The sequence below is a fragment of the Pantoea sp. BL1 genome (assembly GCF_000963985.1).
GTDB classification, from domain to species: Bacteria; Pseudomonadota; Gammaproteobacteria; order Enterobacterales; family Enterobacteriaceae; genus Pantoea; species Pantoea rwandensis_B.
The window spans coordinates 1-43,006 of record NZ_JZRH01000024.1; the positions used below are offsets into that span (position 1 = coordinate 1).

Sequence of the window (43,006 nt, forward strand, 5' to 3'; positions counted from 1 at the left end):
AACATAAAGCAAAATATCGTGAGTACAGTGCTGATGCCCCAATCCCTGAATATGAAGGGGCATGTGGTTTAACCGTACATCTTTTAACTTGCCATCAGGTGAAAGTTACCACATCTTGCCTTGCTCCTGAGCTTCCTAATTATCCGATTAAAGAGCCTACTGATATGCAGGAGCCAGCGACATGCGAAAAATAAATATCAAGCTTGGCGTGCACTGTGTATTCCTAAAATTTATCCAATTAGCTGCATTTAGCAGCCTGATGATTTTAGTGGGCTGCGATCAGTCAAATACAGGTGAATCAAGTGCCGGAAATATAAGAGGATATAACCATGTCGCCAACCAACATGTTAATTGGTTCACCGTCAATGGCTATCGCGCAACGTTAGCAGGCAATACCTGTTGCGTGATGATTCCAAATAAGTGGCGTCTTGGGTTGATGGCTCATATTGAATGGGAAGTCGATCCTAATCCTCATGAAAAAATTCCACGATTGACAAAAGGGGTAGGTTTTGAGCCCAAAGCCCTGGCAGAGCATGAGGCCAAATATCGTCGGTACAGTGCTGATGTCCCAATTCCAGAATACGATGAAAGTGGAGGAATGAACGTACATTTCCTGCCCTGCCATCAGGTCAAGGTCAATGCTGGCATTGCCAGCTATGGTGCGGATACATACCCGATTAAAGAGCCCACTGATATGCAGGAGCCAGCGACATGCGAAAAATAAATATCAAGGTTGGCGCGCCCTATGTATTCCTAAAATTTATCCGATTAGCTGCATTTAGCAGCCTGATGATTTTAGTGGGCTGTGACCAATCTAACGCTGGAGAATCGAGCACCGGGAATATAAGAGGATATAACCATGTCGCCAACCAGAATGTTAATTGGTTCGCCGTCAATGGTTATCGCGCAACGTTAACAGGCAATACCTGCTGCGTGATGATTCCTAATAAGTGGCGTCCAGGACTAATGGCTCATATTGAGTGGGAAGTTGATCCTAATCCGCATGAAAAAATTCCCATGAGAAAAGAAGGGTTCGGATACGACCAAGAAGCTTATGCGCAACATAAAGCTAAATACCGCCATTACAGTACTGATGTTCTCATCCCTGAGTATGATAAAAGCGGCGGAATGAACGTACATTTTCTGCCCTGCCGTCAGGTCAAAGTTTATGCCGGGATAACCAGCTATGGTGCGGATACATACCCGATCAAAGAACCCACTGATATGCAGGAGCCAGCGACATGCGAAAAATAAATATCAAGGTTGGCGCGCCCTATGTATTCCTAAAATTTATCCGATTAGCTGCATTTAGCAGCCTGATGATTTTAGTGGGCTGTGACCAATCTAACGCTGGAGAATCGAGTGCCGGGAATATAAGAGGATATAACCATGTCGCCAACCAGAATGTTAATTGGTTCACCGTCAATGGTTATCGCGCAACGTTAACAGGCAATACCTGCTGCGTAATGATTCCGGATAAGTGGCGTCCCGGACTGATGGCTCATATTGAGTGGGAAATCGATCCTAATCCTGATGCTCGTTTGCCCCCTCTAGGAACAACGGCCTACAACAAGGCTTATGCTGAACATAAAGAAAAATATCGTCAGTACAGTGCTGATGTACCAATTCCAGAATACGATGAAAGTGGAGGAATTAACGTACATTTCCTGCCCTGCCGTCAGGTCAAAGTTTATGCAGGCATAGCCAGCTATGGTGCGGATACATACCCGATTAAAGAGCCCACTGATATGCCGGAGCCAGCGACATGCTAAAAATAAATATCAATGTTGGCGTGCCCTGTGCATTCCTAAAATTTATCCGATTAGCTGTATTTAGCAGCCTGATGATTTTAGTGGGCTGCGATCAGTCAAATGCAGGTGAATCAAGTGCCGGGAATCTGGGTGCAATAAACCATGTTGCTGGGCAAGATATTAATTGGTTCTCTGTGAATGGTTATCACGTACCCGGTACAGGTGGCGGCTATTGTTGCATTATGCTGCCAAATAAATGGCGTTCGGGATTGATGACTCATATTGAATGGGAAGTCGATCCTAATCCTCATGAAAAAATTCCACGATTGACAAAAGGGGTGGGTTTTGAGCCCAAAGCTTTGGCAGAGCATGAGGCCAAATATCGTCGGTACAGTGCTGATGTACCAATCCCTGAATATGAAGGAGCATGTGGTTTAACCGTACATCTTTTAACTTGCCATCAGGTGAAAGTTACCACATCTTGTCTTGCGCCTGAGCTTCCTAATTATCCGATTAAAGATCCCAGTGATATGCAGGAGCCAGCGACATGCGAAAAATAAACATCAAGGTTGACGTGCCCTGTGCGTTACTAAAGTTTATCCGATTAGCTGTAATTTGCAGCCTGGTGATTTTAGTGGGCTGCGATCAGTCAAATGCGGGTGAATCAAGTGCCGGGAATCTGGGTGCGATAAACCATGTTACTGGGCAAGATATTAATTGGATCTCTGTGAATGGTTATCGCGTACCCGGTACAGGTGGCGGCTATTGTTGCATTATGCTGCCAAATAAATGGCGTCCGGGACTGATGGCTCATATTGAATGGGAAGTCGATCCTAATCCTCATGAAAAAATCCCCATGAGAAAAGAAGGGTTCGGATACGACCAAGAAGCTTATGCTGAACATAAAGCAAAATATCGTCAGTACAGTGCTGATGTCACAATCCCTGAATATGAAGGAGCATGTGGTTTAACCGTACATCTTTTAACTTGTCATCAGGTGAAAGTTACCACATCTTGCCTTGCGCCTGAGCTTCCTAATTATCCGATTAAAGAGCCCATTGATATGCAGGAGCCAGCGACATGTCCCAAGTAAAAATCAGAGCAGCGGTATGGGCTCCTCCTCTTTTTCCTGACAATGGCCGTTTACCGACTTCTCAACAAGCGGTAATTGACAATTACCTTCTGCAGAAACAGGAAGAAGAACAATATTTAAATCAGTTTAATGTGCAGACTGAGCGACGCAATGGAGCCGGTTTCACCTGTTCGCAAAGTCTTCACATCAGTTTCTTTTTCGACGGCACAGGTAATAACGAAGATAATGATACCCATCATGCCAGCCCAACGCACCCGACCAATATCGCTAAGTTGTTTCATGCAACATATCCAGTCACTGCTGAAGATGATGGCTATTTCGCCTATTACATGCCTGGTGTTGGTACTGCGTTTCCAGAAATCGGGGAAATGAATTACAGCGGTGCTGGCCTGGCCTATGCGACCGGTGGTGAAGCCAGAATTAACTGGGCGCTACTGATGCTAGCTGATGCCGTTATGTATGCCTCAACTAAAGGCCAGAAACGTCTTTCTCCTGCTAAAGCTAAGAGCAAAATTTCACGGATGGCAGCTGACTGGCCTTTTGATAATCCCGAAAGCCGTAAAGCTGCTTTCTATTCATTTCTGAATAGTGAAATCCGCTCGAAGGTTGCGACGGGCAAACCGAAGTTACTTAAGATTAAACTCTTTATATATGGCTTCTCCCGAGGTGCAGCAGAAGCACGCACCTTTGTTAACTGGCTTACCGGACTGCTTGAAACGCCAAAAGGAGCTGATAAGCCAGAACAAGCCATACTTGGCATCCCGTTAAGCATTGAGTTTTTGGGCCTGCTGGATACCGTGCCTTCCGTGGGTATTGCCCACGTTGCACCATTAGTTGATGGGCATATGGGATGGGCGAATAACACCCAGTTGCTGCCTAGTGAAACACGTTTCCCCAATCTGATCAAATGCTGCCGCCATTTTGTTGCAGCGCATGAGCAGCGACTTTGCTTCCCTCTTGATTCCGTGTGCCGTCCGGGCGGTGGATACCCGCCAGCAACGCAGGAGGTTATCTATCCAGGCATGCATTCCGATATTGGCGGCGGTTATCCGCAAGGCGATCAAGGTAAAGGCCTTGCGGGCAAAGAAAGTGCTGATCCCAACTATCCAGGGAATCTGTTATCACAGATTATTTTGCACGATCTTTATGCTGCTGCTTTTTCTGCCGGAGCACCTTTGACCGTTCCTGAAGAATCAATTTCTGACGATTTACTTCAAAAAAAACCATCACGCGTAATGTCTTCAGATACTAATAAAGAATTTGCAGTCAGCATCTCATTGATACAGCGCTTCAATGCCTGGCGACAAACCATCCTGTCCGAAAAAGATTTAAATGATGAAACTGATATCGGCCAGCAATGCCTTGTGTCAGACGGATATACACCACATCTTCTGTCCCAATCACTCGATCACGCCGTTGCCGATCAGATTGGCCTGATCACCGCATGGCGTATTGGTCGTTATGCGAATAGCAGCTATGCCAGCCAGCCCTTTTATCTGGAAGCCAAGCAGCATTCGAAAGAAATGCTGACTCAGATTAAGAAAGCACATGATGAAAAGATTGAAAAAATTGAGTATTTACGCCGAGCGGCCAAACTGAATCCTGCTTTGAAAGGGGCTGATGGCATGTTGAATCAACCAGGTCCGCCCGACTTCGAACCGTTGATTGATAAACAGCAGTTGCAGGAAGCCGCTGACGAATTCAAAAGCGACTATCTGGGTAAAAGGCGGCCACAGAGCTGGAGCGAATTTACTCTCAATGAAATCCCGAAAGGCATTGTCTGGATGCTGAATACCGATGATGAAGCGCTCGCATACCGCGAGATTAAGCAGGATGGCGACGCGCTCTATCACCGCTTGTTCTCATCCAAACAGGGCACGGTGACAACGGATGCTAATATGGCGCTGGTGGTCGCGCTGTTCGATGACCAGATCCATGATTCTCGAGCCTGGTTTATGCATTATGCGCTTGGCACGCGTGAGCCATGGGGCAGCTATTTCTTCTACCGTTCCATTTATTACGGTAGCGAGAGCAATAAAGATCAGTATCTGTTCTCAATTAATCAACAACTCATTGGCGTCCCCGTAACGCAGGTTCGAGCGCCCTATCGCGTTAAAAACAATGCGCTGTATGCTCCCGGCACATCGAAGACAGACATACAGAATCTTCTCCCTGATAACCGGGTGGAAAAACCACTTCCATTCTGGACGATTATTGACAATGCAACTGGCAAGGCTGTTCCCCCTCAGGATGGTACTGCTGCACTGTTGCAACCCACTCGTGAACCAGGCGCATTAGTCACTCAGGCGAGTCAACAGATGGTGGCTGCGCAGCACCAGTCCATGATGACCTCTGCCCTCGACATCCTGAAATCATCAAGGGCGAAGGTGGTATGACGCTCAAGGCGGTGTGGAAAACCGGAAGCTGGACACCGGATCGACAACTTGCTGATGCCCCGGAGATGAGTCGCATCAGTGATGCACAGGTTGAGCTGATGGGATGTATCAGTGATGCCGAGATATTGATGAAGGAACAGGCAACTTTGGTTCCCTCACGTGAGGAATACTTTGCACAATGCTTGGTAATAGCTATCAGAGCAAGCCGGGCGGGATATATAGGCAATCTTCTGGACTATAAGGAATAAAGTAAATGAAAAAATGGACATTTAGCACGTTGAGCAAGCAGTTAATCTGCGCAATTTTGTTTGTGCAGCTAGTTGGATGCGGGACATTGTTGCGCGGCAAAAGTAATGAGAAGATCTATCGCGGAGTTGATACCGATATAAACAATACCACCAATGCATTCATGTGGTTATTTAGTGCCGGAGTTTTACCAGTTTTCTCAGTTATTTCGATGCCCTTTGATGCAGTAATCGATACACTTTTGTTACCTGTCGATCTAGCCATCAGCAATTCGCCTAAAGTTTATAAACAACCCTCGACAAATTATGTCCCAGTTTTTGCCGTCAATATGACGGGTCAACCAGACGTTGATTATGCTATTCGAAAAAAAAGCACTGGAGAAATACTTATTCAATCCCGAAGTAGTATTATTCCTCAGGCTGGTAGCGTATCGGGAAAACTTGATAAAGCATCTCTGATGACAAAGGATAATCCATCTATTCCCCCAGAACCTGTGACGATTAGCTGGGATGTTGGAACAAGGCTTCTACAAACAGAGTCGACGGATAGCAGTAACATCACTGAATCATATACTCCCGATGACTCTCTACTTAAAGCCGCAAGTGTCATCGCAATATTTTTTCCTTGTAATCGAGTCATGCTGGTTAATTATGATTCTGATTTTTATAACTACGATTTTATTCATAAAAAAGCCATACAGAATGTTTTCCAGCAATTACAGTCATTATCCGAACGTTCTCAGTGTTCTGCTTCTGGACAGATAACGCTAATGATGGAAGGAGCTTGGAAATGAAAAAGAAAACATCCAATTGCTTGAATAAAGGATTGTTTTTTATAGTTACTTCAATACTTTCAGGTTGCTCGCAGGCAAGCGGTGATGACGGCTATACAGCCGGAAACTTGAGCGGTATTAACCATATGGCTGACAGTGGTGTTAATGCCTTTTCAGTTAATGGTTATGGAGGGACGCTGACTGGTAATTCTTGCTGCATCATGCTTCCTGAAAAATGGACGCCAGAATTGAAAGCTCGGATTAAGTGGGAAGTTGATCCCAATCCAAATGAAACTATACCCATGAAGAAAAAGGGTTTTGGATATGAAGAAGAGGCTTATGCCCGCCATGCAGCCAAATACCAGCAACATAGTGCCATCGTTGATATTCCGCAGTATGGCAAGGAGCGCTGCGGCCTAACGGTGCATTTTCTGCCTTGTAATCAGGTGAAGGTAACAACAGCATGCTCTGGATACGGTACATCGGGCAACCCGATTAAAGAGCCTCTTAATATGAAGGAGCCTGCGACATGTCCCGTGAAATGAATTTAGCGCTGCCTTGTTTTGCACCACCACTGTTCCCTGACAGTGGTCGCTTGCCGATAAGCGAAGCGCAAGTTAATGCCAATTATAAAAAGCAGATTCGCGAAGAAATTGATTACCGGGCCAGTCTGGCTGAAGAAACCGGGAAGAAAGGCATCATCCCTTGCTGTAGAAGTCTACATATCAGCTTATTTTTCGATGGTACGGGAAATAATGAAGAGAACGATACGCGTGTTGCAAAGCCGCCTCATCCAACCAATATTGCTAAATTATTTCATGCTACATATGCCAAAACAGCAGAACCCGAAGGGTATTTCGCGTATTACATTCCGGGTGTTGGAACCCCCTTCCCTAAAATTGGTGAAATGGATTACAGCAATGATGGTCTGGCCTTCGCAGCGGGCGGAGAAGATCGGATTAACTGGGCTCTGCTGATGCTGGTGGATGCGCTTACTTACGCAACGACTAAAGGGGCTAAACGGCTTGACGATAGTGTGTCGAAAGGAATGCTGCCCAGTATGCAGGTTCGCGGAGCTTTTTCTGGGGAGGTGAATCGACGTAATGCGATTACCCCCTTGTTAAATGCCCTGGAAAGCCAGGCAGCGCAAACCCAACAGCCCCATCTTCTGGGTATTAAGTTGTTTATCTACGGATTTTCCCGTGGGGCTGCCGAGGCGAGAACTTTTGTTAACTGGTTAACCCAGATACCCGATCCCAAATTAAAAAACGAACATCTTAAACTTGCTGGTTTACCGATCAGCATTGAGTTTCTGGGGTTACTGGATACGGTGGCATCTGTTGGTGCTGCTCACATTTTGCCGGGGGCCGCAGGTCATATGGGCTGGGCGGATAATAGCCAACAATTACCTGATGAACGTAAATTCCCAGGATTGGTTAAGTGTTGTCGGCATTTTGTTGCTGCGCACGAACAGCGCTTATGTTTCCCTCTTGACTCCGTTCGTCGCCCTGATGGCAGTTACCCAGCGAACACTCAGGAGGTCATCTATCCTGGGATGCACTCCGACGTTGGTGGCGGTTATCCTCCTGGAGACCAGGGGAAATCATGTAACGGCACGGGTGAAATTTTATCGCAAATCGTTCTTCACGATTTGTATGCAACGGCTTTTGATGCAGGTGCCCCTTTAGCTATACCTTCCGAATTCATCACACCATTAATCAAAGATATTTCGCCTTCCAGAGTAATGCTACTTTCAAGTGTTCAAGAATTTACTGTAGATGAGCGATTGATTAAACGCTTTAACATCTGGCGTCAAACCCTGCTCAACACCACTCTGCAAGGCAGCGAGGAGACGGGAGATAATTCAGAAGGCTATCGCGCCTTTCAACTTTCCCAGACACTTGAAAGCGCACTGATCGATCAGATTGGCTGGATCACCGCATGGCGCATCGGCCGCTACGCTCACGGCAGTATGCTTCCTCAGGGCGCACAATTCGCCAACAGTTTCTTTAACCAGGCACCCCAGCTAACTCCTGAAGGACTAAAAAAAGAAGCGGAAGACCACAAAGCGGCAGTAGAAAAGCTTAAGTCACGGCGAGCAGAGGCTAAAAAGAGTCGCTTGCCGCTGGACGAAAGTTTGCAGGGTAAACCCGATCTTGATCCTACTAACGCACAATATCAGCTCCGCGAAGCTGCTCGTGAATTCCAGCACGATTATAAACTGTGGCGGCGAGACATCAATGGTGGCTGGATAGATAAGACCGCGCAGATCGTTCTGGATGTGATCCCCAAGCACGCCATCTTCCTGATCAACGGTGACGATGAAGACGCGGAATACGCGCAAATGAAAGCCGATGGCGATCGCCGTTATCCGCAATTGTTTATCGATAAGCTGGGCACCGGCATTCGTACTCAACCACGCGCTGACTTATTAGCCCTGTATGATGAACAAATTCACGATTCCCGCGCCTGGTTTATGCAAAGTGCGCTGGGGGGACGTGAACCCTGGGGCGGTTATTTCCGCTATCGCATGATTTATTGTGGCAACCAGACCAATAAAAACCTTCGCCTGATATCCGTCGAAGGCAAAGTCATCAATGCCGCGCCAACCTCGAATAACGTCATCTATTTTATCGAGCCGAAAACCGCTTATAACAACGTGACTTATAAAGTCAAAGATATGGCGAACGGTGTCGTTCAGACACTTACTCCACCAGAGGTAACGACCCAACCAGGTACCGCCGTTGCTCTGGCACGCACCAATGTGGTTAGCGAGCAGCATCAGGCCATGATGGCCTCTGCCGTCGATATGCTGAAATCATCGGGAGCGCGAGTGGTATGACGCTTAAAAAACTGGTGCGCGTTGGCGATACCCTGAAACCGCACGGCGGCGAAGTGCTTACCGGCAGTTATGATGCTTTTGGTAAACCAGTCGCTTGTGTGGACGACAAAGCGAAGTGTAACCAGCATGGCATGACCAGCATCATTCAGGGAGCATCCGGCAGCACGGTAAACGGTAAACCGGTAGCGCTGGATGGTCACAAATGCGCCTGCGGTTGCACGCTGGTTAGCTCGCTGCCGGATATGGATGTATGCGGATGAATCACCCTCCCGTCTGGCCTGACTATGCTGCAATTCCTGCTGTGCGCTGGCGACGCTGGTGGATCGCGTTACCTGTACTGCTATTTTTCTCGGCGATAGTAACGATTATGCTGTGGCCGGAAGGCAAGCCAACCCGTGTGCCGCTCTTCTGGTTTGGCGCATTAGTTCTGCCGCTTCTCTGCTGGTCGCTTGTCGTAGCACTGCGCTGGCTGGTGTGGCTGCAGGGTATGGATAACAGCGCAACGCATTATGCGGAAACCTCGCAGGCGACGGAGACGTGGTGGCGTAAGCGCAGTCAGGCGCTACAGGTTGAAGCCGTGCTGCTGGTGACGCCGGCCGGAGAGGATGTTGCCGAACATCTGGCGCTGCTATCCCGGCCTTCAGATGCACCGAAACCTGTGATGGACGCCAGTGGAAACGCGGCGCTTCGTTGCCCGCTGGTGCTGAATGGCATCGGCAATCGCCCGGCAATGCTCGCGGCGTATCTGGCTCACCGCCTGGTGGCGCATCTGCGTCAGACCAGCGAAACGCGTCTTTTCACGCACTTCTGCTGGCTGGGCGATGATGCTGGCCTGTCTCCCTTTCGTGAAACGTTGCGGCGTGAAGGCGTTGTTCTGCCTGACGAAACCCTCAGCTTCGAAGCACGTACTGGTACAGACAGCCTGATAAATCTTATCGCTGAATCACCTTCATCATTGTTGCTGTGTGCCGGAAGCGGTGAAGGTCAGCAGGCTGACATCAATATTACTGGCGAAGCCGCCTTTGCCTGGATCTGCTCTGCGCAGGGAACCGCCTTGCTGCACCGGTCAGAAAGCTGGCAACAGACTCAGGCTGGAATAGCCGCACAAGCAGTAATGCAACTCACCCTCTATGCCGGGCTGGCTGATGTGCCGGATCGGGTGATTGCTGCAGACACACCGGCTATGACAGCACTGATAGATGGCGGCTGGTCGGCGCTGGAGCATGTGCTTGCCGCATGGCTCGGCAATGCCGGAGAAGTCACGCCTTACACATTACGATCGCTGGCGCTGCTTTCAGCGCTAAACGGTCAATCCTGCGGCTGGATCGCCTCAGATATGGAATCTCAATACATTACAGGAGTTTGCGTTCCCCATGGAAACCTCCCTCACTAATCCCCGGCACTCGCTGTTCTGGCTGGTTTGTGGCTATCTCATTGCCATCACCTTGCTGGTGTTGATCGGCGCCGGGCTTTATTACTTTATTGGTCGCAGCCTTGATTTACCTGAAGCGCTGCCGAGCCAGATTGCCTTTTGGTCACTCATTGTCTGGCTGGCGATGGTGTGGTTCTGTCCGTTGTTTATTCTCGCCTGGCGGGGATTGGTGCGCCTCAACGCCCGCGAAGTGACTGGCGCAACGAGTTCCCGGAAACAGCGCCCAACTGATAATCAGCGGGTGCAGGACATCATCACGCAGATGCGTTACCAGTATCGATGGCGCTGGCGCAGCCGGGTGCGCATCCTGCTGGTGGTTGGCGATGAGCATCTGGTTGAGCAAAGCATTCCCGGCCTGACAACTCAGTACTGGCTGGAAGGACACAATACGTTGCTTATCTGGCACGGTAATCCACAGGATGAGCCCGTTCCCTCTGAGCTTAAAGCGCTGCGTAAAACTCGCCGACAACTGGCGGATGCCGTCATCTGGGTCGTGAGCGCAGAAGCGGAAATAGAGCAGGATTTGCTGGATACCACGGCGCGGCAGATGCAGAAACGCTATCGCTTGCTGGGCCAGGATATCCCGCTGTGGCTGTGGGAGGTTCATACCCCCTCGCAACCGGGTTCGCCCGAACAGGGTGTGGGCTTTATAATTGCGCCTGGTGAGTCGACAGAAGATTATCGCCACTCGCTAAACGCGCTGGAACATCAGTTGGTTGAGCGCGGTATGCAGCAAATCGATCATCAGCGTCAGCACAGTTTTCTGCTGGAACTGGCGCAGATGCTACGCAGTGGCGGCATCAATCGACTGACAAAAACATTGTCACAACTTGGCGAAGGCGCACGGGCGCTGCCGCTGGCAGGCGTCGTGCTCAGCCAGCCGCTGACTGCCGGAAGCGCTTCCCTGCGCCACGCCTGGCAACCCGGAAAAGCCTGGCGCGATCTACTGGCACAGCGCTGGCGCAAACCTGTCACCAATGGGGCGTCATGGCGAAAAACGGGACTGATGGTTTTCTCCTGCCTGCTGACAGCGTGGATGGCTTGCTTAGTTGTTGCCTGGATTGCCAATTATCGCCTGATTCAGACCGACCAGAAGCTCGCAGCCGCTGCCACGGATACCCGCCAGCCTCTGCGAGAGCAGCTTTTCGCGCTGCGGGAATTGCAGAAAGAGATCGAGCGGCTGCAATACCGGCAACGATATGGTGCGCCCTGGTATATGCGCTTTGGCCTCAGCCAGAACGATACATTACTCAACGCGCTATGGCCGCAGTGGCAAAAAGCAGCCATGCCGCTGTTGCGTGATGCCTCTGTGCAGCGCCTGACCACCCTGATGACCGGCTGGCGTAACCTGCCACCGGATAGCCCGCTGCGATCGGATGATGCTAAAAGCATGTATGACCTGCTGAAGGCGTATCTGATGCTGGCCCATCCTGACAAATCGGATCCGGCATTTTTCAGCAGCACGCTGATGAAGATCTGGCAGCTGCGCAGCGGCATTAATGATGCCAGCTGGCGCAATCAGGGCGGCGATATGCTGGCCTTTATGATGAGCAATCTGCCAGCGCATCCAGCGTCGCGAATCGAACCGGATATGCGGTTGGTCAGCAGCATGCGCTCGGCGCTGTTGCGCCAGATTGGGGCCAGCAATGCCGAATCCACCCGCTACCAGAAGCTGATTGAGCAGGTATCGCGCGACTATGCCGATATGACGCTCAGTGAGATGGTCAGTGGCACCGACAGCAGCATGCTGTTCACCACGGATGAAACCGTGCCCGGTGTATTCACGCGCAAGGCATGGGAAGAAGATGTTCAACCCGCCATTGAGCAAGCGGCTAAGATTCGGCGTGACGAAATTGATTGGGTACTGAGCGACAGCAAACCCACCCGCAACGATGATGTTTCCCCCGAAATGTTGCAGGCACGCCTGACAGAGCGCTATTTCTCTGATTACGCCGCAGCCTGGCTGAAGTTTCTCAACAGCCTGCAATGGCAGCGTGCTGAAAGCCTGTCGGAATCTATCGAACAGTTGTCGCTGCTGGCCGATGCACGCCAGTCGCCGCTGATCGCGCTAATCAATACCCTTAACGTTCAGGGCCGAACCGGGCAAACAGGCGGCAATCTGACCGATTCATTGGTAAGTTCGGCGAAGAATTTGCTCAGTAGCGATAAAACCAGTGCCATTAATCCATCGCAGATTGCCAAAGGGCCGATGGATGCCACCTTTGGCCCGCTGCTGTCACTAACCGATACGAATGCGGCAGCGAAAGAGAGCCTCAGCCTGCAAACCTTTCTGACCCGCATCACCCGCGTTCGCCTGCGCCTGCAGCAGGTGACTAACGCACCGGATCCCCAGGCCATGATGCAGTCGCTGGCGCTGACGGTGTTTCAGGGTAAAGCCGTCGATCTCACCGATACCCGCGATTATGGCAGCCTGATTGCCGCCAGCCTCGGCCAGGAATGGAGTGGCTTTGGTCAGGCGGTATTTGTAGAACCGATGGTGCAGGCCTGGGAACAGGTGTTAAGTCCAACGGCAGAAAGCATTAACAACCAGTGGCAGAACGATATTGTTACGCCCTGGAACAAAGCCTTTGCCGATCGCTATCCGTTCACCAACCGGCAGAGCGATGTCTCCTTGCCGCATCTGGCGCAGTTTATGCGCACCGACACCGGACGCGTTGCGCAGTTCGTCAATGGCCGTTTAGGCGGCCTGATACGTCTGGAAGGGGATCGTTGGATACCGGATGCGATGAACAGCCAGGGACTGACTTTTGATCCAGCCTTTCTGGCGGCACTTAACAAGCTGAGCCGCATCGCAAACGCGGTATTTGTCAGGGGCGATGTGGAGCTACATTTCCAGATGATGGCAAAACCTTCGCGTGGCGTAGTGGAATCTGAACTGACGATAGACAGGCAGAAGCTGCAATATTTCAATCAGGAAGAGAGCTGGCAGATGCTGAACTGGCCGGATAACCGCTGGCAGCCACAAACCATACTGACCTGGCGCAGCGCCAGTGCCGGAACCCGTATTTACGCCGATCATCCCGGAAGCTGGGGGCTGATCCGCCTGTTAGGTAAAGCTCGGATCACTGAGCTGGGTAGCAACATGTATCGCGTAGTCTGGCCGACGCCGGATGGCCTGTCGCTTAACTATCAGATACGCACGGAACTGGGTAACGGCCCGCTGGCGTTGCTCGATCTGCGCGGTTTCAGCCTGCCCGCAAGAATATTCGTTTCTGGTCCGACTAATGATGCTGCTTTGTCGGGAGGTGCAGAATGATCTCACGCCTCACCTATATCTTATTAATTTGCTTCACAGCCCTGCTGCTGAGCAGTTGCGGTGCGTGGCAAAAAACCAAACAGGGCACGGCAAGTGTGGCCAAAGCGATATTTTTTCGTCATGTGGAAACGTTACATCTGACCTTCACTGCTCGTGCCGCCATCAATCAGGATGATGCTCAACAATCGATGCCGCTGCGTCTGGTTGTGCTGCAGCTCTCAGACCGCCAAATCATCGATAACGCCGAATACAACAGCCTGCTGACGCAGCCAGACCTGGTGTTGAAAGAAACATTGGTCGCACAGCGACAGCTCAGCATTACGCCGGGGCAGAGCGTTAGCCTGGATATGCCAATGGAAAAGCAGGCGCAGTTCGTCGCGGTTCTGGGCCTGTTCCGCCAGCCTGACAGGGAGCGCGGCACATGGAAACGAGTACTGAGCCGCGAGGAGCTTGATCCGGACTCCCCGCGCACGATTGAAGTGAGGGATAACACCCTGAGCCTGTTACCGGAGCAGAAATGAAAGATCATGATTTTCTGAAGTATTTCGACAGCGAAATGCGTTATCTGAAGGAAGCGTCGCAGGAGTTTGCCGGACAATATCCGGAAGCGGGACGGCGATTGGGGTTGGACGGAATGTCTCTGAAGATGGATGAGTCGGTGGAACAGTTGTTCCAGGGCTTTTCACTGATGATGGCGCAGATGCGCCGCAAAATTGATGACGATATTCCGGAACTGACAGAGCCACTGCTCGGGCATCTGCTGCCGGTGGTGAATCGCACGCTGCCATCTATGTCAGTGGTAGAACTGACACCCGATGTGGTCGCTCAGGTACGTGATGAGGTGGTGCCGGAAGGCACTGCACTGCTGACACGCCCGATGGATATCTCTGGCCTGCGCTGCCCTTATCGCACCACTGATGTATTGAAATTACATCCATTGATGTTAGGCCATGTCGCCACATCGTTTCATCCTGACGGGCACCAGATGATCTCCCTGCGGTTTACACTCAGCCCTCAGGCCGATCCGAGCCAGATCGATCTCAGCGATATTCCGCTTTATATTCACGGGGATCGCCCTGTTCAGTCGCTGCTATACCATGTGCTCACCCGCCATCTGCGCAACATCACTGTTCGTCTGCCGCAGAGTGATAACCACGATCCGCAGCCATTTCATGGTGGCATTAGCGCCCGCTGGCAGCTGCACTGGCGGTCAGTCTGGCCTGAAAGCGATAGCCCGGCACTCTGCGGCGAAGTTCGTCCACTGCTGGAATACTTCAGTTTCCCGGCTCGCTACGCCTTCTTTACTCTTACTGGACTCGAAACGCTTCCTTTCAGTGAAAGCTGTCGGCAAGCAATTCTCGATATTCATCTCAGCCAGCCGCTTCCACGCGATATTTCGTTACCGGAAGACGCGCTGCGTATTCACTGCGTTCCGGTGATTAACCTGTTTACGTTGAACGCAGAACCGCTGAAGGTGAAACCTGCTGTGCTCGACTACCGTCTGCGCCCTCACCGACTGCGCGATCAGCATACTGAGATCTACAGCGTGGATGAGGTTGCCGCCAGCGAAACGCTGGATAAGCGGCGCTATGTGCCGTACCGACACTTCAGGCAAAAAGGCGGTATGTTGCAGCGCAAAGCGTCGTGGCCGGAGCGTTATTTTCATACGCGCATCTGGCGTGGCGTCAGTGGTCTCTATGAAACCCTGCTGATGCTAGGCGGGGATGCGAGTGAGGCGGATCGGGGAGAAGATGATGCTACGCTGTTTATGAACATTACCTGCACCAACGGTAACTATCCGCGCATGGCGCTGGAGAAATCGGTATTTGATGGAAGCGCGGTCACCGGCAATCTGGCGCTGCAGTGCAAAACCCGTCAGCCACCTTCCATGCCCTATTACCCGCCAACCAAACAGCTGTATCAGTGGCACCTGATGTCGCTACTGCACCCACGTGCTCTGAGCCAGATGATAAATGATGCTGCAAACCTCAGGGCCGTGCTGGCGTTATTCAACTGGAGCGATGACGAAAATAACCGCCGCCGCATCAGCGGTATCCGCCACGTTAGCTGGTGTCAGGACTATAACTCGTCGTATCACTGGCACGGCGTGCGCATCCGTGTGGCGCTTGATGAAACGCAGTTCAGCGGAATCGGTGATGCCCGCATGTTCTGCGAACTGCTGGAGCAGTTCCTGACGCAGTACGCCAGCGTGTTGCGCTTTACCCAGCTTACGGTATTACTGACCGCTTCGGGCACCGAATGGGCCTGGCCGGAGCGACGTATTGACAGGGTGCTGATGTGAGCATGGAAAACAAAAAAAACAGCCAGCCGCTGCCACCGTTCTGGCTTGACGATAAAGGCCGTGACCAGACGGCGCGGTTTAACTTTTATCGATTCTGCCAGTTGCTGGAGCAGACGACCGACAGCCGCCTCGGCACGGGCCGCACGCCGGAGGGTGATCCAGTGCGCTTTCGCCCCAACCCGCATCTGGGCTTTCCCGCCGGGGAGTTGAAACGCACGGAAACTTGTGCTGACAATCCGGATGCCGCGCCGACGGTCAGAACCAACTTCTTCGGCTTATACGGCGTAGATTCGCCACTGCCGACGAGCATCATTGACGATATCAATCAGGGCCGCGAAGGTGCAGATGCGATGGCAGCGTTTCTGGATATTTTTAATCATCGATTGATGACGCAGTTTTACCGCATCTGGCGCAAATATAGCTATCCGGCCACCTTTGAGCCGGGCGGAACCGATACGGTGTCGCAAAGTTTGATGGCCCTGACCGGCATCACCCATAGTGGCGATCAACCTTCATCACGCCTATTGGCAATACTGAAACCTCTGCTGCATACCACGCACACCGCTGAAGGTCTCGCTGCGGTGATCAACAGCCAGGCACCGCACACAAAAGTTGAAGTTTTCGCCCACCATCCAGTGACGATGCCGGTGGCAAAACGCGCCAGGCTCTCACTGCGTGGCGGCCTAACGCTCGATCAAAATCCAATACTGGGCGATGAAACTCGCGTGGCTGATTATTGTTCGCGGATCGAGCTTTCCACCGATGACCCCGAAGAAGCGAAAGGCTGGATGCCTGACGGGAAACTTCGCGAAGACGTGATGGCGCTGCTGCGCACCTATCTGGGCTGTGATTATGATTTGCGGTTCTGGCTGACTCTGCCTACCCGATTACTGCCAGTGCCCAGATTGGGTGATATGGGGCTTTATTGCGGGTACAACATAATGCTGGGGCTGCGTGAAGATAATCCGGATGAGATGCCTCAAAGGACCCGCATCAAAGTGGGGAGAATCAGGTCTTAGCACTTGCTTGATTGGGGTCTGAAGCGAGTAATAGGTGATATCTCATAAATTGATGATTTGTGAGTGCGGGTTCTGACTAACAATATATTTCGCATTAAGCAGTTTTCCGGGCTCATCTCGTTATCATTCTCGCGCAGGGCGCCGCTAAAGTGCTTGCGATGAGCTTGCTATTCGGCAAGTGATTGTTACACCTGCAAAGGAACGTGATAGACCGCTTCTATATTCTGCCGAGCCTACCCGCACCGCTAGCACAATATCCTGTGCTAAATGTTGTAAATCCCGTCTCCAGGCGGCATGTAGATTTGATCGAAATGAATCTTGATGTCGCCATCCACCACAGCGCACTGCAGGATTCTTCGCTGACACAACGCAAACTTGCCGACAGCCCGCTGATCACTGTGGCGAGCCCGGATTATCTGGCGAAGTATGGTGTGACCGTCTCCTCTGCTGAACTGAACGAGCATCAGTGCATTGCATTTAATGCCGGGCGCGGCATGCATCCGTAGCGGTTTTTAGATGAGCACGGTAAGTGTATTAAGCTGACGCCTCAAGGCCGGTTTCAGAGCAATGATGGTGAGCAGCAACGCGCCGCTGCACTGGCGGGATTGGGCATTACGCAATTTCCGGCCTGGCTGGCGGGACCGGATTTGGCTTCAGGGGCATTGGTGCCGGTGTTAAGGGAGTTTGCCGTGGGATCGATGCCGGTGAGCGCGGTGTTCGCAACGAAGCAGAAGGCGAACAGTAAGGTAAGGGTTTTTGTTGAGTATTTGCTGGGGACGTTGGGGGAGGATTTGCCGTAGACTTGATCTAAAAACCAGGCTCAAAAGTGATGCTGAATTAATATATTGTGGAAAAAATCGTGGCGTTTTAGTTTCACTTTAAACCATATTAATCATCAACCAACACTAAATAAAAAACACTCTCAAAAAAAACAACATACAAAGGATTAAATTAACCCCGCAACCAGAAAATTCAGCCAACATAATAAAACATATCAATTAAAAATCATAATACGCTAGTGATTGACACCTTATCCTTTGAAAAAAGGAGGCTTACGCCTCCAAACTGATGATGAGAAAATTAGCTTTCCTCATTCTTATCTAAATTAGCCCTAATCTTTTCCTCTAAAGCAAGATCTGAAGTATCTTTATATCTAGAGTATTTGAAGTCAGGATAGTTGAGAATTTCCATACCCTTATCAAACTTCAAAATATGTTTCCCCACTGCATACCCTAAGCCTACAGGAACAGCATTCCCTAATTGTTTATATTTATCTAGCAACTTACCTTCAATCAACCACTCTTCAGGAAATTGTTGCACTTTCATATACTCTTCAACAGAAAGAGGTCTTAATTCTTCCGGATGAGCTAAATCCGTTGCAGGCATAGCTGGGTGAGTAACTAGAGTAGGGGAGGGTTTATCCCATGCTAAACGCCTTAAGAAACCCGTTTTCCCTCCTCCAGAAAAGAAAGATTTACCCAGAGCTTCCATCTGCATTTCTAATGGTAAATGTTTCCAATATTCACCAGGAGCCAATAATTTATAATACTTCTTCCTCTTTTCCGGAAATTCCAAATGTGTATGATGAGTATTGGTAAGTCCACTCACTGCTTCTTTGAATGAAATCCAGGCGGGAAGACCATGTGAAGTAACATTTGAATGTGTAGGCTCAAGATAAGGGATTCGCACCCCATTTCGAGCACACAAAATAATAACTCTCTCCCTAGTTTGAGGGACACCAAAATTGGCAGAGTTATATAACTCAAAGGAACAACTATAACCTGACTCTTTAATTAACCTATAGATATAACTTAACACGCCCCCTGATTTTTCTTCACTTTTTAATGGGGGGAAATCATCCCCACGTTGAATATGGGGTCGATGCTGTAATGGTGCAGAAAGCAGTCCGCGGACATTTTCTATAATGAAATACTTTGGCTTTATTTCAAATACTGTTTCAATATACTTTAAAAAAACGTTCCCTCTTTCGTCTTCAAGACCTAATCTTTTACCCGCAGTAGAAAAAGCCTGACAAGGAGGCCCCCCCATTATCAAATCAACTTCATCACCAAGCTTAAGCCCTGCATGCTCCATTATCTCTTCAGAAGTATAATCACGAATATCCCCTATCAAAGCCACATCAGGTCTATTAGTTTTTATAGTTTTGCGAGCGCTTTTGTCAATTTCACAAGCAAGAAGTGTCTTAAACCCTGCTTTTTCAACTCCCAAATCTAATCCCATTGCACCAGTAAAGAAACTAAGAGCAATAGGTTGTGATGTTTTAACAGTAGCTGTTCTATCTTCAATAATCATATTGTTTTTATATTCCACTAAACTTTGCTCTGTTATTAACCACACTTTTCCTGATTGTCTGGCCCCAGGTAAAGAACCAGTCCTACACAGATAACGAACTCTCTGTGGCGATATACCTAGAAACGTGGATGCTTCAACAACCGTTAGAATGGTACTCACTTTTACTTTCCCAAAAGATGAATTATTGATACCAATTTGCCTTTAGTAAGAGAAAATGTCAATACGTAGCTGGTAAATCTTAAGCGCGGAAATGTAGATAAAAAACTCAATAACTAATTGAAAATTATATATTTAACTTCTCCGATGGATAAATTCTTAATCTAATCAAATCTGCGAGTGGTCTTCCAAAATGATTGTTGGGTATCTGTCTTTATCATTACCGCAAAATCGGCCATACTAAAGTGGTACCTTCTACACAGGGATGTGATTTATCCTTCAACAGCATTGAAGCCCTGTAATAATTTTAGTCAGCAACAATAATATTTTCGTCAAGAGGAGAAATTAATGTCTCAGGCAGCATCATTTGTTGATAATGCAGAATCACTTGCTAAAATTAAAATGGATAATATCAATCCACACCTTTCTGAAAAATTTTCACTTTTGATTAAATTTCTATCTCAATTCCCCGAGAATTGCTCCACTCCAAGAAGTAGCGTTATAAAGAAGAACTTCGGAAAAGAAGAACACATTGATTATTTAGCAAAAAATTTCAACTCAAGTCGAGTCCCTAAAAAACCCACACCCCCTACAACTGTTCCTGATGAGGTAGTAAGTTTAGTTCTCAAAGTCAGTTTTGATATTCATGAAAAAGATCTAAATCGTATCAAGGAAGAACACCGGCTTTCGATGGGTGCTGAGAATATTGTAGGGGAGTTACTTGAGAGATATTTGGCCGAAAAACTCGAACCTTCAGGTTGGATTTGGTGCTCAGGAACTATTGTTAAAGCAGTTGATTTTATTCATTACAACCAAGACACTCGCGAGTGGAAACTTCTGCAAGTAAAAAACCGAGACAACACCGAAAACTCATCAAGCAGTAAAGTTAGAGACAACACTCCAATATTGAAGTGGTTTAGAACTTTTTCTCAGCGAGATGCTACTAATTGGGAAGAATTCCCTGATGAAGTTAGTAATAAAAGCCTCACAGAAGAAAGTTTCAGAAAATTCGTAGAGAAATATCTTAGAGATATTTCTTAATCTACCCATGGGTGGTTGTGTGCATCCGCCCTTTTTAAAAAAAATTAAAGCAAGCCTATTAAATTTATACTTAGTCAAAAACCTCTTATCTCGAATACCGTCTAAAATTAAAAATAATTAAGTATACAAAGAGGTATTCATTTCAAAAAAACCTCAAGCGACAAATAGCCAGTTTATTATATCACGCCCTGAACCCTTACCATTCATCACACCTTGAATATTAAAAACTTCAATCATAACAATCATGGTTTTATTGCAATTAAATTCCCACCCAAGAACTTGTTTATATATGCGAATAAAAATATTATATAAAAGGCAGGACTTTGGATCCCACCAAAAATCTGACTATCACGCACTTCCAACATGTTTAGTTAGCCAGTGTTCAGAAAGACGTATCAGTTCTGCTTTGCGCTTGTGATAATCTATGCCCATCTCTATCAGTGTGATATTCCTGCCTTCCAGATATGCAAGATGCTCAAGCTGGTAGGTATCCATGCTATTTCGCGGATCACCCTTCGCAGCGTTCACCTCAGCCCATTGCTTAGCTGTTAATCCACCCAGCACCATTTTTGCGATCATTTTGCTTTCATTGCTGTAGTGATAAGAAGAGGTTAGCTTCCCCTGTTGAGTACGGGCTGCATGAAGAGCCACACACATTGATTTATAGAGGTTGACCGAACTTAACCGCGCACTTAAATGATGGCGCAACTGTACAGAAATTCCTAGTGTCGAACTACTTACCTCCTCCTCGCAGCGGATCAAGTAACCAAGAACATCACAGTCCTTTTCATTTCTCTCAACCATTGCTAATTCTTTGGCCATATAAAGTGAGAGAATATAATCTTTATTGCAGCTATATCCACCACTCCTTGATTTCCAACCTCCCTCTTCCTGTTCTAAATTTGACCTTTGATTCCTGAAATCTGGGGAATCAAACACAACGTAATCATGGCCTAGTACAAACCCATACTCATCAATACGCAGCTTTATCCAGGTAGAGAAATCATTTCCTGCACCCAGCGCGATGTGTAAATTTTTCGCACTAATGATGCTAGCAGGTCTGCCACCGATTTGGCCGGATAGCACTGGCACAATGTTTGCGAAATCATTATCACCGGTTCCTTTCACATTGAATTCAGCGTGAGTCTGGGCACTACCAGTTAAAGCAGTAATTTTTTTCTGAGTCATTTCTATTGCTCCAATAAGCTAATTATTTAGAGCCGCCGCGACAGCGTTAGGGATGCTGCAATAAATTGATCGCAAACACTCGCAAGTTTTATTCTTTTCGCTGATCAGACGAATTTTCGAGTAATTGCGCATTGATTTTGTTAGGCCGATTTGCGGCTATGTGGGTTATTGACGTTTTCAATAGCAGGCGGGTTACGTACCCACCAGAGCACATCAGAAAGTAGCCAAGCACAGCTATTGCGACCAAAGTGACAACGGGAAGGAAAGCGGCCTTTGTTTTCCATTATGGAGCGGGTGGAACGGGAAAGGCTGATGAAAGCTGCGCATTCGCGCTCGCGGATGCGGATGCGGATGCGGATGCGGATGCGGATGCGGCGATCGTACTGGATGCCGTATTCAATGAGTATTGAACGGCGCTGTTCTGCTGTTGGCGATTCGAACACGCTCATTAGGCCACCTCAACACGAGATTCAGCGATGCTCTGGTTAATCCACTCGTCAATTTCGCTTTCAATAAAGGCAATTGAACGAGAACCAATTTTTATAGCAGCAGGGAATCGCTGCTCACTCATAAGGCGATATAACCACGCTTTGCTATGACCAGTACGCTTTTGAACTTCAATGAATCTAATTAATGGCGGAGACATATTTACCTCGTAGCGTCTATCACGGTTTACGAGGTATATGCTCTCATATGTTTAAGCATTTTTAAGCTACCATAAGGGATTATGGTTGGTAGGTGTATATGAACCCTAAGGGTGATAACTTAAAGATGACTTTGACCCTAAGGGCTAATACCTATATGCAGGAAATACATGTAAAAATGCCCTGAGGGCCATCAGGGCTCAATGCTATAAGGGGGTAGGGTCACTTTCGGATGATGGGGCAAGCTACCTTCTCGATTGCTCTAGCCAGAGCATCGGACATCTGATAGTCCTGCTTAAGCTTTTCAACTAAATAATCTGCTGTTGGAGCTGTGCTTCTGTCATATTCATCATATGCATTCCATTCTAAATTACGGAGTTGAATGGCAATTAACAAGGGGTCGTCAGCGCGATATTTTCCAAGCATTAATGGCTGCTTGGTCTCTTCTTTATCAAGCAACGCCTTAATTCTATTTAATTCGTCAGAAAGACTCTCTTGGGTTGAAGTATCTTCAGTAGGCATTGGTTCATCTAAATTCATTGGAGGGATTCCCAAATTCACACTCTTGCCTATAGAGTAGAAATAATCGACCAACTCCTGACGTTTAAATCCATATCCATGAAAAATTTCGACGTTAATCTCTTTATATCTATTCAAAATGGAATTTCCCCCGGCCAAACACCATGATGATTGTATATTTCAAGCAATAAAGCATTAAGTGATGGATGAGGAGAATCGGATTGTACGCCCCATGTATAAGACAAGCTTTCAAATCCTCCCCCTACAGTAAGCATTCCCATATCGGGTGCTTGCGGATCATTTACCAGTATAGTGATAAGCCATTCAGCTATTTGGGGCAATGTAGCCCCACCAGACTGCTCCTGAAGAAGATTAATTAGTTCATAAAGAGAAATGACCTCACTTTTCTTTTTAGCAAGATCAGAGACTATATCAATCACACGCCACCTCACGCCCTCTAAAATGGCGGCTATGTCAGCCTGCAGAGGTGTGCAGGATTTCGAGGATCAGCCTAGACATAGCCTATTATTTATTCGTCCAATGAAGTCTACTACGAACCATTAACACTGTCTATTTAACCAGTTTCGCTAGTTTACTAATGAAGGGGAAAACATCCTTTCGAAGGTATTCGAGAATATCCTCAGCGTAACCTTGGGACCAATTGATCCGCTTATGTTCATGCCACTCTAACGCTAATACTTCAAAGATGTTACTTAATGTGAGATTTCTAGCCTGCTTCACTTCTCCGGGATCGTTACCCACTGCAAGTAATATTTTAGCCTCTTCACGCTTCATTCTGGCATCAGCAATTGATACGGCTTGGAATTGAACTTAATAGATTTCACGATAACGATAATTAGCTTGATATGCGGGTTTGAAGGGGATTCGTAAACTTTGAGATACTTCAGAATGAAGAAAGGATGGCACGCCCTACAGGATTCGAACCTGTGACCTACGGCTTAGAAGGCCGGTGCTCTATCCAGCTGAGCTAAGGGCGCATAGTGGTTGCGTCGGATTATACGTTTGCACGCTCTCGCGTCAACGTTTTTGCCGCCCTGCGGCTCCAGAGTGTTGAATCATTGAACAATTCGTCCTCAAGACCGAACAGTACGCCCCACATCACGCGCCCTCCGCCCTCAATACCCATGCCCAACAATCCCCTCTCCTCAATGCCGCTTACGCCACTCGCTCATCGACACCAGATTACTCACCTCGCCAGCCTCACCTTCCAGCTCGATCCCCTGCTGCGTAAACCGCGCATTATACTGCTCCCGCAACGCATGCAGTTCAGCACTCTCCGGCTCCAGCTGCCGTAGAAATCCAAGTGCTAACAACAGCTGCTGCCGCGAAATCAGCCCTGAAAACCCCGCTTTAGTCAGAATCCCGTGCCAGCGCACTGCGTTCTCGTCGCTGCCATCAACAATCAGCACCTGCCAAATCAGCAGCACCGCCGCGCCGTTGCCCAAATGGGTCTCGTTATCCCCTGAGATGTAATCAGTGAACTCTTTGGCCGCGTCTTTGCCCATCAATGAAAGCATGGATTCGACATGCACCGGCGGCAATTGCAGCCTTCTACTCAGCGCCTGCGCAGCATGGCGCGAACCGGCCGTCAGTAGTTGAAACCCTACAACAAACACCACCGCCAGCGTGGCGAGTATTAACCAAATCATCACGGCATCCACATAATTTCCTGAGGGACATAATACGCGCTAAGGCGGCCTCACGTCACTGCGGAAAGTCGTGAAACGCACGGGGGATATGAATCTCTACCTGACAGCCGGACGCGCTTCTGACAGAATAGGCGCCAATCCCCGATTTAACTTTCTACAGATGGATTTCCTCTCTGATGGCAGCAAAAATTATTGACGGTAAAACGATTGCGCAGCAGGTGCGCCTTGAGGTTGCCGAAAAAGTACAGCAGCGTCTGGCAGCCGGTAAACGTGCACCAGGTTTGGCAGTGGTGCTGGTGGGTGAGAACCCCGCTTCGCAGATCTATGTCGCCAGCAAACGTCGCGCCTGTGATGAAGTGGGCTTTATCTCCCGCTCTTACGATCTGCCTGCGACCACCAGCGAAGCCGAACTGCTGGAACTGATCGATACGCTGAACAATGACAGCGAAATCGACGGCATTCTGGTTCAGCTGCCGCTGCCAGCCGGCATCGATAATGTCAAAGTGCTGGAACGTATCGTGCCGGACAAAGATGTCGATGGCTTCCATCCCTACAACATCGGTCGTCTGTGCCAGCGTGCGCCGAAGCTGCGTCCTTGTACACCGCGCGGCATCGTCACGCTGCTGGAGCGCTACAATATCGATACCTACGGCCTGAACGCCGTGGTGGTTGGCGCATCCAATATCGTCGGTCGTCCGATGAGCATGGAACTGCTGCTGGCGGGCTGCACGACTACCGTTACGCACCGTTTCACCAAAGATCTGCGTCATCACGTTGAACACGCCGATCTGCTGGTGGTGGCGGTCGGTAAACCGGGCTTTATTCCGGGTGACTGGATCAAGCCAGGCGCGGTGGTGATTGATGTTGGCATCAATCGTCTGGAGAGCGGTAAAGTGGTGGGCGATGTGGATTTCGCGGGCGCTTCTGAGCGTGCGTCTTACATCACCCCGGTTCCCGGTGGCGTCGGTCCGATGACCGTTGCGACCCTGATTCAAAATACATTAGTCGCGTGCGAAGAGTATCACGACGTGGAGGAGGCATAATGGCCAGTTTTTCTTTGGGCGAACATGCTCACGTTGATTTGTGTGACCTGCTGAAACTTGAAGGTTGGGTACAGAGCGGTGCGCAGGCAAAAGTGGCCATCGCGGATGGCGAAGTGCGCGTGGATGGCGCAGTCGAGACGCGTAAGCGCTGCAAGATTGTGGCAGGCCAGAACGTTGAGTTCGCCGGTTTTAAAATTACCGTAGTAGCTTAAGCATTCAGGCAAATAAAAAGGGGCGAACTGCGGTTCGCCCCTTTTTTTATTCTGCGGCCGGTAAGTCCAGGTACGCATAAATGCGTACCCTACAAACTGCGGGCTGAAATTCCGGTACGCGTAAATGCGTACCCTACAATTTTCGGCCAGAGTGCCGATGAAAGCGCACCGTACAATCTGTAGCATCCAGGTGCCGATGAATGCGCACCCGACGCTATTACTTACGACGCCAGCTCGAACCTTGCGGACCATCTTCGACAATCACGCCCAGCTCATTCAGCTTGTCACGCGCAACATCCGCCTGTGCCCAATCTTTTGCGGCACGCGCATCAGAACGCGCTTTGACCCAATGCTCGATTTCCGCCACTTCGTCATCATTCACCTGCGCGCTGCTCTGCAGGAACTGCTCTGGATCCTGTTGCAGGATGCCGAGCACGTTCGCCAGCTGACGCAGTTTCGCGGCCAGACCATCAGAGGCGGCTTTGTCTTCGGTTTTCAGGCGATTCACTTCACGCGCCATATCGAAGAACACCGAGTAGGCTTCCGGCGTGTTGAAGTCGTCATCCATCGCGGCGCGGAAACGCGCTTCAAACTCTTCACCGCCTGCTGGCGTAGCGTTGGCATCGGTGTGACGCAACGCGGTATAGAGACGCTCCAGCGCCGCACGTGCCTGATTGAGGTTATCCTCGCCGTAGTTAAGCTGGCTGCGATAGTGGCCCGACATCAGGAAGTAACGCACGGTTTCCGCATCGTAATGCGCCAGTACGTCACGCACGGTGAAGAAGTTGCCGAGCGATTTCGACATCTTCTCGCGGTCGATCATCACCATGCCGGAGTGCATCCAGTAATTGACGTAATCGCCGTCGTGCGCACAGGTTGACTGCGCCACTTCGTTTTCGTGGTGCGGGAACATCAGATCCGATCCACCACCGTGGATGTCGAAGTGGGTGCCCAACTGTTTGCAGTTCATCGCGGAACACTCGATGTGCCAGCCTGGACGACCGTTGCCCCACGGCGAATTCCAGGCTGGCTCATCCGGCTTGGACATTTTCCACAACACGAAGTCCATCGGGTTGCGTTTGATTTCGGTGATTTCAACGCGCGCGCCCGCTTGCAGCTGAGTCAGATCCTGACGCGACAGCACGCCATAACCTTTGTCACTCAGCACATCGAACATCACATCGCCGTTATCCGCCACATAAGCGTGTTTGCGTTCGATTAAACGCTCAACCAGCTCGATGATTTCAGCGATATGGCGCGTGGCACGCGGCTCCAGATCCGGCGGCAGAATGCCCAGCGCGTCAAAATCTTTGTGCATTTCAGCGATCATACGGTTGGTCAGCGTTTCAATGCTCTCACCGTTTTCGTTGGCACGTTTGATGATCTTGTCATCAATATCGGTGATGTTACGCACATACTTGAGCTGATAGCCCACATAGCGCAGATAACGTGACACCACATCAAATGCAACGAAGGTACGCCCATGACCGATATGACAGAGGTCGTAAACCGTAATTCCACAGACATACATGCCGATCTGACCAGCGTGGATCGGTTTAAATTCCTCTTTCTGACGGCTCAGGGTGTTATAGATCTTCAGCATTGAACGATTCCGTTATTAACGTTTGCGGGATACGCCTTTCCAGCGTAGCTGGGTATTGTGCCGTATTTTTCTCAGTTGTGCATCGCTCGCTTACCTTCTGTGGCTGCCTTACTGACGAGCCATCGGAATTTGTGATATAAGAGGCGTCTACAAAAATGCCCCGCCGCTTTGCAGGCGCGGCAGTTGATACTGACGACACCCGTAACAGGACGAATATAATGGTCACTTTCCAGACGAACCATGGCGACATCGTAATCAAAACCTTCGATGACAAAGCGCCGGCTACCGTGAAAAACTTCCTGGACTACTGCCGTGAAGGTTTCTACGACAACACCATCTTCCACCGTGTTATCAACGGTTTCATGATTCAGGGCGGCGGTTTTGAGCCAGGCATGAAGCAGAAAGACACCAAAGAAGACATTCGTAACGAAGCCAACAACGGTCTGAAAAACACCAAAGGTACGCTGGCGATGGCCCGTACTCAGGCGCCACACTCCGCGACTGCACAGTTCTTCATCAACGTAGCAGACAACGACTTCTTGAACTTCCGTGACGAAAGCCTGCAGGGCTGGGGTTACTGCGTGTTCGCTGAAGTGGTTGAAGGCATGGACGTAGTTGAGAAAATCAAAGCGGTGAAAACGGGCCGCAGCGGCATGCATCAGGACGTTCCGGTTGACGACGTTGTCATCCAGAAAGTGACTGTTAGCGAGTAATGTCGCGCACGCTGTTTATCGCAGATTTGCATCTGTGCACAGAAGAACCGGCAATCACTGCCGGTTTTCTGCATTTTTTGCAGGGTGAAGCGCGCGATTGCGATGCGCTTTACATCCTCGGCGATCTGTTTGAAGCCTGGATTGGCGACGACGATCCCAATCCGCTACATAGTGAAATCGCCGCAGCACTGAAAGCCCTGCCGATCCCCACATTCTTCATCCATGGCAATCGAGACTTCCTGCTCGGTAAACGTTTTGCGCGCGAAAGTGGCATGACGCTGCTGCCGGAAGAGCAAGTGCTGAACCTGTACGGCCATCGCGTGCTGATTATGCATGGCGATACCTTGTGTACCGATGATGAAGGCTATCAACGCTTCCGCGCCAAAGTGCATCAGCGCTGGCTGCAACGTCTGTTCCTTGCCCTGCCGCTGCGCATCCGCATGCGCATTGCCGCACGTATGCGCGCCGACAGCAAGCAAGCCAATCAGCACAAGTCGATGAGCATCATGGATGTCAATCAGCAAGCCGTGATCGATACGATGACGCGCCAGCAGGTGCGGATTCTGATTCACGGGCATACCCACCGTCCGGCGGTGCATGAGCTAGTCGTGCAAGGTGAAAGCGCCCAGCGCGTGGTGCTCGGTGCCTGGCATGAAAATGGCTCAATGATTCAGGTTGATGCCGATGGCGTGCAGCTGATCGAATTCCCGTTTTAAAATCGAATCCTGAAATAGTCGGGCGCGTCAGTGCTCGACACTCAGCGGGATGAAGATTCCTCTTCTCGCATCATTGCCCGTTTTCCGGCCACGCAACCGTTTTCCTTGCTCCCTTCTCATGCTATTCTCTGTGCCCTTCTTTACCTGCCCGCCCGGCCAGGTTCGTTTGACTATTCACAGGAGTTGACCGCATGTCATCCAACGCCACCCCGGCTCGTATCGCCATCGTCATGGGTTCTAAAAGTGACTGGGCTACCATGCAGTTCGCCGAGGAAATTCTTAACAGCCTGGATGTTCCGTTCCACGTTGAAGTGGTCTCTGCTCACCGTACGCCAGACAAACTGTTCAGCTTTGCCGAAACCGCCGCAGATAACGGTTTCCACGTGATCATTGCCGGAGCGGGCGGTGCTGCGCATCTGCCGGGCATGATTGCCGCCAAAACCCTGGTACCGGTGCTGGGCGTGCCAGTACAGAGCGCCGCGCTGAGCGGTGTGGATAGCCTCTACTCCATCGTACAGATGCCGCGCGGTATTCCTGTCGGCACATTAGCGATCGGTAAAGCCGGTGCGGCTAACGCGGCGCTGCTGGCGGCACAGATTCTGGCGGTGCACGACAAAGAGCTGGCGGCGCGTCTCGCAACCTGGCGTCAAACCCAGACTGACGAAGTGCTGAACAACCCAGATCCACGGGTGGACGCATGAAACCGGTTTGCGTACTCGGCAACGGCCAGTTAGGCCGTATGCTGCGCCAGGCGGGTGAACCGCTGGGCATCGCGGTGTACCCAGTGGGTCTGGATGCCGAACCTTCTGCCCTGCCGATCGCCGAAAGCGTGATCACCGCAGAGATCGAGCGTTGGCCGGAAACTGCGTTAACGCGTGAGCTGGCGTTGCATCCTGCATTTGTGAACCGCGATATCTTCCCGCGTCTGGCCGATCGCCTGACGCAGAAACAATTGCTCGATCAGCTGAACCTGGCAACCGCGCCATGGCAGCTACTGGCAGATAAAGCTGAGTGGACGCAGGTGTTCAGCTCGCTGGGTGAACTGGCGATTGTGAAACGTCGCACCGGCGGTTATGACGGTCGCGGTCAGTGGCGTCTGCGCGCTCACGAGACCGATGCGTTGCCGGATGAGTGCTACGGCGAATGCATCGTTGAGCAGGGCATCAACTTCAGCGGTGAAGTGTCGCTGGTCGGTGCGCGCGGTCAGGATGGCACCACGGTGTTCTATCCGCTGACGCACAACCTGCATCAGGACGGCATTCTGCGCACCAGCGTCGCCTTCCCACAGGCCGATGCCGCGCAACAGCAGCAGGCGGAAGCGATGCTCAGCGCGATCATGCATGAGCTGAAATATGTCGGTGTGATGGCGATGGAGTGTTTTATCACGCCAGAAGGCCTGCTGATCAACGAACTGGCCCCGCGCGTGCACAACAGCGGTCACTGGACGCAGAACGGCGCATCGATCAGCCAGTTTGAGCTGCATCTGCGTGCAGTGCTCGGTCTGGCGCTGCCAAAACCGGTAGTGTTTGCGCCATCGGTGATGGTGAACCTGATTGGCACCGACGTGAATGCTGACTGGCTGCAACAGCCGCTGGTGCATCTGCACTGGTACGACAAAGAAGTGCGTCCGGGCCGTAAGGTTGGGCACTTAAATCTCACCGATAGCGATCAGGCACGCCTCGCGACGGCGCTGAACGCGCTGGTGCCGCAGCTGCCGGAAGAGTACGCCAGCGGAATTGCCTGGGCGGTTGAGAAGCTGTAAATGAAAAAGGCCGCGCAAGCGGCCTTAAATTTATGTGCAGATGATTAAGCTGCTTCAAACCGCCTGAACAGCGCCTTGCCTTTCAGCAGTCGCACGCCCAGCCAGCCGCCGCAAAGTGACAACAACAGCGCGCCGCAAATCGGTAATGCCATCCACAACGTCCAGTCTGGCTCCCAGGGGAAGTCAAAAATCTTACGCTGCAAGCCCCATAGCGCCGCTTCTGCGCCCAGTGCCGCCGCAATCCCCGACACCACGCCGAGCAACGCAAACTCGCACCACAGCGTGCCGCGCAGCAGGCGTTTGCTGGCACCCAGCGTGCGATACACCACCAGCTCTTGCCTGCGCTGACGCATCCCCACCTGAATCTGCGCCAGCAGCAGCAACACGCCGCATATCGTCACCAGCACCACCATGATCTCCAGCGCCTGACTGACCTGTGCCAGCACCTGACCAATCTGCTTCAGCATGCTGCCAACATCCAGCAAGCTCAGCGTCGGGAAGGCGCGATTGAGTTGCGCCAGCAGCGCCGGATTACTGTCCATGCGGAAACTGGTGAGCCAGGTTTGCGGCTGTTGATCCAGTGCGCCCGGCGGGAAGATAAAGAAGAAATTCGGGCGCAGGCTCTCCCAGTCCACTTTGCGCAGGCTGGTGACTTTGGCGCTGAACTGCTGGGTATCGCCGCTGAAGGTCAGGGTATCGCCGAGCTTCAGGCCAAGACGATCCGCCAGCTCCACTTCCATCGACACTTCACCCGCTTTCGGCGGCCAGCTTCCGGCCAGCAGCGGATTGTGATCCGGTCGATCCGCCTGCCATGTCAGATTGAGTTCGCGGTTTAGCGCGTTATCCATCTTCGGATCGGCTTCTTTGCCGTTCAGTTCGGTCAGACGCGCACGCACAATCGGATAGTAGGATTCCGGTTTAACCTGATGCTGATTGAGGAAGTCGCGCACCTGCGGCACCTGTTCCTGCGTCATGTTAAGCAGGAAGTAGTTCGGCGCATCCGGCGGTAACTGCTGCTGCCAGCGATCCAGCAGATCGCCGCGCATCACCAGCAACAGCGCCAGCAGCATAAAGGAGAGCGAAAATGCCGCCAGCTGGCTCAGCGTCATCACCGGCTGTCGTAGCAGACGGTTGATCGCCAGACGCATCGCCAGATTGCGCACCACCAGCTTACGCAGCAGCAACAGTGTGCCCCAGCCGAGCAGTGACAGCAGCAGCGCCAGCATCACCACGCCCGCCAGCAGCGCCCACAACATTTTGCTACCGCCCATCAATAACGCCAGCAGGCCAACCACCACCAGCGCCATGGCGGGCAGATAAAACCGCAGCGGCCAGACGTTCGCCACTGCATCGCGCCGGAGCACACGCAACGGTTGAGTTGCCATCAGCAGGCGATACGGGCGCAATCCCACCAGCAGCGAAATGACAAACATCGCGCCAATCGCCCATAACCACGGCCAGAAACTGGCTGCAGGCAAGGCGGCGGGCAGTACCGGTTTGAGCATCGCCAGCAGGATGATCTCAATCCCCTGCCCCAGCACGCTGCCCGCTATTGCCGCCAGCAGCAGCACCGCCAGCCACTGGCCGATGATCAGCCGTTGTAAGGCTTTACGCGTGGCGCCCAGCGTTTTCAGCACTGCCACCAAATCGTAGCGGCTGCGGCAGTAATGGCTCATTGCCACCGCCACGGCCGCAATCGCCAGCATTAGCGTCAGCAACGCCGATAACAGGAGGAATTGCTGCGCACGCTGCATCGATCGGCCCAGCGCATCTTCCGAGTTCTCGACGCTGATCCAGCGCTCACCGGCTTTCAACTGCGGCTGGATCCAACTGTCATAACGCGCCAGCGGAGCCGGATCGCCAGAGAATTTGTAGCGCCAGCTGAGCCGACTGCCGGGCTGAATCGCACCGGTTTTATCAACATCCGCGAGGTTCATCAGCAAGCGTGGCGCCGTCTGGAACGGATTGAAGCCGCCATCCGGTTCCTGAATCACTTCGCCCGCGATGCGCAGGGTGGTATCCCCCACATCGACGTTGTCGCCGACTTTCAGATTAAGCAGCGCCAGCAAGCGCGGCGCGGCCAGCACCGTGCCCGCCTGCGGTTTTAATCCCGGCGGATCGGTCTGCAAGGTGCCGAACATCGGATAGGCATCGTCCACCGCTTTCACATCCGCTAACTGCGGCGTCTGATCGGCGAAGGTCATGGTCATAAAGCTGAGCTGACGACTGACGGAGAGCCCTTCATCACGCGCTTTATTAAGCCAGGCGTCAGGTGCAGGCGCGCTGCTGCGCAGAGTACGATCGCCCGCCATAAAATCACGGCTCTGCTGACTGAGCCCTTTTTCCATGCGATCGCTAATCGAGCCCAGCGCCAGCACGCAGGCCACCGCCAATGTCAGCGCCAGCCAAACAATCAACAGTGAGGGCGAACGCCATTCACGCCAGAACCAGCGCCAAATCATGTCTCCTCCCACAGCTTGCCGTCGCGCAGGCGCAGCCGACGATCGCAGCGCGCCGCCAGTTGCTCATCGTGCGTCACCAGAATCAGCGTGGTGGCGAAATCGCGGTTGAGGGAGAAAAGCAGGTCGGCAATGCGATCGCCCGTTTTGCGATCCAGGTTGCCGGTCGGTTCATCGGCGAACAGTAAACCAGGACGGCCGCTAAACGCGCGCGCCAGCGCCACACGCTGCTGCTCGCCACCGGAAAGCTGCGCGGGCAGATGATGCAGACGATCTTTTAAACCGAGCTGAGTGAGTAGATCAACAGATTGCGCGCGGCTGTCGCGATCGCTGTCACCGCGCAGCAAGGCAGGCAACTGGACGTTTTCCAGCGCGTTGAGCGTCGGCACCAGCATAAAGGACTGGAACACAAAGCCCACTTCGCGCGCGCGCAACGCGGCACGTTGCTCTTCGTTCATGTTATGCAGCGGCTGACCGAGCAGATTGACCTCGCCGCTGCTGCCATCGTCCAGCCCGGCCAGAATGCCCAGCAATGTGGATTTGCCGGAACCCGATTCGCCAATCAGCGCGATGGTCTCAGCTGGTTTGACAACCAGCTCAACTCCGGTAAGGATGGTCAGCTGATGCTCTCCCTGACCGACGGACTTAGTAAGATGATGAACTGCAACAATGTTTTCCGCTGGCATTATCCCTTCCTGTTGTTATTGCTTCTGCTGGTGTCCCGCATCGCCGCCGCCGATACCTTGCTGGTATTGGGTGACAGCCTGAGCGCCGGGTACCGCATGTCCGCCACCGCGGCATGGCCCAGACTGCTCAATAAAACCTGGCAACAGCAGCCCCAGATTATTAACGCCAGCATCAGCGGAGATACCGCAGGACAAGGGCTGGCGCGTTTGCCTGGCCTATTAAAACAGCATCAACCCCGTTGGGTGTTAATCGAATTGGGCGGTAACGATGGCTTGCGCGGCTTCCCGCCTGCCAATATCGCGCAGGATCTGAGTAAAGTGATCGACGAAGTCAAAGCGGCTAAAGCACAGCCGCTGCTGATGCAAATTCGTTTACCCGCTAATTATGGACGTCGTTATACCGAAGCGTTTAGCGCGATTTATCCGCAGCTGGCACAGCAGTACAACATTCCTCTGGTGCCCTTCTTTATGGAGCAGGTCTATCTGAAGCCGGAATGGATGCAGCAGGACGGTATTCACCCCAATCCGGATGCGCAGCCGTTTATTGCCAACCTGATGGCTAACGAACTGGCTCCGCTAGTAAAGCAGAATTAATGCCGGCGTGTGATTTTAAACAGGTAAAGAAATGCAAACCCAGGCAACGACTGCATTAAAAACCTTTTTATGCGCATCAGGTCTACCGATGCGCAGCATCACACACCTTACTTAAATCAAATAAATATTAACAAATTCCTTTCACTCTTAACTTTTCGTGGTCACTCCCTTAACGCAATGATATAAAAGGGCACAATTTAAGCCGCCTACTTGCGGCTGGCCACCACAGTTAAGAAAAATTAAATGAATGCGAATTATTTCAAGAGTGTGCACGCGCTCAGGGGATTAGCTGCCCTCAGCGTGATGTTTTTCCATTTCCGCTGGAACATTAATGCAGAGTATCCTGGGTTAGGAGATGCATTATTTGGTTGGGGGGCTACCGGTGTTGACCTGTTTTTCCTGATTAGCGGCTTTGTGATTGTTTTAACCTTAAAAACAACACCCGCTACGTTTTCGGGTACTGTGCATTTTTTAAAGCGCCGCCTCTTCCGTATATTACCGGCGTACTACATTATTCTGATCGTTACCTTTCTGCTCTCTGGTGCTATGAGCACCTTCCACTATGCGGATAAAACCCAGAATCTGATAAGCGCACTCACCTTTCAGCCGATATATCCTGATCACGGTCCTTTTTATGTGGATGACAGTGGCATGTATGGCATTCGCTGGACCCTCAATTATGAACTCTACTTTTATCTTGCAGTCGGATTGCTTCTGGGATTACCACGTCGAGCTTTAGCCATCGCAATTTGGTTCGTCTTAACACTGTTCGCCATCCCCTGGCTTGCCGGGAAAGACTTGAGCCTGGCAGAACAAGGTTATGAGCTCGGCAGTGCACAGCTAAACCTTGTCACCAATCCGATGATTTTATTGTTCCTGGTCGGCATGCTCATTGGGCTAAGTGTACCGCTGCTGCGTAAACTCAACGCTCACCTGATGCTGATCATGTTTACTGCTTCGGTAGTCATGATGGTTGCGCTTTTTAGCCATGGGCTGTTTGTCGGGCATGGCTTAACCGGCTCAGGATGGATTTATGCACTTATTCTCTTATTCGCCATTGCTTCAGAAGAGAGAATTGGGAAGCTTATCCCACGCGCATGGCTGAAGTTAGGTGATATCTCATTTTCACTTTATCTCGTACACACCTTAATGAATGAAGGGCTAGGTAAACGTTTGAATGGTCTGGGGATTGAAGATGGGCCTTTGCGATTTCGTGTCTCGGTCGTCCTCTCATTACTACTGGCATGGCTGGCATGGAAGTACATAGAAAGGCCATTCAACGCACTCAGCAAACCACGCGCTGAAGCATCCGGGTTGGCCATAACTAAAGGTTGACGCCAGTAGTACAAATCACTGAATCTGTTATCAATCTCAAACAGCCTTACAGTGATTATGCAAAAAAATATCCTCATCACCGGCTGCTCCAGCGGTATTGGCTTAGCGGCCGCCAAAGATCTGCAATCTCGCGGCTATCGCGTGATTGCTGCCTGCCGTCGAGCGGACGATGTGGCGCGCATGGAAGCCCTGGGCTTTATTGGCGTCCAGCTCGACCTTGATGATGCCGCCAGCGTGGATGCCGCCGCTGAGCACATACTGGCATTGTGCGAGCATCGCCTGCACGGTTTGTTTAACAACGGCGGCTTTGGTCAATATGGCCCACTGAGCAGCGTGTCGCGCGCGCAGCTGGAAAAACAGTTCTCTACGAACCTCTTCGGCACCCACCAACTGACAATGCGTTTGCTGCCTGCGCTGCAAGCCAGCGGTAATGGGCGTATTATTAATACCAGCTCGGTGCTGGGGCTGATCTCCACGCCCGGACGCGGTGCCTACGCCGCCAGTAAGTGGGCACTGGAAGCCTGGAGCGATGCACTGCGCATGGAAGTGCGCGATAGCGGTGTGCGCGTGAGTTTGATCGAGCCCGGGCCAATTGCCACGCGTTTCACCGACAATGTGCATCAGGGCGAGCAGGATAAACCGGTGCGTAATCCGGGCATTGCCGCACGTTTCACCCTGCCACCGGAAGCCATTTTGCCCAAATTGCGCCACGCGCTGGAAAGCAAACACCCGCGCCTGCGTTATCCGGTGACGCTGGTCGCATGGGTGATGAGCCTGCTGAAACGTCTGTTACCCGGTTGGATGCTGGATCGCATCTTGCGCAGCAACTAAGCTGCAAGCCAGATTTGAACTTGAACACGGGCAGCTTGCCCCCATATTCTCAACACACTTTCTGCAAAGAGACGTATTCATGTCACACGCTTTGATTATCGACATCAACGAATCCAACCTGCACCAGACGCTGGAACAATCCACGCAGATGCCGGTGCTGTTCTACTTCTGGTCCGATCGCAGCCAACACTGTCAGGAGCTGACGCCGGTGCTGGAGCGTCTGGCACAGGAGTATGCGGGTCAGTTCATTTTGGCCAAACTGGATTGCGATAAAGAGCAGATGGTGGCATCGCAGTTTGGTCTGCGCTCCATTCCAACCGTGTATCTGTTCCAGAATGGACAGCCGGTAGATGGCTTCCAGGGCCCGCAGCCGGAAGAGGCGATCCGCGCACTGCTGCAAAAAGTGCTGCCGCGTGAAGAAGAGATTAAAACCCATCAGGCGATGCAGCTGATGGAAGAAGGCAAACCGCTGGATGCACTGCCGCTGCTGAAAGATGCCTGGCAGTTGAGCAATCAAAACAGTGAAATTGGCTTCCTGCTGGCAGAAGTGTTGATTACGCTGAACCGCAGCGATGAAGCCGAAGCAGTGCTGGCAGTGGTACCTTTACAGGATCAGGATACCCGCTATCAGAGCCTGGTTTCGCAAATCGAACTGCTAAAGCAAGCTGCGGATACCCCAGAGATCCAGCAATTGCAGGAACAGCTGGCGAGTGAGCCCGCGAATGCGGAGCTGGCTGCTAAACTTGCTTTACAGCTGCATCAGGTGGGCCGCAACGAAGAAGCACTGGATCTGTTGTTCAGCTTCCTGAAGAGCGATCTCAGTGCGGGCGAAGGTCAGGTGCGCAAAATGTTCCAGGAAATTTTGGCTGCGCTCGGCACAGGCGATGCACTCGCTACGCGCTATCGTCGCCAGATGTATTCGCTGCTGTACTGATCGGTACCGCACGTGCAACGGGCCGAACGACTCGGCCCGACAATCTGACAACCCGGAGGTTATATGTTGACTGTGATTCCCGTCATTATCGTGCTTGCGCTCGTTACCGTGTGGGCCGGTGTAAAAATCGTGCCACAAGGCTATCAGTGGACGGTAGAACGTTTTGGCCGTTACACTAAAACCCTGCCACCCGGCCTGAGTTTAATTGTCCCGTTCATGGATCGTATTGGTCGCAAGATCAATATGATGGAACAAGTCCTCGATATTCCCTCGCAAGAAATCATTTCCAAAGATAACGCTAACGTCACCATTGATGCCGTCTGCTTTATTCAGGTGGTTGATCCTGCGCGCGCAGCCTATGAAGTCAGCAATCTTGAGCTGTCGATCCTCAATCTGACCATGACTAATATTCGTACTGTCCTCGGTAGCATGGAATTGGATGAGATGCTGTCGCAGCGCGATAACATCAATACCCGCTTGCTGCACATCGTCGATGAAGCCACTAATCCGTGGGGCGTGAAGATCACCCGTATCGAAATCCGTGACGTGCGTCCGCCGCAGGAACTGATCGCCGCGATGAACGCGCAGATGAAGGCCGAGCGTACCAAGCGTGCCGACATTCTTACCGCAGAAGGCGTACGCCAGGCGGCGATTTTACGCGCCGAAGGGGACAAGCAGTCGCAGATTCTGAAAGCCGAAGGTGAACGAACCTCCGCCTTCCTGCAGGCCGAAGCGCGTGAACGCCAGGCGCAGGCCGAAGCCAACGCCACGCGTGCCGTATCGGAGGCGATTGCGGCAGGCGACATTCAGGCGGTGAACTACTTTGTGGCGCAGAAATATACCGATGCGCTACAGAAGATCGGTGAATCTCATAACAGCAAAGTGGTGATGATGCCGCTGGATGCCAGCAGTTTGCTGGGTTCCATTGCCGGGATTGGTGAATTGCTGAAGGAGAGCCGTCAGGAGCGTAAACCGTGATCCTGATGGAACTGATAGCCCATCCGCACTGGTTCTGGCTGACGCTGGGCGGCCTGCTGCTGGCGGCTGAAATGCTGGGTACCAGCGGTTATCTGCTGTGGAGTGGTTTAGCGGCGGTGCTGGTCGGTCTGATCGAATGGCTGTTCCCGTTCTCGTGGACGCATCAGGGCATTTTGTTCGCGGTGCTGACGTTGCTGTGCGTCTACTTCTGGTATCGCTGGATGCGTTACCGTGAGGTTTCCCAGCAGCCGAACACTTTGAATCAACGCGGATCGCAGATGATCGGTATGCACCTGACCCTGGATACCACGCTCAGAGAGGGTTTAGGCCATGTGCGCATTGGCGACAGCAGCTGGCGCGTGCAGGCTAAAGAAGATTTGCCTGCCGGAACACCCGTGATCGTCACCGGTGTGGTGGGTATCACGCTGTTGATTCAGCCGCGCTTTCCTTCACCCTGATGGCAGCAGCCCGCCAGATGATTGATGATCGGGCATTCAGCACTGTCATCGCCGGGGCAGGCTTCAGCAAGTTCCAGCAATCGCGCGCGCATCGCATGCAATTCTTCGATGTGTGCAGCGATTTCATCCGCTTTCTGCAAGGTGCGCGCTTTAACATCCGCGCTGTGGCGAGCGGGATCGTTGAACAGGGTCACCAGCTCGCGGCACTCGTCCAGGGTAAAGCCAACCTGACGCGCCTGACGCAGTAGATTCAGCTCATCAATATGATGCGCGGCATAGCTGCGATAACCATTGTGACTGCGCAACGGCGGCGTCACCACGCCCTTCTCTTCATAAAAACGGATTGCCTTGCTGGTTAGCCCGGTTTTTTTTGCCACATCGCTGATGTTCATCTTTTGTCTTCACCTCATGACCGCTTGACCTTCCCCTGAATGGAAGGTTTAGGCTCTATAACTAATGCAAAGTTTGCAGACAGTCAAACCTCTCGTTTAAGGAGTTTAAGATGTCACACACACAATTACTGGCGCTGGACGGTTTGTCCTGTGGCCACTGCGTAAAACGGGTCAAAGAAGCGCTGGAGCAGCGCGACGATGTGGAACAAGCGGACGTCACGCAGCAGGAAGCGCGCGTTACCGGTGTGGCCAGCGTCAGCGATCTGATTGCAACCGTTGAACAAGCCGGCTATCACGCGGCGGTGAAAGACAGCCCAAAGCCTGAGCCGTTGACAGCAACAGAGCCGCCGCCGGAGGCGCTGACAACGGAGTCGCAACCGGCAGAAGAAAACCTTCCTGTTCACCATTTGCTGATCAGCGGCATGAGCTGTGCCAGCTGCGTGAGCCGTGTGGAACAGGCGCTGCAAAACGTGCCCGGCGTGAGTCAAGCACGCGTCAACCTGGGTGAGCGTAGCGCGCTGGTATTGGGCAGTGCGTCTGCCGAAGCGCTGATGAGTGCCGTGGATCAAGCGGGCTACGCCGCTGAAGCTATCGACGATGAACAAACCCGACGCGAACGCCAGCAAATCAGCGCACAGCAGGCGATGCGCCGCTTTAGCTGGCAGGCGGCATTGGCGCTGTTGCTCGGCGTGCCCATGATGATCTGGGGCATGATCGGCGACAATATGATGCTGAGTGACGCCAACCAAACATTATGGCGCACACTCGGCGTTATCACCTTGCTGGTGATGGTGATCGCCGGCGGTCATTTCTATCGCAGTGCGTGGCGCAGCTTACGTCACGGCACCGCCACCATGGATACGCTGGTGGCCCTCGGCACTGGCGCCGCATGGATCTACTCGATGAGCGTGGTGCTGTGGCCAGAATTTTTCCCGATGCAAGCTCGACATCTCTATTTTGAAGCCAGCGTGATGATCGTCGGTTTGATTAACCTCGGCCATGCGCTGGAACAGCGAGCACGCCAGCGGGCATCCAAAGCCCTTGAACGCCTGTTGGATCTCACCCCTGCTCAGGCGCGTGTGATCGGTGAACAGGGCGAAACGCTGATGCCGTTGAGCGAGGTTCAGCCCGGCATGCTGCTGAAGTTGGTGACCGGCGATCGCGTGCCGGTGGATGGCGAAGTGGACAGCGGCGAAGCCTGGTTTGATGAAGCGATGTTAACCGGTGAAGCGGTGCCGCAGGCGAAACAGCCCGGCGATAAAGTCTATGCCGGGACGCTGGTGCAGGATGGCACGCTGCGCTTCGTGGCACGCGCCACCGGCAGCCACACCACGCTGGCGCGTATCATCAATCTGGTGCGCCAGGCACAAAGCAGCAAACCGGACATTGGCCGCCTGGCCGATCGCATCTCAGCGGTGTTTGTGCCGGTGGTGGTGGCGATTGCGCTGCTGGCCGGTCTGGTGTGGTATCTGGTCGGCCCGCAGCCGCAGCTCGCCTACACGCTGGTAATCGTTACGACGGTGTTGATTATCGCCTGTCCTTGCGCACTGGGGCTGGCGACGCCGATGTCGGTGATTGCCGGGGTGGGTCGCGCGGCAGAACTGGGCGTGCTGGTGCGTGATGCTGACGCGCTGCAGCGTGCCAGCGAAGTCGATACCATCGTGTTTGATAAAACCGGCACGCTGACTCGCGGCACGCCTCAGGTGAGCGATGTGCTGGTGTATGGCGACTGGAATCGCCAGCAGGTGCTGAGCGCTGCGGCGCAGCTGGAACAAGGTTCGAACCATCCGCTGGCGAAAGCGATTTTGGCGGCAGCCCCCGATCTCAGCGATGAGCCGACTAAGCAATTTCGTACAATACGCGGCAAAGGCGTGAGCGCTAAAGTCGCGGGCAGAACGCTGCTGCTCGGCAATCAGGCACTGCTGGATGAACAACAGATTGATTACCGCGCCGCACAAGAAGATATCGACCGTTTCGCCGCGCAAGGCACGACGCCGGTGCTGCTGGCCGATCAGCGTCAGTTGCTCGGCCTGATCGCCCTGCGTGACAGCCTGCGCCCGGAAAGCGCGGAGGCGTTACAGCGCCTGCACCTGTTGGGCTATCGGTTAATCATGCTGACCGGCGATCACCAGAAAACCGCGCAGGTAATCGCTGCCGAAGCCGGCATTGATGAAGTGATTGCGGGCGTGCTGCCCGAAGGCAAAGCGCAGGCGATCGCGCAGCTGCAGCAGCAGGGGCGTAAAGTGGTGATGGTCGGTGATGGCATCAATGATGCCCCGGCGCTGGCGCAGGCCGATGTCGGCATTGCGATGGGTGGCGGCAGCGATGTGGCCGTCGAAACCGCCGCCATGACGTTGATGCGCAACGATCTGCACTGTGTTGCCGATGCGCTGGCGATGGCAGGCGCGACACTGCGTAATATGCGTCAGAACTTGCTCGGGGCTTTTGTCTATAACAGCCTGGGGATTCCGATTGCGGCGGGCGTGCTCTACCCGTTCACCGGCTTGCTGCTTAGCCCGATTGTGGCGGGCGCGGCGATGGCGCTGTCTTCGATTACCGTGGTGAGTAACGCGAATCGTTTGTTGCGCTTTAAGCCAGCAAAACGCTAATCGCCCTCTCTGCCCTGTTTTTCGCTGACTGAAATCGCTAGCATGGATTTTTGACTTCAAAAGGACAGGGCATGAGACGCAGTCTGTGGCACAGCTTCCAGCAGATGGCCGCCAGCCTCTTACCGGCGCGATATACCTGGCCGGCAATGGATATCAAATTGGGCGATCGACGCCTGCATCTGGCGGGCAGTATTCATATGGGCACGCGCGATATGCAGCCGTTGCCAGCGGGCCTGTTGCGCCAGTTGAGTCGCGCCGATGCGCTGATTGTCGAGGCGGATATCACTCAGGGCGCATCGCCCTTCACCCATGACGATGCCTGTCCGCCGTTGGCGATGCGTCTGGACGCAGAGGTGTTGCAGCGGCTGGATGTTCTGTGCGATGAGCTTTCGCTTTCCATGGCGGTGTTCGATACGTTGCCGTTCTGGCAAATCGCTTTGATGCTGCAGGCGCAACAGGCGCAGCGTCTGGGGCTGCGACCGCAATATGGCATAGATTACCAGCTGCTGATGGCGGCGAAATCGGCCAATAAGCGCATCATTGAACTGGAAGGCCCGGAAACCCAGATCGCGCTGCTGAAATCGCTACCGCAGGAGGGCTTATCGCTGTTACTGGATACGCTGGAGCATTGGCACACCAACGCCCGCCTGCTGCAAACCATGATCAGCTGGTGGCTGGATGCACCGCCCACGCAACAACCGGTGGCCCTGCCGACCACCTTTAGCAGCGATCTCAATGACACGCTGATGCGCAATCGTAATCAGCACTGGCGCGAGTTATTGCAGGCGCTGCCGAAAGGCCGTTATGTGGTGGCGGTGGGTGCACTGCATCTGTATGGCGAGGATAACCTGCCAGGGTTGTTGAAGTCGTAATAAGTGCAATCACCGCGAGACCTTATGCATCCTCAAGTCCTGAAAGTCTTCTGGTCGATGACGTGCGTATGTCTGATTGCGCAGAAATGTGCCTTGGTGGATGCGCGGCGGAGGGTTGGCTCAGCAGATGAGCAGTGAGCAGTGAGCA

General features: G+C 52.0%; 43 protein-coding genes, 1 tRNA gene and 2 pseudogenes. 33 read left to right on the forward strand and 13 right to left on the reverse strand.

Translation table 11 applies throughout. The features are described from left to right. The 18 genes and pseudogenes from VH86_RS25500 to VH86_RS26125 form a co-directional block, all read left to right on the forward strand. Positions 1-194: DUF3304 domain-containing protein (locus VH86_RS25500; RefSeq protein WP_156150583.1), on the forward strand; the 194-nt coding region annotated here is incomplete at its 5' end. Continuing rightward, positions 182-724 (forward strand): DUF3304 domain-containing protein, encoded by a 543-nt coding sequence (locus VH86_RS13125; RefSeq protein WP_082082854.1) that lies wholly within the window; start codon positions 182-184, stop codon positions 722-724. The genes VH86_RS25500 and VH86_RS13125, both read left to right, overlap by 13 nt. Next, the gene (locus VH86_RS13130; protein WP_082082855.1) at positions 712-1,254 is read left to right on the forward strand and encodes a DUF3304 domain-containing protein; all 543 of its coding nucleotides are present in this window, start codon (positions 712-714) and stop codon (positions 1,252-1,254) included. Before VH86_RS13125 ends, VH86_RS13130 begins: the two co-directional genes overlap by 13 nt. After that, positions 1,242-1,772: a DUF3304 domain-containing protein gene (locus VH86_RS13135; protein WP_082082856.1), complete on the forward strand. Its 531-nt coding sequence runs from the start codon at positions 1,242-1,244 to the stop codon at positions 1,770-1,772. Before VH86_RS13130 ends, VH86_RS13135 begins: the two co-directional genes overlap by 13 nt. Further along, positions 1,766-2,311 carry a DUF3304 domain-containing protein gene (locus tag VH86_RS25085; protein WP_156150584.1) on the forward strand — a complete coding sequence of 182 codons (546 nt, stop codon included), beginning with the start codon at positions 1,766-1,768 and terminating at the stop codon, positions 2,309-2,311. The genes VH86_RS13135 and VH86_RS25085 overlap by 7 nt, the downstream gene beginning before the upstream one ends. Further along, positions 2,299-2,844 (forward strand): DUF3304 domain-containing protein, encoded by a 546-nt coding sequence (locus VH86_RS13140; RefSeq protein ID WP_045833106.1) that lies wholly within the window; start codon positions 2,299-2,301, stop codon positions 2,842-2,844. Before VH86_RS25085 ends, VH86_RS13140 begins: the two co-directional genes overlap by 13 nt. After that, on the forward strand, positions 2,832-5,240 hold the full coding sequence (locus VH86_RS13145; RefSeq protein WP_045833107.1) for a DUF2235 domain-containing protein: 2,409 nt from the start codon (positions 2,832-2,834) through the stop codon (positions 5,238-5,240). Before VH86_RS13140 ends, VH86_RS13145 begins: the two co-directional genes overlap by 13 nt. Next, positions 5,237-5,488, forward strand: a complete 252-nt coding sequence (locus VH86_RS13150; protein ID WP_045833108.1) for a hypothetical protein — start codon at positions 5,237-5,239, stop codon at positions 5,486-5,488. Before VH86_RS13145 ends, VH86_RS13150 begins: the two co-directional genes overlap by 4 nt. A 5-nt stretch (positions 5,489-5,493) precedes the next feature. Continuing rightward, complete coding sequence (locus VH86_RS13155; RefSeq protein WP_045833109.1) at positions 5,494-6,279, forward strand: YceK/YidQ family lipoprotein; 786 nt, start codon at positions 5,494-5,496, stop codon at positions 6,277-6,279. Further along, entirely contained in the window at positions 6,276-6,803 is a 528-nt protein-coding gene (locus VH86_RS13160) for a DUF3304 domain-containing protein (protein ID WP_045833110.1), read from the forward strand. The genes VH86_RS13155 and VH86_RS13160 overlap by 4 nt, the downstream gene beginning before the upstream one ends. Continuing rightward, complete coding sequence (locus VH86_RS13165; RefSeq protein WP_045833111.1) at positions 6,788-9,100, forward strand: DUF2235 domain-containing protein; 2,313 nt, start codon at positions 6,788-6,790, stop codon at positions 9,098-9,100. The genes VH86_RS13160 and VH86_RS13165 overlap by 16 nt, the downstream gene beginning before the upstream one ends. Continuing rightward, positions 9,097-9,360, forward strand: coding sequence for a PAAR domain-containing protein (locus tag VH86_RS13170; protein WP_045833112.1), 264 nt, complete (start codon positions 9,097-9,099; stop codon positions 9,358-9,360). Before VH86_RS13165 ends, VH86_RS13170 begins: the two co-directional genes overlap by 4 nt. Then, on the forward strand, positions 9,357-10,493 hold the full coding sequence (locus tag VH86_RS13175; RefSeq protein WP_045833113.1) for a hypothetical protein: 1,137 nt from the start codon (positions 9,357-9,359) through the stop codon (positions 10,491-10,493). The genes VH86_RS13170 and VH86_RS13175 overlap by 4 nt, the downstream gene beginning before the upstream one ends. After that, positions 10,474-13,809: an ImcF-related family protein gene (locus VH86_RS13180; protein WP_045833114.1), complete on the forward strand. Its 3,336-nt coding sequence runs from the start codon at positions 10,474-10,476 to the stop codon at positions 13,807-13,809. The genes VH86_RS13175 and VH86_RS13180 overlap by 20 nt, the downstream gene beginning before the upstream one ends. Beyond that, positions 13,806-14,330 (forward strand): type VI secretion system lipoprotein TssJ, encoded by a 525-nt coding sequence (tssJ, locus tag VH86_RS13185; RefSeq protein WP_045833115.1) that lies wholly within the window; start codon positions 13,806-13,808, stop codon positions 14,328-14,330. Before VH86_RS13180 ends, tssJ begins: the two co-directional genes overlap by 4 nt. After that, positions 14,327-16,111 carry a type VI secretion system baseplate subunit TssF gene (tssF, locus tag VH86_RS13190; RefSeq protein ID WP_045833116.1) on the forward strand — a complete coding sequence of 595 codons (1,785 nt, stop codon included), beginning with the start codon at positions 14,327-14,329 and terminating at the stop codon, positions 16,109-16,111. Before tssJ ends, tssF begins: the two co-directional genes overlap by 4 nt. A gap of 2 nt (positions 16,112-16,113) precedes the next feature. After that, positions 16,114-17,130 (forward strand): type VI secretion system baseplate subunit TssG, encoded by a 1,017-nt coding sequence (tssG, locus tag VH86_RS13195; RefSeq protein WP_052696606.1) that lies wholly within the window; start codon positions 16,114-16,116, stop codon positions 17,128-17,130. Between the two features lie 203 nt (positions 17,131-17,333). Continuing rightward, positions 17,334-17,930: pseudogene (locus VH86_RS26125) on the forward strand (substrate binding domain-containing protein). A gap of 280 nt (positions 17,931-18,210) precedes the next feature. On the opposite strand, the gene VH86_RS13205 reads toward VH86_RS26125, so the two are convergent. Then, positions 18,211-19,602, reverse strand: a complete 1,392-nt coding sequence (locus VH86_RS13205) for a DNA cytosine methyltransferase (RefSeq protein WP_045833117.1) — start codon at positions 19,600-19,602, stop codon at positions 18,211-18,213. Positions 19,603-19,947: 345 nt separating this feature from the next. On the opposite strand from VH86_RS13205, the gene VH86_RS13210 reads away from it, so the two are divergent. Further along, a complete protein-coding gene (locus tag VH86_RS13210; protein WP_045833118.1) occupies positions 19,948-20,640 on the forward strand; it encodes a SinI family restriction endonuclease in 693 nt (230 codons plus the stop codon). Positions 20,641-20,988: 348 nt separating this feature from the next. Here VH86_RS13210 and VH86_RS13215 read toward each other — a convergent pair whose 3' ends face one another. The 8 genes and pseudogenes from VH86_RS13215 to VH86_RS13245 form a co-directional block, all read right to left on the reverse strand. Further along, positions 20,989-21,828, reverse strand: coding sequence for an antA/AntB antirepressor family protein (locus VH86_RS13215; protein ID WP_052696608.1), 840 nt, complete (start codon positions 21,826-21,828; stop codon positions 20,989-20,991). Between the two features lie 140 nt (positions 21,829-21,968). After that, entirely contained in the window at positions 21,969-22,277 is a 309-nt protein-coding gene (locus tag VH86_RS13220) for an AlpA family transcriptional regulator (protein WP_045833119.1), read from the reverse strand. Next, a complete protein-coding gene (locus tag VH86_RS13225) occupies positions 22,277-22,474 on the reverse strand; it encodes an AlpA family transcriptional regulator (protein ID WP_045833120.1) in 198 nt (65 codons plus the stop codon). Before VH86_RS13225 ends, VH86_RS13220 begins: the two co-directional genes overlap by 1 nt. Positions 22,475-22,694: 220 nt before the next feature. After that, a complete protein-coding gene (locus tag VH86_RS24710; protein ID WP_052696609.1) occupies positions 22,695-23,129 on the reverse strand; it encodes a hypothetical protein in 435 nt (144 codons plus the stop codon). Next, positions 23,126-23,431, reverse strand: a complete 306-nt coding sequence (locus tag VH86_RS25100; RefSeq protein ID WP_072050606.1) for a hypothetical protein — start codon at positions 23,429-23,431, stop codon at positions 23,126-23,128. Before VH86_RS25100 ends, VH86_RS24710 begins: the two co-directional genes overlap by 4 nt. A 145-nt stretch (positions 23,432-23,576) precedes the next feature. Continuing rightward, positions 23,577-23,816: pseudogene (locus tag VH86_RS26130) on the reverse strand (integrase); the annotation flags it as partial. Between the two features lie 96 nt (positions 23,817-23,912). Continuing rightward, positions 23,913-23,989: transfer RNA gene (locus VH86_RS13240), tRNA-Arg, on the reverse strand. 168 nt (positions 23,990-24,157) lie between these two features. Further along, entirely contained in the window at positions 24,158-24,661 is a 504-nt protein-coding gene (locus VH86_RS13245; protein WP_045833138.1) for a DUF1198 family protein, read from the reverse strand. A gap of 176 nt (positions 24,662-24,837) precedes the next feature. On the opposite strand from VH86_RS13245, the gene folD reads away from it, so the two are divergent. Beyond that, positions 24,838-25,704: a bifunctional methylenetetrahydrofolate dehydrogenase/methenyltetrahydrofolate cyclohydrolase FolD gene (gene folD / locus VH86_RS13250; protein ID WP_045833122.1), complete on the forward strand. Its 867-nt coding sequence runs from the start codon at positions 24,838-24,840 to the stop codon at positions 25,702-25,704. After that, positions 25,704-25,916, forward strand: a complete 213-nt coding sequence (gene ybcJ / locus VH86_RS13255) for a ribosome-associated protein YbcJ (protein ID WP_038648448.1) — start codon at positions 25,704-25,706, stop codon at positions 25,914-25,916. The genes folD and ybcJ overlap by 1 nt, the downstream gene beginning before the upstream one ends. 217 nt (positions 25,917-26,133) lie before the next feature. On the opposite strand, the gene cysS is transcribed toward ybcJ, so the two are convergent. Continuing rightward, a complete protein-coding gene (gene cysS, locus VH86_RS13260; RefSeq protein ID WP_045833123.1) occupies positions 26,134-27,519 on the reverse strand; it encodes a cysteine--tRNA ligase in 1,386 nt (461 codons plus the stop codon). A 218-nt stretch (positions 27,520-27,737) separates the two neighbouring features. Here cysS and ppiB point away from each other — a divergent pair, with 218 nt between their 5' ends. The 4 genes from ppiB to purK all read left to right on the forward strand — a co-directional run bounded on the left by ppiB (position 27,738) and on the right by purK (position 30,710). Next, the gene (ppiB, locus tag VH86_RS13265; RefSeq protein ID WP_034828227.1) at positions 27,738-28,232 is read left to right on the forward strand and encodes a peptidylprolyl isomerase B; all 495 of its coding nucleotides are present in this window, start codon (positions 27,738-27,740) and stop codon (positions 28,230-28,232) included. After that, positions 28,232-28,948, forward strand: coding sequence for a UDP-2,3-diacylglucosamine diphosphatase (gene lpxH, locus VH86_RS13270; RefSeq protein WP_045833124.1), 717 nt, complete (start codon positions 28,232-28,234; stop codon positions 28,946-28,948). The genes ppiB and lpxH overlap by 1 nt, the downstream gene beginning before the upstream one ends. A gap of 191 nt (positions 28,949-29,139) precedes the next feature. Further along, the gene (gene purE / locus VH86_RS13275; protein WP_038648460.1) at positions 29,140-29,649 is read left to right on the forward strand and encodes a 5-(carboxyamino)imidazole ribonucleotide mutase; all 510 of its coding nucleotides are present in this window, start codon (positions 29,140-29,142) and stop codon (positions 29,647-29,649) included. Then, positions 29,646-30,710 (forward strand): 5-(carboxyamino)imidazole ribonucleotide synthase, encoded by a 1,065-nt coding sequence (gene purK / locus VH86_RS13280; protein ID WP_045833125.1) that lies wholly within the window; start codon positions 29,646-29,648, stop codon positions 30,708-30,710. The genes purE and purK overlap by 4 nt, the downstream gene beginning before the upstream one ends. A gap of 44 nt (positions 30,711-30,754) precedes the next feature. Here purK and ybbP read toward each other — a convergent pair whose 3' ends face one another. Both ybbP and ybbA read right to left on the reverse strand, forming a co-directional pair. Next, the gene (ybbP, locus tag VH86_RS13285) at positions 30,755-33,172 is read right to left on the reverse strand and encodes a putative ABC transporter permease subunit YbbP (RefSeq protein WP_045833126.1); all 2,418 of its coding nucleotides are present in this window, start codon (positions 33,170-33,172) and stop codon (positions 30,755-30,757) included. Continuing rightward, on the reverse strand, positions 33,169-33,855 hold the full coding sequence (ybbA, locus tag VH86_RS13290; protein ID WP_045833127.1) for a putative ABC transporter ATP-binding protein YbbA: 687 nt from the start codon (positions 33,853-33,855) through the stop codon (positions 33,169-33,171). The genes ybbP and ybbA overlap by 4 nt, the downstream gene beginning before the upstream one ends. Between ybbA and tesA the strand changes: the two genes are divergently transcribed. The 6 genes from tesA (at position 33,823) to VH86_RS13320 (ending at position 38,985) form a co-directional block, all read left to right on the forward strand. Beyond that, the gene (tesA, locus tag VH86_RS13295; RefSeq protein WP_231647207.1) at positions 33,823-34,449 is read left to right on the forward strand and encodes a multifunctional acyl-CoA thioesterase I/protease I/lysophospholipase L1; all 627 of its coding nucleotides are present in this window, start codon (positions 33,823-33,825) and stop codon (positions 34,447-34,449) included. The genes ybbA and tesA overlap by 33 nt on opposite strands. Before the next feature lie 243 nt (positions 34,450-34,692). After that, positions 34,693-35,784 (forward strand): acyltransferase, encoded by a 1,092-nt coding sequence (locus VH86_RS13300; RefSeq protein WP_052696610.1) that lies wholly within the window; start codon positions 34,693-34,695, stop codon positions 35,782-35,784. Positions 35,785-35,841: 57 nt separating this feature from the next. Further along, on the forward strand, positions 35,842-36,615 hold the full coding sequence (locus VH86_RS13305; protein WP_045833129.1) for an SDR family oxidoreductase: 774 nt from the start codon (positions 35,842-35,844) through the stop codon (positions 36,613-36,615). Positions 36,616-36,694: 79 nt separating this feature from the next. Then, entirely contained in the window at positions 36,695-37,549 is an 855-nt protein-coding gene (locus VH86_RS13310; protein ID WP_038648475.1) for a co-chaperone YbbN, read from the forward strand. A gap of 63 nt (positions 37,550-37,612) precedes the next feature. After that, entirely contained in the window at positions 37,613-38,527 is a 915-nt protein-coding gene (locus VH86_RS13315; RefSeq protein ID WP_034828210.1) for an SPFH domain-containing protein, read from the forward strand. Continuing rightward, complete coding sequence (locus VH86_RS13320) at positions 38,527-38,985, forward strand: NfeD family protein (RefSeq protein WP_045816373.1); 459 nt, start codon at positions 38,527-38,529, stop codon at positions 38,983-38,985. The genes VH86_RS13315 and VH86_RS13320 overlap by 1 nt, the downstream gene beginning before the upstream one ends. On the opposite strand, the gene cueR is transcribed toward VH86_RS13320, so the two are convergent. Then, positions 38,961-39,377 carry a Cu(I)-responsive transcriptional regulator gene (cueR, locus tag VH86_RS13325; protein WP_045816350.1) on the reverse strand — a complete coding sequence of 139 codons (417 nt, stop codon included), beginning with the start codon at positions 39,375-39,377 and terminating at the stop codon, positions 38,961-38,963. The two genes, VH86_RS13320 and cueR, sit on opposite strands and share 25 nt — an antisense overlap. Before the next feature lie 110 nt (positions 39,378-39,487). On the opposite strand from cueR, the gene copA reads away from it, so the two are divergent. Both copA and VH86_RS13335 read left to right on the forward strand, forming a co-directional pair. Further along, positions 39,488-41,986: a copper-exporting P-type ATPase CopA gene (copA, locus tag VH86_RS13330; protein WP_045833130.1), complete on the forward strand. Its 2,499-nt coding sequence runs from the start codon at positions 39,488-39,490 to the stop codon at positions 41,984-41,986. Positions 41,987-42,057: 71 nt separating this feature from the next. Further along, positions 42,058-42,858, forward strand: a complete 801-nt coding sequence (locus VH86_RS13335; protein WP_045833131.1) for a TraB/GumN family protein — start codon at positions 42,058-42,060, stop codon at positions 42,856-42,858. Positions 42,859-43,006 lie beyond the last annotated feature (148 nt).

Excerpts from the sequence above, each read along its gene's own strand:
- VH86_RS13125 (WP_082082854.1), top strand. The coding sequence starts at position 182 with ATGCGAAAAATAAATATCAAGCTTGGCGTGCACTGTGTATTCCTAAAA.
- VH86_RS13130 (WP_082082855.1), top strand. The coding sequence starts at position 712 with ATGCGAAAAATAAATATCAAGGTTGGCGCGCCCTATGTATTCCTAAAA.
- VH86_RS13135 (WP_082082856.1), top strand. The coding sequence starts at position 1,242 with ATGCGAAAAATAAATATCAAGGTTGGCGCGCCCTATGTATTCCTAAAA.
- VH86_RS25085 (WP_156150584.1), top strand. The coding sequence starts at position 1,766 with ATGCTAAAAATAAATATCAATGTTGGCGTGCCCTGTGCATTCCTAAAA.
- VH86_RS13140 (WP_045833106.1), top strand. The coding sequence starts at position 2,299 with ATGCGAAAAATAAACATCAAGGTTGACGTGCCCTGTGCGTTACTAAAG.
- VH86_RS13145 (WP_045833107.1), top strand. The coding sequence starts at position 2,832 with ATGTCCCAAGTAAAAATCAGAGCAGCGGTATGGGCTCCTCCTCTTTTT.
- VH86_RS13150 (WP_045833108.1), top strand. The coding sequence starts at position 5,237 with ATGACGCTCAAGGCGGTGTGGAAAACCGGAAGCTGGACACCGGATCGA.
- VH86_RS13155 (WP_045833109.1), top strand. The coding sequence starts at position 5,494 with ATGAAAAAATGGACATTTAGCACGTTGAGCAAGCAGTTAATCTGCGCA.
- VH86_RS13160 (WP_045833110.1), top strand. The coding sequence starts at position 6,276 with ATGAAAAAGAAAACATCCAATTGCTTGAATAAAGGATTGTTTTTTATA.
- VH86_RS13165 (WP_045833111.1), top strand. The coding sequence starts at position 6,788 with ATGTCCCGTGAAATGAATTTAGCGCTGCCTTGTTTTGCACCACCACTG.
- VH86_RS13170 (WP_045833112.1), top strand. The coding sequence starts at position 9,097 with ATGACGCTTAAAAAACTGGTGCGCGTTGGCGATACCCTGAAACCGCAC.
- VH86_RS13175 (WP_045833113.1), top strand. The coding sequence starts at position 9,357 with ATGAATCACCCTCCCGTCTGGCCTGACTATGCTGCAATTCCTGCTGTG.
- VH86_RS13180 (WP_045833114.1), top strand. The coding sequence starts at position 10,474 with ATGGAAACCTCCCTCACTAATCCCCGGCACTCGCTGTTCTGGCTGGTT.
- tssJ (WP_045833115.1), top strand. The coding sequence starts at position 13,806 with ATGATCTCACGCCTCACCTATATCTTATTAATTTGCTTCACAGCCCTG.
- tssF (WP_045833116.1), top strand. The coding sequence starts at position 14,327 with ATGAAAGATCATGATTTTCTGAAGTATTTCGACAGCGAAATGCGTTAT.
- tssG (WP_052696606.1), top strand. The coding sequence starts at position 16,114 with ATGGAAAACAAAAAAAACAGCCAGCCGCTGCCACCGTTCTGGCTTGAC.
- VH86_RS13210 (WP_045833118.1), top strand. The coding sequence starts at position 19,948 with ATGTCTCAGGCAGCATCATTTGTTGATAATGCAGAATCACTTGCTAAA.
- VH86_RS13215 (WP_052696608.1), bottom strand. The coding sequence starts at position 21,828 with ATGACTCAGAAAAAAATTACTGCTTTAACTGGTAGTGCCCAGACTCAC.
- VH86_RS13220 (WP_045833119.1), bottom strand. The coding sequence starts at position 22,277 with ATGAGCGTGTTCGAATCGCCAACAGCAGAACAGCGCCGTTCAATACTC.
- VH86_RS13225 (WP_045833120.1), bottom strand. The coding sequence starts at position 22,474 with ATGTCTCCGCCATTAATTAGATTCATTGAAGTTCAAAAGCGTACTGGT.
- VH86_RS13245 (WP_045833138.1), bottom strand. The coding sequence starts at position 24,661 with ATGATTTGGTTAATACTCGCCACGCTGGCGGTGGTGTTTGTTGTAGGG.
- folD (WP_045833122.1), top strand. The coding sequence starts at position 24,838 with ATGGCAGCAAAAATTATTGACGGTAAAACGATTGCGCAGCAGGTGCGC.
- ybcJ (WP_038648448.1), top strand. The coding sequence starts at position 25,704 with ATGGCCAGTTTTTCTTTGGGCGAACATGCTCACGTTGATTTGTGTGAC.
- cysS (WP_045833123.1), bottom strand. The coding sequence starts at position 27,519 with ATGCTGAAGATCTATAACACCCTGAGCCGTCAGAAAGAGGAATTTAAA.
- ppiB (WP_034828227.1), top strand. The coding sequence starts at position 27,738 with ATGGTCACTTTCCAGACGAACCATGGCGACATCGTAATCAAAACCTTC.
- lpxH (WP_045833124.1), top strand. The coding sequence starts at position 28,232 with ATGTCGCGCACGCTGTTTATCGCAGATTTGCATCTGTGCACAGAAGAA.
- purE (WP_038648460.1), top strand. The coding sequence starts at position 29,140 with ATGTCATCCAACGCCACCCCGGCTCGTATCGCCATCGTCATGGGTTCT.
- purK (WP_045833125.1), top strand. The coding sequence starts at position 29,646 with ATGAAACCGGTTTGCGTACTCGGCAACGGCCAGTTAGGCCGTATGCTG.
- ybbP (WP_045833126.1), bottom strand. The coding sequence starts at position 33,172 with ATGATTTGGCGCTGGTTCTGGCGTGAATGGCGTTCGCCCTCACTGTTG.
- tesA (WP_231647207.1), top strand. The coding sequence starts at position 33,823 with ATGATGAACTGCAACAATGTTTTCCGCTGGCATTATCCCTTCCTGTTG.
- ybbA (WP_045833127.1), bottom strand. The coding sequence starts at position 33,855 with ATGCCAGCGGAAAACATTGTTGCAGTTCATCATCTTACTAAGTCCGTC.
- VH86_RS13300 (WP_052696610.1), top strand. The coding sequence starts at position 34,693 with ATGAATGCGAATTATTTCAAGAGTGTGCACGCGCTCAGGGGATTAGCT.
- VH86_RS13305 (WP_045833129.1), top strand. The coding sequence starts at position 35,842 with ATGCAAAAAAATATCCTCATCACCGGCTGCTCCAGCGGTATTGGCTTA.
- VH86_RS13310 (WP_038648475.1), top strand. The coding sequence starts at position 36,695 with ATGTCACACGCTTTGATTATCGACATCAACGAATCCAACCTGCACCAG.
- VH86_RS13315 (WP_034828210.1), top strand. The coding sequence starts at position 37,613 with ATGTTGACTGTGATTCCCGTCATTATCGTGCTTGCGCTCGTTACCGTG.
- cueR (WP_045816350.1), bottom strand. The coding sequence starts at position 39,377 with ATGAACATCAGCGATGTGGCAAAAAAAACCGGGCTAACCAGCAAGGCA.
- copA (WP_045833130.1), top strand. The coding sequence starts at position 39,488 with ATGTCACACACACAATTACTGGCGCTGGACGGTTTGTCCTGTGGCCAC.
- VH86_RS13335 (WP_045833131.1), top strand. The coding sequence starts at position 42,058 with ATGAGACGCAGTCTGTGGCACAGCTTCCAGCAGATGGCCGCCAGCCTC.